The sequence below is a fragment of the Streptomyces sp. NPDC126503 genome (assembly GCF_040302405.1).
In the GTDB taxonomy this organism is placed as follows: Bacteria; Actinomycetota; Actinomycetes; order Streptomycetales; family Streptomycetaceae; genus Streptomyces; species Streptomyces gulbargensis.
Genome location: NZ_JBEORS010000022.1, coordinates 1 through 54,015, shown reverse-complemented (window position 1 = coordinate 54,015; position 54,015 = coordinate 1). Strand labels below are relative to the sequence as shown.

The 54,015-nt window shown below is 73.2% G+C and carries 56 protein-coding genes and 1 pseudogene (1 of these 57 only partly in view); 27 read left to right on the top strand and 30 right to left on the bottom strand.

All coding sequences use genetic code 11. The features are described from left to right. Window positions 1-1,748, bottom strand: the 5' portion of a protein-coding gene (locus ABTY40_RS24745) for a phosphoenolpyruvate carboxykinase (GTP) (RefSeq protein ID WP_352061533.1). It extends 76 nt beyond the left edge of the window; the window shows 1,748 of its 1,824 coding nt (coding positions 1-1,748); the start codon lies at window positions 1,746-1,748; its stop codon lies beyond the left edge, outside the window. Window positions 1,749-1,944: 196 nt separating this feature from the next. Here ABTY40_RS24745 and trhA point away from each other — a divergent pair, with 196 nt between their 5' ends. Beyond that, window positions 1,945-2,643 (top strand): PAQR family membrane homeostasis protein TrhA, encoded by a 699-nt coding sequence (trhA, locus tag ABTY40_RS24740; protein ID WP_352061532.1) that lies wholly within the window; start codon window positions 1,945-1,947, stop codon window positions 2,641-2,643. Window positions 2,644-2,661: 18 nt separating this feature from the next. After that, a complete protein-coding gene (locus ABTY40_RS24735) occupies window positions 2,662-3,276 on the top strand; it encodes a TetR/AcrR family transcriptional regulator (RefSeq protein ID WP_352061531.1) in 615 nt (204 codons plus the stop codon). Here the strand turns inward: ABTY40_RS24735 and ABTY40_RS24730 are convergent. The 3 genes from ABTY40_RS24730 to ABTY40_RS24720 are packed head-to-tail and all read right to left on the bottom strand — an operon-like array spanning window position 3,242 to window position 5,429. Next, window positions 3,242-4,264, bottom strand: coding sequence for a glycoside hydrolase family 26 protein (locus ABTY40_RS24730; protein WP_352061530.1), 1,023 nt, complete (start codon window positions 4,262-4,264; stop codon window positions 3,242-3,244). The two genes, ABTY40_RS24735 and ABTY40_RS24730, sit on opposite strands and share 35 nt — an antisense overlap. A 1-nt stretch (window position 4,265) precedes the next feature. Further along, window positions 4,266-4,910: a vitamin K epoxide reductase family protein gene (locus tag ABTY40_RS24725; protein ID WP_352061529.1), complete on the bottom strand. Its 645-nt coding sequence runs from the start codon at window positions 4,908-4,910 to the stop codon at window positions 4,266-4,268. Between the two features lie 15 nt (window positions 4,911-4,925). Continuing rightward, window positions 4,926-5,429, bottom strand: a complete 504-nt coding sequence (locus ABTY40_RS24720; protein ID WP_345285031.1) for a DUF5949 family protein — start codon at window positions 5,427-5,429, stop codon at window positions 4,926-4,928. Between the two features lie 174 nt (window positions 5,430-5,603). Here ABTY40_RS24720 and ABTY40_RS24715 point away from each other — a divergent pair, with 174 nt between their 5' ends. Both ABTY40_RS24715 and ABTY40_RS24710 read left to right on the top strand, forming a co-directional pair. Next, a complete protein-coding gene (locus tag ABTY40_RS24715) occupies window positions 5,604-6,008 on the top strand; it encodes a tyrosinase family oxidase copper chaperone (RefSeq protein WP_352061528.1) in 405 nt (134 codons plus the stop codon). After that, window positions 5,992-6,858, top strand: coding sequence for a tyrosinase family protein (locus tag ABTY40_RS24710; protein WP_352061527.1), 867 nt, complete (start codon window positions 5,992-5,994; stop codon window positions 6,856-6,858). Before ABTY40_RS24715 ends, ABTY40_RS24710 begins: the two co-directional genes overlap by 17 nt. 83 nt (window positions 6,859-6,941) lie before the next feature. On the opposite strand, the gene ABTY40_RS24705 is transcribed toward ABTY40_RS24710, so the two are convergent. From ABTY40_RS24705 to ABTY40_RS24680, 6 genes are all read right to left on the bottom strand, one after another. Then, a complete protein-coding gene (locus tag ABTY40_RS24705; RefSeq protein ID WP_345285036.1) occupies window positions 6,942-7,214 on the bottom strand; it encodes a chaplin in 273 nt (90 codons plus the stop codon). A gap of 298 nt (window positions 7,215-7,512) precedes the next feature. After that, window positions 7,513-8,013 carry a hypothetical protein gene (locus ABTY40_RS24700; RefSeq protein ID WP_352061526.1) on the bottom strand — a complete coding sequence of 167 codons (501 nt, stop codon included), beginning with the start codon at window positions 8,011-8,013 and terminating at the stop codon, window positions 7,513-7,515. Window positions 8,014-8,178: 165 nt separating this feature from the next. After that, window positions 8,179-9,069: a hypothetical protein gene (locus ABTY40_RS24695; RefSeq protein ID WP_352061525.1), complete on the bottom strand. Its 891-nt coding sequence runs from the start codon at window positions 9,067-9,069 to the stop codon at window positions 8,179-8,181. A gap of 345 nt (window positions 9,070-9,414) precedes the next feature. Then, a complete protein-coding gene (locus ABTY40_RS24690) occupies window positions 9,415-9,678 on the bottom strand; it encodes a hypothetical protein (RefSeq protein ID WP_345285042.1) in 264 nt (87 codons plus the stop codon). 249 nt (window positions 9,679-9,927) lie between these two features. After that, entirely contained in the window at window positions 9,928-10,503 is a 576-nt protein-coding gene (locus ABTY40_RS24685) for a hypothetical protein (protein ID WP_352061524.1), read from the bottom strand. A 254-nt stretch (window positions 10,504-10,757) separates the two neighbouring features. Further along, complete coding sequence (locus ABTY40_RS24680; RefSeq protein ID WP_352061523.1) at window positions 10,758-10,997, bottom strand: chaplin; 240 nt, start codon at window positions 10,995-10,997, stop codon at window positions 10,758-10,760. A 486-nt stretch (window positions 10,998-11,483) separates the two neighbouring features. Here ABTY40_RS24680 and ABTY40_RS24675 point away from each other — a divergent pair, with 486 nt between their 5' ends. The 8 genes from ABTY40_RS24675 (at window position 11,484) to ABTY40_RS24640 (ending at window position 21,223) form a co-directional block, all read left to right on the top strand. Continuing rightward, a complete protein-coding gene (locus ABTY40_RS24675; RefSeq protein WP_352061522.1) occupies window positions 11,484-12,617 on the top strand; it encodes a glycosyltransferase in 1,134 nt (377 codons plus the stop codon). After that, window positions 12,614-14,068, top strand: a complete 1,455-nt coding sequence (locus ABTY40_RS24670) for a sugar transferase (RefSeq protein ID WP_352061521.1) — start codon at window positions 12,614-12,616, stop codon at window positions 14,066-14,068. The genes ABTY40_RS24675 and ABTY40_RS24670 overlap by 4 nt, the downstream gene beginning before the upstream one ends. Window position 14,069: 1 nt before the next feature. Next, entirely contained in the window at window positions 14,070-15,416 is a 1,347-nt protein-coding gene (locus tag ABTY40_RS24665) for an O-antigen ligase family protein (protein WP_352061520.1), read from the top strand. Window positions 15,417-15,612: 196 nt separating this feature from the next. After that, window positions 15,613-17,541, top strand: coding sequence for a murein biosynthesis integral membrane protein MurJ (gene murJ, locus ABTY40_RS24660; protein ID WP_502990670.1), 1,929 nt, complete (start codon window positions 15,613-15,615; stop codon window positions 17,539-17,541). Then, window positions 17,438-18,241 (top strand): polysaccharide deacetylase family protein, encoded by an 804-nt coding sequence (locus ABTY40_RS24655; protein ID WP_352061518.1) that lies wholly within the window; start codon window positions 17,438-17,440, stop codon window positions 18,239-18,241. Before murJ ends, ABTY40_RS24655 begins: the two co-directional genes overlap by 104 nt. Next, entirely contained in the window at window positions 18,238-19,374 is a 1,137-nt protein-coding gene (locus ABTY40_RS24650) for a glycosyltransferase (RefSeq protein ID WP_352061517.1), read from the top strand. Before ABTY40_RS24655 ends, ABTY40_RS24650 begins: the two co-directional genes overlap by 4 nt. A 14-nt stretch (window positions 19,375-19,388) precedes the next feature. After that, the gene (locus ABTY40_RS24645; RefSeq protein WP_352061516.1) at window positions 19,389-20,075 is read left to right on the top strand and encodes a YveK family protein; all 687 of its coding nucleotides are present in this window, start codon (window positions 19,389-19,391) and stop codon (window positions 20,073-20,075) included. Further along, entirely contained in the window at window positions 20,072-21,223 is a 1,152-nt protein-coding gene (locus ABTY40_RS24640) for a GNAT family N-acetyltransferase (protein ID WP_352061515.1), read from the top strand. The genes ABTY40_RS24645 and ABTY40_RS24640 overlap by 4 nt, the downstream gene beginning before the upstream one ends. Before the next feature lie 39 nt (window positions 21,224-21,262). Here ABTY40_RS24640 and ABTY40_RS24635 read toward each other — a convergent pair whose 3' ends face one another. The 5 genes from ABTY40_RS24635 to mca all read right to left on the bottom strand — a co-directional run bounded on the left by ABTY40_RS24635 (window position 21,263) and on the right by mca (window position 27,298). Then, entirely contained in the window at window positions 21,263-22,642 is a 1,380-nt protein-coding gene (locus tag ABTY40_RS24635; protein ID WP_352061514.1) for a glycoside hydrolase family 26 protein, read from the bottom strand. Between the two features lie 656 nt (window positions 22,643-23,298). Further along, window positions 23,299-25,326: a thioredoxin domain-containing protein gene (locus tag ABTY40_RS24630; protein ID WP_352061513.1), complete on the bottom strand. Its 2,028-nt coding sequence runs from the start codon at window positions 25,324-25,326 to the stop codon at window positions 23,299-23,301. 129 nt (window positions 25,327-25,455) lie between these two features. Next, window positions 25,456-25,842, bottom strand: coding sequence for a rodlin (locus ABTY40_RS24625; RefSeq protein WP_345285068.1), 387 nt, complete (start codon window positions 25,840-25,842; stop codon window positions 25,456-25,458). 342 nt (window positions 25,843-26,184) lie between these two features. Continuing rightward, window positions 26,185-26,415: a hypothetical protein gene (locus tag ABTY40_RS24620; RefSeq protein WP_425578612.1), complete on the bottom strand. Its 231-nt coding sequence runs from the start codon at window positions 26,413-26,415 to the stop codon at window positions 26,185-26,187. Window position 26,416: 1 nt separating this feature from the next. Beyond that, complete coding sequence (gene mca / locus ABTY40_RS24615; RefSeq protein WP_345285072.1) at window positions 26,417-27,298, bottom strand: mycothiol conjugate amidase Mca; 882 nt, start codon at window positions 27,296-27,298, stop codon at window positions 26,417-26,419. Between the two features lie 97 nt (window positions 27,299-27,395). Here mca and ABTY40_RS24610 point away from each other — a divergent pair, with 97 nt between their 5' ends. After that, window positions 27,396-27,797 carry a DUF4307 domain-containing protein gene (locus ABTY40_RS24610; protein ID WP_352061512.1) on the top strand — a complete coding sequence of 134 codons (402 nt, stop codon included), beginning with the start codon at window positions 27,396-27,398 and terminating at the stop codon, window positions 27,795-27,797. 188 nt (window positions 27,798-27,985) lie between these two features. Then, window positions 27,986-28,483, top strand: coding sequence for a transcription elongation factor GreA (gene greA / locus ABTY40_RS24605; protein ID WP_345285076.1), 498 nt, complete (start codon window positions 27,986-27,988; stop codon window positions 28,481-28,483). A gap of 79 nt (window positions 28,484-28,562) precedes the next feature. Here greA and ABTY40_RS24600 read toward each other — a convergent pair whose 3' ends face one another. The 3 genes from ABTY40_RS24600 to ilvA form a co-directional block, all read right to left on the bottom strand. Then, on the bottom strand, window positions 28,563-29,426 hold the full coding sequence (locus tag ABTY40_RS24600) for an ABC transporter permease (RefSeq protein WP_502990666.1): 864 nt from the start codon (window positions 29,424-29,426) through the stop codon (window positions 28,563-28,565). Continuing rightward, window positions 29,423-30,451 (bottom strand): ATP-binding cassette domain-containing protein, encoded by a 1,029-nt coding sequence (locus tag ABTY40_RS24595; RefSeq protein WP_352061511.1) that lies wholly within the window; start codon window positions 30,449-30,451, stop codon window positions 29,423-29,425. Before ABTY40_RS24595 ends, ABTY40_RS24600 begins: the two co-directional genes overlap by 4 nt. A gap of 144 nt (window positions 30,452-30,595) precedes the next feature. Further along, window positions 30,596-31,825, bottom strand: coding sequence for a threonine ammonia-lyase (gene ilvA, locus ABTY40_RS24590; RefSeq protein ID WP_352061510.1), 1,230 nt, complete (start codon window positions 31,823-31,825; stop codon window positions 30,596-30,598). Window positions 31,826-31,985: 160 nt separating this feature from the next. Here ilvA and ABTY40_RS24585 point away from each other — a divergent pair, with 160 nt between their 5' ends. The 3 genes and pseudogenes from ABTY40_RS24585 (at window position 31,986) to ABTY40_RS24575 (ending at window position 33,541) form a co-directional block, all read left to right on the top strand. Continuing rightward, on the top strand, window positions 31,986-32,513 hold the full coding sequence (locus ABTY40_RS24585; RefSeq protein ID WP_352061509.1) for a MarR family winged helix-turn-helix transcriptional regulator: 528 nt from the start codon (window positions 31,986-31,988) through the stop codon (window positions 32,511-32,513). A gap of 32 nt (window positions 32,514-32,545) precedes the next feature. Further along, window positions 32,546-33,013: pseudogene (locus ABTY40_RS24580) on the top strand (sigma factor-like helix-turn-helix DNA-binding protein); the annotation flags it as partial. Between the two features lie 336 nt (window positions 33,014-33,349). Beyond that, window positions 33,350-33,541, top strand: a complete 192-nt coding sequence (locus tag ABTY40_RS24575) for a DUF1059 domain-containing protein (RefSeq protein ID WP_352061508.1) — start codon at window positions 33,350-33,352, stop codon at window positions 33,539-33,541. Window positions 33,542-33,604: 63 nt separating this feature from the next. Here ABTY40_RS24575 and ABTY40_RS24570 read toward each other — a convergent pair whose 3' ends face one another. Next, window positions 33,605-34,759, bottom strand: coding sequence for a cystathionine gamma-synthase (locus ABTY40_RS24570; protein WP_352061507.1), 1,155 nt, complete (start codon window positions 34,757-34,759; stop codon window positions 33,605-33,607). Window positions 34,760-34,830: 71 nt separating this feature from the next. On the opposite strand from ABTY40_RS24570, the gene ABTY40_RS24565 reads away from it, so the two are divergent. Both ABTY40_RS24565 and msrA read left to right on the top strand, forming a co-directional pair. Next, window positions 34,831-35,937, top strand: coding sequence for a hypothetical protein (locus ABTY40_RS24565; protein ID WP_352061506.1), 1,107 nt, complete (start codon window positions 34,831-34,833; stop codon window positions 35,935-35,937). Window positions 35,938-36,021: 84 nt separating this feature from the next. Then, the gene (gene msrA, locus ABTY40_RS24560; RefSeq protein ID WP_352061505.1) at window positions 36,022-36,684 is read left to right on the top strand and encodes a peptide-methionine (S)-S-oxide reductase MsrA; all 663 of its coding nucleotides are present in this window, start codon (window positions 36,022-36,024) and stop codon (window positions 36,682-36,684) included. Between the two features lie 7 nt (window positions 36,685-36,691). On the opposite strand, the gene ABTY40_RS24555 is transcribed toward msrA, so the two are convergent. Beyond that, a complete protein-coding gene (locus tag ABTY40_RS24555; RefSeq protein ID WP_352061504.1) occupies window positions 36,692-37,045 on the bottom strand; it encodes a DUF1330 domain-containing protein in 354 nt (117 codons plus the stop codon). 148 nt (window positions 37,046-37,193) lie between these two features. Next, complete coding sequence (locus tag ABTY40_RS24550; protein WP_352061503.1) at window positions 37,194-38,237, bottom strand: NAD(P)-dependent alcohol dehydrogenase; 1,044 nt, start codon at window positions 38,235-38,237, stop codon at window positions 37,194-37,196. Window positions 38,238-38,367: 130 nt separating this feature from the next. Here ABTY40_RS24550 and ABTY40_RS24545 point away from each other — a divergent pair, with 130 nt between their 5' ends. After that, on the top strand, window positions 38,368-39,237 hold the full coding sequence (locus ABTY40_RS24545; RefSeq protein ID WP_352061502.1) for a helix-turn-helix domain-containing protein: 870 nt from the start codon (window positions 38,368-38,370) through the stop codon (window positions 39,235-39,237). Window positions 39,238-39,312: 75 nt separating this feature from the next. On the opposite strand, the gene ABTY40_RS24540 is transcribed toward ABTY40_RS24545, so the two are convergent. Both ABTY40_RS24540 and ABTY40_RS24535 read right to left on the bottom strand, forming a co-directional pair. Beyond that, on the bottom strand, window positions 39,313-40,578 hold the full coding sequence (locus tag ABTY40_RS24540) for a L,D-transpeptidase (RefSeq protein WP_345285098.1): 1,266 nt from the start codon (window positions 40,576-40,578) through the stop codon (window positions 39,313-39,315). A 249-nt stretch (window positions 40,579-40,827) separates the two neighbouring features. Further along, the gene (locus ABTY40_RS24535; RefSeq protein WP_352061501.1) at window positions 40,828-41,166 is read right to left on the bottom strand and encodes a hypothetical protein; all 339 of its coding nucleotides are present in this window, start codon (window positions 41,164-41,166) and stop codon (window positions 40,828-40,830) included. A 108-nt stretch (window positions 41,167-41,274) separates the two neighbouring features. Here ABTY40_RS24535 and ABTY40_RS24530 point away from each other — a divergent pair, with 108 nt between their 5' ends. Further along, window positions 41,275-41,550, top strand: coding sequence for a hypothetical protein (locus ABTY40_RS24530; protein WP_352061500.1), 276 nt, complete (start codon window positions 41,275-41,277; stop codon window positions 41,548-41,550). A gap of 105 nt (window positions 41,551-41,655) precedes the next feature. Here ABTY40_RS24530 and hutH read toward each other — a convergent pair whose 3' ends face one another. The 5 genes from hutH to ABTY40_RS24505 form a co-directional block, all read right to left on the bottom strand. Beyond that, the gene (hutH, locus tag ABTY40_RS24525; RefSeq protein ID WP_352061572.1) at window positions 41,656-43,197 is read right to left on the bottom strand and encodes a histidine ammonia-lyase; all 1,542 of its coding nucleotides are present in this window, start codon (window positions 43,195-43,197) and stop codon (window positions 41,656-41,658) included. A 141-nt stretch (window positions 43,198-43,338) separates the two neighbouring features. Further along, window positions 43,339-44,487, bottom strand: a complete 1,149-nt coding sequence (locus tag ABTY40_RS24520) for a GGDEF domain-containing protein (RefSeq protein WP_352061499.1) — start codon at window positions 44,485-44,487, stop codon at window positions 43,339-43,341. Between the two features lie 169 nt (window positions 44,488-44,656). After that, the gene (locus tag ABTY40_RS24515; protein WP_352061498.1) at window positions 44,657-45,463 is read right to left on the bottom strand and encodes an enoyl-CoA hydratase/isomerase family protein; all 807 of its coding nucleotides are present in this window, start codon (window positions 45,461-45,463) and stop codon (window positions 44,657-44,659) included. Window positions 45,464-45,501: 38 nt separating this feature from the next. After that, on the bottom strand, window positions 45,502-46,650 hold the full coding sequence (locus tag ABTY40_RS24510; protein WP_345285107.1) for an adenylate/guanylate cyclase domain-containing protein: 1,149 nt from the start codon (window positions 46,648-46,650) through the stop codon (window positions 45,502-45,504). Between the two features lie 310 nt (window positions 46,651-46,960). Next, window positions 46,961-47,812, bottom strand: a complete 852-nt coding sequence (locus tag ABTY40_RS24505; protein WP_352061497.1) for a biotin--[acetyl-CoA-carboxylase] ligase — start codon at window positions 47,810-47,812, stop codon at window positions 46,961-46,963. A gap of 134 nt (window positions 47,813-47,946) precedes the next feature. Between ABTY40_RS24505 and ABTY40_RS24500 the strand changes: the two genes are divergently transcribed. Further along, window positions 47,947-49,548: an acyl-CoA carboxylase subunit beta gene (locus ABTY40_RS24500; protein ID WP_352061496.1), complete on the top strand. Its 1,602-nt coding sequence runs from the start codon at window positions 47,947-47,949 to the stop codon at window positions 49,546-49,548. A 19-nt stretch (window positions 49,549-49,567) separates the two neighbouring features. Next, window positions 49,568-49,777 carry an acyl-CoA carboxylase subunit epsilon gene (locus ABTY40_RS24495; RefSeq protein WP_345285112.1) on the top strand — a complete coding sequence of 70 codons (210 nt, stop codon included), beginning with the start codon at window positions 49,568-49,570 and terminating at the stop codon, window positions 49,775-49,777. Window positions 49,778-49,860: 83 nt separating this feature from the next. On the opposite strand, the gene ABTY40_RS24490 is transcribed toward ABTY40_RS24495, so the two are convergent. Beyond that, on the bottom strand, window positions 49,861-51,318 hold the full coding sequence (locus tag ABTY40_RS24490) for an MFS transporter (RefSeq protein ID WP_502990665.1): 1,458 nt from the start codon (window positions 51,316-51,318) through the stop codon (window positions 49,861-49,863). A 70-nt stretch (window positions 51,319-51,388) separates the two neighbouring features. Between ABTY40_RS24490 and ABTY40_RS24485 the strand changes: the two genes are divergently transcribed. The 3 genes from ABTY40_RS24485 to ABTY40_RS24475 all read left to right on the top strand — a co-directional run bounded on the left by ABTY40_RS24485 (window position 51,389) and on the right by ABTY40_RS24475 (window position 53,050). Then, entirely contained in the window at window positions 51,389-52,024 is a 636-nt protein-coding gene (locus ABTY40_RS24485) for a TetR/AcrR family transcriptional regulator (protein ID WP_352061495.1), read from the top strand. An 81-nt stretch (window positions 52,025-52,105) separates the two neighbouring features. After that, window positions 52,106-52,234, top strand: coding sequence for a morphogenic membrane protein MmpB (gene mmpB, locus ABTY40_RS24480; RefSeq protein ID WP_309051851.1), 129 nt, complete (start codon window positions 52,106-52,108; stop codon window positions 52,232-52,234). Between the two features lie 210 nt (window positions 52,235-52,444). Further along, on the top strand, window positions 52,445-53,050 hold the full coding sequence (locus ABTY40_RS24475) for a Maf family protein (RefSeq protein ID WP_352061494.1): 606 nt from the start codon (window positions 52,445-52,447) through the stop codon (window positions 53,048-53,050). Between the two features lie 3 nt (window positions 53,051-53,053). Here the strand turns inward: ABTY40_RS24475 and ABTY40_RS24470 are convergent, their stop codons facing one another. After that, window positions 53,054-53,548 (bottom strand): hypothetical protein, encoded by a 495-nt coding sequence (locus ABTY40_RS24470; RefSeq protein WP_502990664.1) that lies wholly within the window; start codon window positions 53,546-53,548, stop codon window positions 53,054-53,056. A gap of 374 nt (window positions 53,549-53,922) precedes the next feature. Between ABTY40_RS24470 and ABTY40_RS24465 the strand changes: the two genes are divergently transcribed. Then, the coding region (locus tag ABTY40_RS24465) for a biotin carboxylase N-terminal domain-containing protein (RefSeq protein WP_351219746.1) at window positions 53,923-54,015 on the top strand (93 nt) is incomplete at its 3' end.

The following is a 54,015-nucleotide window of genomic DNA, read 5'->3' as shown; positions in this document are numbered from 1 at the left end:
TGGTCGGGGACGAGGGCGGCCTCTTCGCGCCACACGTCACGGTCGACCGTGAGCAGGAACTCCAGGTCCTCGGCCGGGAGGTCCAGGCCGTCGGTGTCGAGGGAGTCGGCGGTCGGCAGGATGCCGATCGGGGTCTCGACGCCCTCCGCCTTGCCGTCGAGGCGCTCGACGATCCACTTCAGGACGCGGCTGTTCTCACCGAAGCCGGGCCAGACGAACTTGCCCGCGTCGTTCTTGCGGAACCAGTTCACGTAGTAGATCTTCGGCAGCTTCGACGCGTCCGCGGAGGCGCCGACCTTGACCCAGTGCGCCATGTAGTCGCCCATGTTGTAGCCGCAGAACGGCAGCATGGCGAAGGGGTCGCGGCGCAGCTCGCCGACCTTGCCCTCGGCGGCGGCGGTCTTCTCGGAGGCGACGTTCGCGCCGAGGAAGACGCCGTGGTTCCAGTCGAAGGACTCGGTCACCAGCGGTACGGCGGAGGCGCGGCGGCCACCGAAGAGGATCGCGGAGATCGGGACGCCCTTGGGGTCCTCCCACTCGGGGGCGATCGTCGGGCACTGGGCGGCCGGGACGGTGAAGCGGGCGTTGGGGTGGGCGGCCGGGGTGCCGGACTCCGGCGTCCAGTCGTTGCCCTTCCAGTCGGTGAGGTGGGCGGGCGGCTCCTCCGTCATGCCCTCCCACCACACGTCGCCGTCGTCGGTGAGCGCGACGTTGGTGAAGACGGAGTTGCCCCACAGGGTCTTCATGGCGTTGGCGTTGGTGTGCTCGCCGGTGCCGGGCGCGACGCCGAAGAAGCCGGCCTCGGGGTTGATCGCGTAGAGGCGGCCGTCCTCACCGAAGCGCATCCAGGCGATGTCGTCGCCGATGGTCTCGACCGTCCAGCCGGAGATCGTGGGCTCCAGCATGGCGAGGTTGGTCTTGCCGCAGGCGGACGGGAAGGCGGCGGCGACGTACTTCGACTCGCCCTGCGGCGGGGTCAGCTTCAGGATGAGCATGTGCTCGGCGAGCCAGCCCTCGTCGCGGGCCATGACGGACGCGATGCGCAGGGCGTAGCACTTCTTGCCGAGCAGGGCGTTGCCGCCGTAGCCGGAGCCGTACGACCAGATCTCGCGGGTCTCGGGGAAGTGCGAGATGTACTTGGTGGAGTTGCAGGGCCACGGCACGTCCTGCTGCCCCTCCGCCAGCGGGGCGCCGAGGGTGTGGACGGCCTTGACGAAGAAGCCGTCGGTGCCGAGCTCGTCGAGGACGGCCTGTCCCATGCGGGTCATGGTGCGCATGGAGACGGCGACGTAGGCGGAGTCGGTGATCTCGACGCCGATGGCGGAGAGCGGGGAGCCGACGGGGCCCATGCAGAACGGGACGACGTACATCGTCCGGCCCTTCATCGAGCCGCGGAAGATGCCCTTCTCGCCCGCGAAGATCTCCTTCATCTCCGCCGGGGCCTTCCAGTGGTTGGTCGGGCCCGCGTCCTCCTCCTTCTCGGAGCAGATGAAGGTCCGGTCCTCGACGCGCGCGACGTCGGTCGGGTCGGAGGCGGCGTAGTACGAGTTCGGGCGCTTGACCTCGTCGAGCTTCTTGAAGGTTCCCTTGGCGACGAGCTCCTCGCACAGGCGCTCGTACTCGGCCTCGGAACCGTCGCACCAGACGATGTTGTCGGGCTGGGTGATCTCGGCGATCTCGTTCACCCAGGAGACGAGCTCCTGGTGCTGGGTCGGAAGGGTCTGGGGAGCCGCGTTGTCGCGCGCCACGATTGCTCCTTGTAGAGGGGTTTTTGGGTGTGTGCCCCGTGGGGGCCGCGACCCGGATGCTTCGTAGCTGCTCATCCGGTGCCGACCGCACTCATTTGATCATCCGATGGAACCGCCCATATGTCCAGAGGGCCGCACACGTGAGCATCGCCACTCATATCCGGAACCTACGGGGCCGTAGATACGATGGGGTCCTATGACAGCTGCCACACCGGACGTGTCCTCCGCCGAGCCCGGTCCGATCGAACAAGCCCTGTCCCTCCCGCTGAAGCCGCGGCTCAGAGGCTGGCTGCACGCGGGCATGTTCCCCGCGGTGATCGTGGCGGGCGTCGTCCTCGTCGCCCTCGCCGGTTCCCCCCGCGCCCGGATCGCCTGCGGGATCTACGTGCTCACCGCGTGCCTCCTCTTCGGCATCAGCGCCCTCTATCACCGGGGCGACTGGGGTCCGCGCGGCGAGGCCGTCCTGCGGCGCCTCGACCACGCCAACATCTTCCTGATCATCGCGGGCACCTACACCCCGCTCACCCTGTTGCTCCTGCCCGACTCCACGGCGAAACCGCTCATGTGGGCGGTCTGGGCGGCCGCGGCCGCCGGCATCGCCTTCCGCGTCTTCTGGGTCGGCGCCCCGCGCTGGCTCTACACCCCCTGCTACATCGCGATGGGCTGGGCCGCCGTCTTCTACCTCCCCGACTTCCTGCGGACGGGCGGCATCGCCGTCCTCGTCCTCGTGGTGATCGGCGGCCTGCTCTACAGCGCGGGCGGTGTCGTGTATGGCATCAAGCGTCCCAACCCCTCCCCGCGCTGGTTCGGCTTCCACGAGGTCTTCCACGCCCTCACCCTGGCCGCCTTCATCGCCCACTACGTCGGCATCTCGCTCGTCGCCTACCAGGCCTGAGCTGCGACCATGAGGCCCATGGCGGCCGAAGAGACCCCTCCTGCCCCGCTGCGGGAGCGCAAGAAGCAGAAGACCCGTGCGGCGATCCGGGAGGCCGCCCGCCGACTCGTCGCCGAGCGCGGCTGGGAGGCGGCCACCCTCGACCGGATCGCCGCCGGCGCCGAGGTCTCCCCCTCCACCGTCCTGCGCTACTTCCCCGTCCGCGAGGACATCCTCCTCACCGACGAGAACGACGAGCTCCTCGAAGCCCGGCTGCGGGCCCGCCCGGCCGGCGAGGACCCCCTCGAATCCCTCCGCGCGGTCGTCCTCGACGCGATCCGCACCGCGCTCGACACCGAGCCGGACGAAGTGCGGCTGCGCGCCCGGCTCATGGCGGAGATCCCCGCCGTCCGCGCCCGGCTCACCGAGACCACCGCCATGACCGGGCGCCGGCTCGCCCGCGCCCTCGCCGACCGCACCGGCCGCGCCGCCGACGACCTGGAGGTGCGGGTCTTCACGGCGGCCGTCCTCGGCGCGCTCCGCGAGACCACGCTCTACTGGGCCGAACACGGCCTCGGCGACGACCTCGTGGACCTCCTCGACCGCGCCCTCGACACCCTCAGGACCGGCCCGGCGCTCCCAGCGCGCCCCTGAGGACCCGCGCCGACTCGGGGTTGTCCGCGCACCCCCACACCCCGTGCGGGCAGTAGTCCGTCACCGTCTGGTAGACCGGCCGGTGCGCCGCGAACCAGTCGAGCATCCCCCGGACGTACGCCGGGTTGTCGCCGTTCCGGAACAGCCCCCACTCCGGGTACGAGACGGGCTTGCCGCGCTCCGCCGCGAACCGCACGTGGTGCGCGAGCCCGTACTCCTCGGTCACCTGCTCCTCGAAGGAGACCCCGGCCGGCTGGTCGTAGGCGTCCATCCCGATGATGTCCACCACGTCGTCACCCGGATAGCACTCCGGCCACGGCACCGCGTCCCGCCCCCGGCTCGGGGTGAAGTCGAACCGGAACCGCTGCCCGGCCACGCCCCGCAGCTCCGCCACGACCCGCCGCCAGTACGTCTTCCAGGCCACCGGGTCCGGCCCGCAGCGGTGGCTGTACGTCGTGCCGTTCATCTCCCAGCCCAGGACCAGGATCGCGTCGGCGAGCCCGTGCGCGACGAGCCGCTCCCCCAGCGTCCGGAAGTGCCCGTCGAAGTCCCCGGCCGCGCCGCGCCGCAGCTGCGCCCGCACCTCCGCGTCCGGCAGCCCCTCCTCGTTCCGCTCCAGGAGCGGCACGTTGAGGACGAACAGCCGCCCCGGCCGCTCCGCCTTCCAGCGCGCCCACGGACCGAACAGGGCCGGGTGTCCCTCGATGTTGGACCAGCGGTCGCCCGGCAGATAGGTGTGCCCGACGCTCAGCGGGGTGCCGCCGAGCCAGGCCTGCACCCCCGCCATGCGCCGTACCCCGGCCTCGTCGGAACCGGTGAAGAAGCCCGAGGGGACCCGGGCCACCGGCGGCCGCTCCGCCTCCGGCACGGGGCGCGCGGCGGTGTGCCGGTCACCGGGCGCGAGCCGGTCGTACGGCAGCAGGAACACCAGAACGGCCGCGAGCAGCACGGTGAGTGCGGCCCGCGGCCGGGTGGGGAGGCGTCTCACGTCAGCTCGTCCAGAAGTCCCACCACCGGGTCAGGATCAGCATCCCGATGATCCCGAGGTGCAGGACGGGCGGGGCGAAGGCGAAGTCGCCGAAGAAGGCACGCACGGCGGCGGGGGCGGGCAGCACCCCGGTCCGTACGTTGTGCGCGGTGACGTACCAGAACATGAGGACGGTGGCCGTCCAGGCCAGGCAGCACCACAGGCACAGCGCGTGGATCTCGTACAGCGACTGGTGCATGAGCCAGGTGCAGAAGCCGACGCCGAACAGCATCCCGGCGTTCAGTCCAAGCCAGAACCAGCCCCGGTAACGCGCCCCTGCGAGGAGGCCGGCCCCGACGGCGACGACGGCCGCGTACGTGACGAGGCCGAGCATCGGGTTCGGGAAGCCGAAGACCGACGCCTGCGCGCTCTTCATGATGTTTCCGCAGGACACCACCGGGTTGAGGCTGCATCCCGGCTGGAAGCCGGGGTCCTCCAGGAGCTTGAACTTGTCGAGCGTGATGACCCATGCGGCGAGCACCCCGGCCGCGCCGGTGACCATCAGCGTCCAGGCCAGGGCCCGGCCCGCCCCGGCCGGTCCCGGCCTCTCCCCGTCCCGCGCGAGCCGCCGCTGCCCCGGTACGCCCCGGACGTCCACCGTCGCCATGTCGCCGCCGCCCGCTCAGCCCTGCAGGCGCCGGACCGGCAGCACGGCGTGGCCCCCGACCGCCAGGGCGTCCTCGCCGGCGAAGTAGGAGCGCAGCTGCTCCTCCGAGATCGGCTCGCCGGGCGCGGCCTCGGGCCAGGGGCGGACGGAGCAGATCAGGTAGACGTGTCCGAGCTTCTCGGCCGCCGCCTCCCACTCCTCCGACACCGAGCACTGCACCTTGATGTACGGCAGGGTGAGGACCGCCTGCCGGGCCTCGAGGAGGAGGTGGGCGTCGACGCCGGAGTCCTGGGAGGCGTCGACGACCGGCCCGCCGACGGGCAGGCCCATGCCCTCCACGGCGGCCCGCAGCGCCTCCACGCAGGCCTCGGGGCCGTCGAGGCCGTTGCCGAGCGAATACACCATCACGTACGGGGCGGCCGGCTTCTCCTCGGTGGGGCCGGTGACCCAGAAAACGGTGGAGAGGATGCCCAGCGGGGAGACGCTGCGCGCCTCGGAAACGGCGGGGGAAGAAGTCATGGGTCCGGATGCTAGTGCTCCGGGGCCTCTCTTCCCGCGCCCCATTCACCCGATCGGCCGACATTCACCCGGTGGGAATTTCTCCCACAACGAATCGGGGTTTTCCTCGTTATTCCCTCAGGGCATTTCCCTCCGCCGGTGGCGGGGGCCTGACGGACCACCAGGAGATCACTCATGACCTTCCCGCGCCGCCTCGCACTCCGGTCCCTCCTCACCCTGACCGCCGCCGCCTTCACCGGTGGCGCGCTCGCCCGCATCGCCGTCGCGCCCCGGGGCGGGGCGGCGGGCGCCGGCGAGCCGTCCGGCCGGACGTTCGACGAGATGTACCGGGGCCGCCGCATCCAGGGGCGCCCGGCGCCCGCCGGCGGGACCGAGGTCCTGGTCGACGGCCGGCCGCTGCACGTGATGCGCTGCGCGGACGGCGGTTTCCTGACCCCCATCGATCACTACCAGACCTATCCGACGCCGCTGGCGGCCACGCGCGCGGCCGTGGACGAGCTGGGGTCCGCGCCGCTGTCCCGCTTCGCCGCCGCCCATGGCGTCCACCCGGGAGGGAGTCCCCGTGGCGTACACGCGTAAGAACCAGCGTGATCTGACCGGCGCGGAGCGGAAGAAGTTCGTCGCCGCCGTCCTGGAGCTCAAGCGGACGGGGGTGTACGACCGGTTCGTCCGCACCCACATCGAGCACTACACGGCCGACGGGGAGGGCAAGCTGCGGGTCGCCCACATGGCGCCGAGCTTCCTGCCCTGGCACCGCAAGTTCCTGCTGGAGTTCGAGCGCGAGCTGCGCCGGGTCGACCCCACGGTGAGCGTGCCCTACTGGGACTGGACGCGGGACAACTCGCCGGCCTCGCCGCTCTGGTCGGACGACTTCATGGGCGGCAACGGCCGCCGCTCCGACCTGCAGGTGATGACGGGCCCGTTCGCCCACGCGGGCGGGCGCTGGACGATCAACCACGCCATGACCGAGGGCCGTTTCCTGACCCGGGACCTCGGCCGGCCCCGGGACCCGATCACGCTGCCCACCCCGGCCCAGCTGGAGGAGGTCATGCGGGAGCGGACGTACGACGTGGCGCCCTGGAACTCGACCAGCGCCTCCGGCTTCCGCAACCGGCTGGAGGGCTGGGCGGCCGGCCAGGGCAACGAACGCTTCCGGATCCACAACCGGGTGCACCGCTGGGTCGGCGGCCTGATGCTCGGCGGCGCCTCGGTCAACGATCCGGTGTTCTGGCTCCACCACTCGTTCGTGGACCTGGTCTGGTCGCGGTGGCAGCAGCGGAACCCGGGGGCCGCCTATCTTCCGGCGGAACCGCCGCCGCTCGGCGACGCTCAGTACCGCAAGGTGGTGGCACGGCACCAGCCGATGACGCCCTGGGGCGTCACCCCGGCGCAGATGCTCGACCACAGCGCGATCTACCGGTACGCCTGACGAGGGGTGGACGGGCGCGCTGTTCACGCGGAAGCGGCCCCCCGGCGGATGCGCGGGGGGCCGCTCCGTGCGGACCGGTGAGATCAGCCGCCGTAGCCGCCGTCGTGGTGGTGACCGTCGATGTTGGCGCAGACGTTGCCGAACGCCGGGTTCAGCAGGCCGATGATGTCGACGGTGTTGCCGCACAGGTTGATCGGCACGTGGACCGGGACCTGGACGACGTTGCCCGAGATGATACCGGGGGAGGCGGCGGCGACGGCCTCGGCGCCCGAGTCGGCGACGGCCATGCCGGCTCCGCTGAGGGCAACGGCACCCGTGCCGGCGAGGACAGCGGCAGCCTTCGCGATGCGAGACATCAGGAACTCCTTGAGCGTGGAAAGTCGACCGCGAGAATCACGGCCACACAGTCCCCTTCAACGCCGTAAAGCCACAGGGGTAACGGCTTTTAGGCCGGATGGGACGGAATGAAAAGATGAAGGCCCGCGGGCCGGTGGTCCGTCCGTCGCCGGATGCGACGGCCGTACCTCCGGGCCCGCGGGCCGCGGCCATGCGACAAGCCTTCCGGTGCAACGAGCAACGACCCTTGGGGTAGCGGGGAAGAATCGTGTCTTCACCCGTCGGGCCGCCGATCGCGCACAGGACCGCTCGTGAGCCCTACGGCTGGGCCAGACCGAGCTGCGGCTGCAGCGCCCCCTTCGCGGCGGCGGTACGGACACCGGCGTCCGGCAGCCTGAGCTCCGGGAGCCCGTACCTGTCGCCGTCCGGCAGGCCCACCGGGCTGCCGACCTCGGCGGCGGGGGTGATCGCGGCGAGGGGCGAGTCGGGGCTGGTGAGCTGGGCCGTGCCGGGCCGGCTGCCGTCGATGAGCTCCGGGAGCGGGGCGGCGAGGTCGGTCTCCGGCAGCGTGCTGGTGAACGGCACCTCCGGCAGACCGATGTCCGGCAGGGTCTGCCCCTCGTGGAAGACGGTGGGGGCGCCCGGCATGAGCAGCGGGACACCGGTGTCCACGGTCGGCGCGTCCATCGGGATCACCGGCTCCAGGCCGTGGAGCGGTACGACCACCGGGGCCTCGGCCGCGGAGGCGGGGGCGGCCATGGCCGCGGAGGCGAGAGCGGTCATCAGAAGGCCCAGACCGGCTTGTGAGCGCAGGTTCATGACGTGCGGGTGCCCTTCGGAGGGTGGCGAACGGTAGCGGTGGAACTGTGTTCTTGAACGAGCCCTCCGGGGGAAACGTCGCGAGAATTCGCCCGTGTGCAGCAACGTGAAGGGTCCTCACCGGTGACGGTGAGGACCCTTGTTGACAGGCGGTCGGCCCGTGCGTCAGTGCAGGCGGTCGGTGCGCCCGGCGCGGATCGCGCGTCCGGCACGGACGCGGATGAGCGCTCCGCCGACGAGCAGGGCGGCGCCGGTGGCCGCGGCGCCCGCCAGGACGGCGGTGTCGCTTCCGGTGTCGGGGAGTTGCGGCTTGCCCGGCCCGGTCGGCCCCGGGTGGGTCGGGGTGGCGGGGGGCGTGGTCGGCTCACCGGGGTGGGTGGGCGGAGTGGTCGGGGGCTCGGTCGGCTCGCCCGGGTGGTGGGGCGGCGTGGTGGGCGGCTTCGTCGGCTCACCGGGGTGCGTCGGGTGCCCCGGCTTCGTCGGCTCGCCCGGGTGGGTGGGCGGCTTTGTCGGCGGCTTGGTCGGCTCGCCCGGCTCGCCGGTCTGCTCCGGGGGTGTCGTCGGCGGCTTGGTCGGCGGCTTCGTCGGCTCGCCGGGGTGGGTGGGGTGGGTGGGCGGCTTGGTCGGCGGCTTCGTCGGCTCGCCCGGGTGGGTGTGCGTGGGGTGCCCCGGCTTCGTCGGCTCGCCCGGGTGCGTGGGGTGCGGGCCCGGGGAGGTCGGGTGGGGGCCGGGGGTCGTCGGGTGCCCCGGCGACGTGGGCTGCGGGCCGGGGTGGTCGGGGGTCTCCTCGTCCGGACCGTCCCCGTAACCGTCGGGGTCCTCGGTGGCCCGGGCGCAGAGGTCCCGGAGCGCCTGCCGCGCCTGGCCGGCGAGCTCGCCGGGGTTCACCGAGACCCCGCACAGGTCCACCGCGGGAGGAGCCTGTCGGTGGTGGCCCGCTCCGGGGACCGGTGTGTCGCCCGTGGAGTTCGCCGCCACGGCGAGACCTCCGGTCAGCGACAGGATGCCCGTCGCGGCTGCGGCGGTGAGCAGCTTCCTGGTGTCGATGGATCGCATACCGCTCTTCCTCTGGAGAACGCGGGACTCGGGGACTCCGGACGGACGCGCCGCGGTGACTGCGGCGTGTGATCGAGCACGGCCGTCCTCGGTCTCTCCACGAGCCAACCTGCCGTGGATGTTGGGCGAGAGCGTATGGAGCGGTGCACGACGAAGACCCGGCCCCACACGGCGGCGAATCAGAAAATCATTCGATCAGCCGATCTCCCTGGGCAGTGGTGTCGCGAGCCGGGGAGCGTCCGTCGGGGCCGGGTTGGAGCGGGGGTCCTTTCCGGAGGATGCGGGACCGCGCGACGTGGCCGGCCGCGCGGGAAGGGGCGCGGCGCCCCCGCCGCCGGGGAGGTGTCAGCCTCCCAGCGGGAGGCCGCCGAGCAGCGGCGCCTTCTTGCCGGCCCCCTTGAGCTTCCCGGCGGCGTCGCCCACGGCCTTGACCGCGGGGGCCTCCGTGGTGCTGCCCAGCGCGTCCGTCTCCAGGCCCTCGCTGGAGATCGCGTCGAGCCCCCCGTCCAGGCTGGTCGGAAGCTGCGGGCCCGCGGCCATGGCGGGCGCGGCGGCACCCAGGGCCATGACGGAACCGGCGATGATCGCGGCGACCTTGGTGGGCTTCATGGAGAAAGTCCTTCCTCTGAGCGTCCATACGTTTTTTCGGCGGACAAGTCACTGATCACGCGGGGAAGTTGACCTGACCCCGCGCGTCGTTCTGCTTCTGTAACGAGACGCGCGCTCCCCGGAAACTCCGGAAGGAAGGATTTCTCGGCACCGCACCCGAATGAAGGGGCCGGCCCGCCGTGCCGGACAAGGGAAATCCGTACCGGCCCGGGAAAACCGGGCCGGTACGGCGTGATCGGTGCGCCGCCGTCAGCGGACGGGCGCCACCGGTGCGGCCGAGGACGCCGGCGCGGCCGGCGACACGGGTCCGAGAAGGGCGCCGAGCAGGGCGGGGAGGTCGAGGAGACCGGCGGCGTCCGGCGCGGGAGCGGCGGGACGGGCGGGCGCGGCGGGCGCGGCCGGAGCGGCCGGAGCGGCGGGCGTGGCCGGAGCGGCGGGCGTGGCCGGAGCGGCGGGGGTGGCGGGCGCCGGGGCCTGCGGCAGGGAAGCCGGGGCCTCGGGGCGGGCCGCCGCGGCGGTGTCCTTCGCGGCGGCGACCGCCTTCGCGATCTTGGCGTCGAACGCCTCGGTGGCCGCGGCGGAGAGCCGGCCTTCGGCCTTGATCGTCGCGAGGAGTTCGTCCACCGCGTCGTTCACCGCCTCCGTGAGGGAGTCGGCGCTCTCCGCCGCGGCGGAGGTGTCGCCGACGGGCGCCGGGGCGGCGGCGGTGGTGGTGGGCACGGGGGGCGGCTGGTGGGTGTCGGCGGCGGCGGTTCCCGCCGCACCGAGGGCGAGGGCGGCGGAGGCGGCCAGGACGGTGAGGCGGAGGGGCGCCTGGGGACGCATAGGTGTTCCCTTTCGGTACGCGTCGGACAACTTCCTCCTCACCGTGCCTGCGGGTATACCTCTCCGCAACGGGCAGACTACACAGCGCCATGCCCCCGTTCGGGTGAATCCACCCTCCTGACCTGCCACTCCCAGGGGCGTACGCCGTTGCACCGGGCGGCGCACGAGGGTGCGTCCGAACGGGCCGAGGCCGGCACGCACGCCCCGGAGGGGGTGGCGCACCGGCCTCGGAAGGACCGTGATCCGCTGCGGGATCAGGCGTTGACGCAGACGTTGCCGAAGGCGGGGTTGAGCAGCGCGATGATGTTGATGGTGTTGCCGCAGACGTTGATCGGCACGTGGATCGGCACCTGCACGACGTTGCCGGACACGATGCCCGGGGACGCCGCGGCCACGCCCGCGGCCCCGGCGTCGGCCGTGGCCACACCGGCGGTACCCGCCACGGACGCGGCGATGACGGCGGACACGACTGCAGCCTTTGCGATACGGAACATGGGGAAGCGCTCCTCGATCGATTGCGAACCACTGGAACCGGAAGGTCAGCGGTGTGACCGGATCTGCCCGGCTCCTTCAACAACGCGGTTCTCTTTATTCGGTTGCTCTCCCGAATGGGTGACTCCCCGGTCTCCTTTGGGCCATCAGAGGGGTATTCGAGCGGGTGAGCCGGGGAATGGCACAACACGCCCAACGAGGAACCGGGCGCGCGGATACGGAAGTTACTCTTGATGAGTATCTCCTGCTTACCAACGCCCGGAATCATCGTTATAACGTTCATCTACGTCGCTCACGGTCCCGTCGGGCGGACACCCATTTCGCACGCTCGACAGCTTCCTCTTCCCCTGCCCTCACGGGCGTTTCCTTGTTTCTCTCATCGAAGGGGAGAACCTGTATGCGGAATTCAGCGGTTCTCGCTGTGCGCCGCGGCGTGCCACACACCTGGCGGGCGGCGCTTTCCCCACGGGCGGACACCGGACGCTGACATGCTGCCTCCACGAGCACCGAACTCACCCCTCTCCGTCCTGCACGCGGTCCAGCCCGGGGACGGGGGCGTCGCCCGTGTCGTCGTGGATCTGGTCCGCGACCAGATCCGTGCAGGGACCCGGGTCACCGTCGCCTGTCCGCCCGGCACGCCGCTCGCCGCCGCCGTCCGCGCCGAGGGCGCCGGCGTGTACGCGTGGCGGGCGGGGCGCGACCCCGGCCCCGGCCTGGTCCGCGAGACGCTCGGCCTCGCCCGGCTGATCCGTACCGCGCGCCCGGACCTGGTCCACGCCCACAGCGCCAAGGCGGGGCTGTGCGCCCGGCTGGCCGTCCGGGGGCGGATCCCGACCCTGTACCAGCCGCACGCCTGGTCCTTCGAGGCGGTCGACGGGACGACCGCCGCGCTGGCGCGCGCCTGGGAGCGCTTCGGGGCCCGCTGGGCGGACCGGATCCTCTGCGTGAGCGAGGCCGAGCGCCGTACGGGCGAGGCGGCCGGGGTCACCGCGGCCTGGTCGGTGGTCCACAACGGGGTGGACGTGGCCCGCTTCGCGAGCGACGGCCCGCCCCGCAACCCGGCGCCGACCGTCGTCTGCGTGGGCCGGCTCTGCCGGCAGAAGGGGCAGGACGTGCTCCTCGCCGCCTGGCCCGCCGTCCTCGCCGACGTGCCCACGGCCCGGCTGGTGCTGGTGGGCGACGGCCCGGACGGGGACCGGCTGCGGGCGTCGGCCGGCCCGTCGGTGCGGTTCACCGGCGCCGTCGACGACACCGCCCCCTGGTACCGGGCCGCGGACGTGGTCGTCCTGCCGTCCCGTTGGGAGGGCATGGCGCTCGCGCCCCTGGAGGCGATGGCGAGCGGTCGTCCGGTGGTGGTCGGCGACGTGGACGGCGCGCGGGAGAGCCTTCCGCCGGCCCACGCGCCCCTGTGCCTGGTCCCGCCCGAGGACCCGGCCGCGCTCGCCGCCGCGCTCGGCCGCCTCCTCGGCCGGCCGGAGCTGCGGGAGCGCCTGGGCCGCGAGGCCCGTGAACACGTACTCAGCAGTTTCGATGTGCGGCGCACCGGCGCGGCCGTCGCGGAGCTCTACCGCGAGCTGGCCGGAGTGCGGGGCACCGAGCACAGAGAGCCGATTGCGCAGTGACCACGGAAAGCACCAGCGTTCCTCCCTCCCCCGGTTCGTGGCCCGCCGCGGGCCCGGTCTTCGGCGTCGCCTCGCTGGCCCCCCGGCACGGCGCGCCGCGCCGGCTCCCGCCCGCCCGGCACCGCAGGTCTCGGGCCCGTTCCGGCCGGCTGCCGCTGGTGGTGGCCGACTGCCTGGCCGTCCTCGCGGCAGCCGTGCCGCTCGGCGCCGCGCACCGGGACCCGCGACTGCTCCTGCCGATCGCCGCGCTCGTCCTGCTCCTCGGCCGGCGCGGCGGGCTCCACCGTCCGGCGGCGCACGTGCGGATGCTCGACGAGCTGCCCGCGCTGGCCTCCCGCGCCGGGGTCGCCTGGTGTGTCGCGGCGGCGGCGGTCGCCGCGTACTCCCCGGCCCTCGCCTTCGGGCCGCTGCGCCTCGCGGCGGCGTACGGCACGCATGTGGCGGTGGTGTCGGTGCTGCGGGGGCTGGTGCTCGCCCACCGGCGGCGGGTGGCGCGGGCGCACCCCCGGTCGGCGCTCGTCGTCGGCGCGCCGGGCGCGGCGCGCCGGTTCGCGGCGGCGGCCCTGCAGCATCCCGAGTACGGGGTGCGGCCGGTCGGGATCGTCGGCGTCAGGGAGGACGGTGGCGCGGCGGCGCCGACGCACGGGGAGCCGGGGCTCCCGGTGCTCACGACGACCGAGGCGATCCACCGGGCCGTCATCCAGAACACCGTGCGGGACGCCGTGTTCCTGCTGGACGACCCCGGGCTGGTGACGCTGTTCCAGCAGTACGGCTGCACGACCTGGCGGGTCGGCGGGGAACGGCAGGACGGGCCCATGGGCGAGCACCTGTGGGGGTACGCCTGGCGCCGTCTCGTACCGCCGGAGGAGCGGCCCGGCCTCACCGCCAAGCGCCTCCTCGACATCGCGTTCGCCGTTCCCGCGCTGGCGCTGGCCCTGCCGGTGCTGCTGCTGTGCGCGCTCGCGGTGCGGCTCGCCGACGGACCGGGGGTCCTCTTCCGGCAGGAGCGGGTGGGCCGGCACGGCCGCCACTTCACCCTCCTGAAGTTCCGTACGCTGCGCCCCTCCGACGAGACGGAGTCGGCGACCCGCTGGAACGTGGCGGGCGACCGGCGGATGAGCGCGGTCGGGAGCTTCCTGCGGAAGTCCTCGCTCGACGAACTGCCGCAGCTGTGGAACATCCTCAGGGGCGACATGAGCCTCGTCGGGCCGCGCCCCGAACGCCCCTACTTCGTGGCCCAGTTCAGCAAGGTGCACGCCGGGTACGCCGACCGGCACCGGATGCCGGTCGGGCTGACCGGGCTCGCGCAGGTGCACGGGCTGCGCGGTGACACCTCGATCGAGGACCGCTGCCGCTTCGACAACCACTACATCGACCACTGGTCGCTCTGGCAGGACGTCTGCATCCTGATCCGCACGGCTGCCGGGCTGCTGCGGCCCACGGGGAGCTGAGATGGCCACGGCCGTGACGGCCGAAGCCCCGCCGTCCGCCGCCGCGGTGCCGGCGGAGGGGTGGAGGACGGAGGCGGTTCGGGACACGGCCCGGCGGGCCGCGTACCTGTCGCCCGTCCTCGCCGTGATCGCGCTCCTGCTCGCCCCGGGCGGCGGCGGGGCCGAGGACGGCACCGGCGGGACGGGCTCGCTCGCGGACGCGGCCTCCGGACTGCTCGTCCTGGTCTGTCTCGTCCGGGTGCTGCGCGAGCGGGCCCGGCCGCTGACCCGGACGGCGGCCGTCGTCCTCGGGCTGCCGGTCCTCGGGATCTGTCTCGCGGCGATCACCTCCCACGACCCCGGGGCGAGCCTGCCGGGCGTCGCCCGGTACGCGCAGGTCTTCGTCCTCGTCCCGGCGGCCGTGTTCCTGACGGTCCGGGACCGGCGGGACGCCACCGTCGTCGCCTGGGCGCTGGTCGTCCTCGCGCTGCTCCAGGGCGCGGTGGGCGTCGCGCAGTACCTGACGGGGACGGGCGCCTCGTACCGGGGCGAGGACGTCCGGGCCGTCGGCACCTTCGGGCCCTCGGACGTGATGGGCATGGCGACGGTCGTCTCGTACGGGCTCGTGGTCGCCGTCGGGCTCGCGCTCGGCGGGCGGCCCGGCCGCGCGCGGACGGCGGCGCTGGTCTGCGCGGGCCTGCTGTTCCTGCCGCTGGTGGTCTCCTTCAGCCGGGGCGCGTGGATCGCGACCGTCCTCGCCTGCGCGCTCCAGCTGGTCCTCGCCGGGGTACGGCGGGCGGCCCGGGCCGCCCTGACGGCGGGGGCGCTCGCGGTCGTCCTCGTCGGCGGTCTGGGCATCGGTTCGGAGCTGGTCGAGGAGCGGGCCGCCAGCATCACGCGGGTCACGGCCGCACCCGACCGGTCCGTGACGGACCGGTACACGATGTGGGCGGCGGCGGCGGAGATGTGGCGCGCGGAGCCGTTCACGGGCGTGGGCCTGAAGGGGTTCCCCGCCCACCGCGACGCGCACGCCTCGCTCGCGCTCTCCTCCGGCAGCGACACGGCCGGCGCGGGCGCGGAGTTCCGGCGCCAGCCGCTGCTCTCGCCGCACAACATGTACCTGCTCGTCCTCAGTGAGCAGGGCCTCTTCGGCCTGCTCGCCCTCACCGGCAGCTGGTTGGCGCTCCTCACCGGCGCCCTGCTCCGCCACCGGGCGGGCGCGGCGGGCGCGCTCGTCGCGACGGGGCTGCTGTCCTGGCAGCTCATCGACTTCTTCTACGCGGACATCGGCGGCCCGTCGACGGTGCTGATGTCCGTGGTGTTCGGCCTGGCCGCCCGGTGGTCCCTGCCCGGGGTGCGGCGTGCGTGACCTCCGGCCGGACGACGCCCCGGACCCCGCGGACCCGGACCCGGCGGGCCCGTCCGGCCTCCGACACGTGACGCCCGGGGCCGACGGCCTGCCGTACGACGGTGCGAGGGCCGGGTACGCGGTGCGGCCGGGCCTGCCGGCCGGCGACGCGCCGGTCCCGGGCCACCGGGTCGGGCCGCCGGCGGCCCCCGCCGACATGGCGGCGGGCGTGACCGCCCTGACGGGCGCGCGCCGGACGCGTCTTTCGCGCCCCGAGGACGCGGCACCGGCCCCGGAGGCGGCGGCACGGCCGGACGGGAGGCCGGGACCGGCCCCGGACGTGGACACGGACCCCGGCGCCACGACGGCACCGGAGACGGCGGTCCCCGGCGGGAGACGTGACGGCGCCACACCGGGCGAGGGCCCGGCACCGGAGACGGCGGACCCGGACCCCGGCGATCCCGTACCGGGCGGGCATCCGCACCCCGGGCGGGGGTTCCTCGCGAAGGCCGCGGCGGTGACGGCGGTGCTCACCGCCCTCGGGGCGCTGCTGGGGCTGGTGCGGGACCAGATTCTGGCGGGGTACTTCGGGGCGGGGGCCGAGACCGACGCGTTCCTGGTGGCGTGGACCGTGCCGGAGTTCGCGTCGACGCTCCTCATCGAGGACGCCATGGCACTGATCCTGGTGCCGGCGTTCTCCCGGGCCCTGGCGCACCGCGCGGCGGACCTGGCCGGGGACGACCCGGTGCGCGCCCTGGTGCGCGGCACGCTGCCCCGGCTCACGCTCACCGTCGCGGTCGTCGCCACCGCCCTCGTCCTCGCCGCCCCGCTGCTCGTACGGGTACTGGCGCCGGGGCTGCCCGATCCGCAGCTCGCCGTCGACTGCACCCAGCTCACCGCGACCTGCGCGCTCTCCTTCGCACTGGTCGGCTACTGCTCGGCCGCGCTGCGCGCGCACGGCCGGTTCGTGCCGCCCGCCGCGATCTACGTGGCGTACAACGTCGGCATCATCGGCACGATCGTGGTCCTTCGCGAACCCCTGGGGGTGCGCTCGGCGGCGGCCGGGGTCGCGGTCGGCGGGGTGCTGATGGTGCTCGTCCAGGCGCCGTCCCTGCTGCGCGTCCTGCGGTCGGGCCCCGGGCCGCTTCCGCCGCGGGAGCCGGAGGCCGCGGGCCCGGCGGGCGACGGGCATCTGCTCGTGCTCGGCCTGATCGCGCCGGTGGTCGTCTTCTCGCTGGCCCGCCAGTCGCAGACGCTGATCGAACGGTTCCTCGCCTCGCCGCTCCCGGCCGGCGCCATCTCGCATCTGAACTACGCGCAGAAGGTCGCGCAGATGCCGATGATCCTCTCCCTCATGCTGTGCACGGTCAGCTTCCCGGTGGTCGCCCGCGCCCTCGCGGCCGGTGACGGGGAGGCGGCCCGCCGCCGGGTCGAGCGGGACCTGCTGCTCGCCGCCGTCGTCGTCCTCGTCGGCGCGTCGACGGTCATCGCCGCCGCGCCGCCGATCGTCGAACTCCTCTTCCAGCGCGGCGAGTTCGACCGGGGCGACACCGTGGCCACGGCCGCCGTCATGCGCGTGTACGCGCTCGGGCTGCTCGGCCAGACGATGGTGGGCGCCCTGGTCCGCTGCTACTTCTCCGCCGCGCGCCCGCTCTGGTACCCGGCCGCCGCCATGGGCGCCGGGCTCGCCGTGACCGTCGCCGCCGGGGTTCCCGCCGCCCACCTCTGGGGGGCCGTCGGCATCGCCGGCGCCAACGCGCTGGGCATCACCGTGACCGCCGTGCTGCTGCTGCGCGGCGCGCACCGCCAGGCCGTCCCGGTCCGCGCGGGCCTGCTCGGCGAGGGGCTCCTGCGGCTGGCGACGGCGGGCGCGTGGGCCACCGCCGCCGGCTGGCTCAGCTCGATGGCGGTCCGGCCGGCGGCCCTGTCGGTCGCGGTCGCGAGCCTCGTCGTGGCCGGTGTCTTCCTGCTGTTCCTCCTCTGCGCCCCGAGGGCGCCCGAGATTCCGCCCCTGACCCGCTCCGCCGTCCGGAGGATCGCCCATGCCCGCCGCCACCGCGCTGCGCCGCCTGCTGCCGAAGCCGCCCCTGTGGATGAAACCGCCCCTGTGGGTCGCGATGTACCACTCCGTCGGCGACCCCGCTGACGACCCGTACCAGGTGACCGTCTCCCCCGTCCGCTTCGCCCGGCAGCTGCACTGGCTCGCCGACCGGGGTCTGCGCGGGGTGTCGGTGCGGGAACTCCTCGAGGCGACCGCCCGCGGCCGCGCCCGCGGGCTCGTCGGGCTGACCTTCGACGACGGGTACGCCGACTTCGTGGACTCGGCGCTGCCCCTGCTGCGCCGGCACGGTTTCACGGCGACGGTGTTCGTGCTGCCGGGCCGGATGGGCGGGGAGAACGCCTGGGACACCGACGGCCCGCGCAAGCCGCTCCTCGACGAGGACGGCATCCGGCGGATCGCACGGGCCGGGATGGAGATCGGCTCGCACGGCCTGACGCATCTCGCGCTGACCGAGACCGACGACGCCACGCTCGCCGCCGAGACCCGGCGCAGCCGCGCGCTCCTGGAGGAGATCACCGGCGGCCCGGTGGACGGCTTCTGCTACCCGTACGGGAGGACCGACCCGCGGGTGATGCACTCCGTGCGGAAGGCCGGTTACCGCTACGCCTGCGCGATCGACCCGGGGCCGCTGACCGGCGCGTACGCCCTGCCCCGCGTCCACATCGGCGAGGCGGACACCGCGCTGCGGCTGGCGGCGAAGCGGACCCTGCACCCGCTGCGCCGCCGCCACCCGGCGGACCTGCTCCCGGCCCCCTCCCTCCCGGCGGCGGTGGGCGCGCGATGAAGGTGCTGCACGTGATCACCGGGCTCGGCATCGGCGGGGCGGAGCAGCAGCTGCGGCTGCTGCTGCGCCACCTGCCGGTGGAGAGCCGGGTCGTGACCCTGACCAACCCGGGCCCGGTGGCCGCCGGCATCGAGGCGGACGGAACGCCCGTCACCCATCTCGGCATGACGGGCAACCGGGACGTCGGGGCGCTCCCCCGGCTCGCCCGGGTCGTCCGCCAGGGCGGCTACGACCTGGTGCACACCCATCTGTACCGGGCGTGCGTGTACGGCAGGCCGGCGGCCCGCCTCGCCGGGGTGCGGCGGATCATCGCCACCGAGCACTCGCTCGGCGAGGCGCAGATCGAGGGCCGGCCGCTGTCGGCCGGCACCCGCGCCCTCTACCTGGCGTCGGAGCGGCTCGGCACCTCCACGGTCGCCGTGTCGTCGAGCGTGGCGCGCCGGCTCGCGGACTGGGGGGTCCCCCCGGCCCGTATCCGGGTCGTCCCCAACGGGATCGAGACCGCCCGCTTCGCGTTCGACGCCCGGGCCCGCCGGCTGGTCCGGGGGGTGCTGGGGGTGCCGAGGGACGCGTACGTCGTCGGCGGGGTGGGCCGGCTCGTACCGGGGAAGCGGTTCGACCGGCTGGTCCGGGCGGTGGCGGCGGTCCCGGAGGCGTGGCTGCTCCTCGTCGGCGAGGGCGACCGGCGAGAGGAGCTGCTGCGGGTGGCCCGGGAGTGCGGCGCGGCGGGCCGGGTGCTGCTCACCGGGGCCTGCGAGGACCCGCCGACCGTCACCTCGCTCGGCCCCTCCCTGCCGGAGCTGCTCTCGGCGATGGACGTCTTCGTCTCCACCTCACCCGACGAGACGTTCGGTCTCGCGGTCGTGGAGGCGCTGGCGGCGGGCCTGCCCGCGCTGTACGTGGCGTGCCCGGCGGTCGACGACCTGCCGCCGGAGGCCGCGCCGGGCGCGCGGCGGATCGGCGGGTCCGTGCCCGAGCTGATCTCCGCGCTGCGCGGCGTCCGGGACGCCCGGCTCGCCCGGCTGCCGGTGCCCCGGGCGGCGCTCCGGTACGACATCGCCCGCAGCGCCGGGCAGTTGATGTCCCTCTACGACCAGGCCGTCCACGGCGGCACCCCCTCCCCCGTGAAGTGAGAGAACCCCGCACCATGAACACTTCTGCGACCCCCGACCGTCGCCGTCCGTCCCTGCCCGCCCGGTGGCGCGGGCCCGGCCGCCGGGCGGTGCTGCCCGCCGCCGTGCTGGCCGGGGCCGCCCTCGGCGGCGGGTACGGCGCGCTCACGACCCCGGAGTACGCGGCGACGAGTTACGTGATCGTCGTCCCCGGCGAGAAGTCCGACCCGGCGGGCGCCCTCGGCTTCGCCCAGGCGTACGGGCGGGTGGCCACGGACATCGCGGTCACCGGCGACGCCCAGGTGTGGGCCGGGGTCACGGCCGACAAGCTGCGGCGGAGCGTGCAGGCGTCGACGTCGCCGGACGCCCCGATGATCTCCCTGACGGCGCGGTCGGAGCGGCCGGCCGAGGCGGTGGCGATGGCGGACGGGGTGGCCCGCGCGCTGGTCGTCAACAGCGGGCACGTGGCGGGCAGCACGGGCGTCAAGGTCGTGCAGTTCTCGCGCGCCACGAAACCGGTCGACCCGGTCTCGCCGTCGGCGCCGCTGTCGGCGCTGGTCGGCGGCTGCGCGGGCGGGCTCCTCGGCGGGCTGGCGCTGATGGTGGCGCCGCGGCGGGCCGGGGCCCGGAGCGAGGGCCGCCATTCGCGGCCCGCCGCCCCGGGGACGGCGGCGGTGCCCGCTCCGGCCGCGTCCCACCAGCCGGAACCGGAGGCGGTGTGAGCACGGGAACGCCGCGGACCGAGGTCTGCCGTGACGAGGAGGGGTTCGGGCGGCTGGCGGCCGAGTGGACGGCGCTGTACGGGCGCTGCTCCACCGCCACCCCCTTCCAGTCCCATTCCTGGCTGCACTCCTGGTGGCTCTCCTACGGCCGCCCCGGTGCGCTGCGGGTGGTGCTCGTACGGGACAGGGACGGCGAACTGGTGGCCGCCGCGCCCCTGATGCGCGCGCCGGGACCGCTGCCCGTGCTCACCCAGCTCGGGGGCGCGATCACCGACTTCACCGACGTGCTCCTGGACGACGGCCGCCCGGAGGCCCTGCCGGCCCTGACCGAGGCCCTGGAGCGGGTGGCCCGGGGGGCGCTGATCGATCTGCGGGAGGTGCGGCCGGGGGCCGCCGCGGAGCGCGTGTTCGCCCGGTGGCGGGGGCCGCGCAGGCGGCTGCCGGACTCCTTGTGCCTGGAGCTGCCCGCCGTACCGATGGAGGGCCTGCTCGAACGGATCCCGTCGAACAGGGCCCAGCGGGTCCGTGCCAAGCTGCGCAAGCTGGACGCCCTCGGCATCGACGCGCACATCGTGTCCGGGCCGGAGGTGCCGGCGGCGCTGGAGCGGCTGCTGTCCCTGCACCGGCGGCAGTGGGAGGGCCGGGGGGTGACGGCCGAGCACACCAGCGAGCGGTTCGCCCAGCACCTGACGCGGGCCGTGCGGCCGATGGTGGAGCGCGGGGACGCGATGGTGACGGAGTTCCGGCTGGCGGGTGACGTGGTGGCCGCCGATCTGACGCTGATGTCCCCGCGCCTGGCCGGCGGCTATCTGTACGGCGCCGACCCGTCCCTGCGGGACCGCAAGGTGGACGTGGCGGCGATGCTGCTGCGCCACGGGGCCCGGGAGACCAGCGCGCGGGGGCGGGCCACCCTGAGCATGCTGCGCGGCGCCGAGCCGTACAAGCGGCACTGGCGTCCGGAGCCGGTCCGCAACGGGCGGCTCCTCCTCGGCGGGCGCGGTACGGCTCCGCTGCTCCGGCTGCGCGCCGGCGCGGCGGACGTACGGCGCTGGGCGGCGCGGCAGGCGCGGGAGCGGGCCTGGGCGGGGCGGGCGGTGGCGCGGCTGCGGGGGCTGCGGCGTCCGGGTCCGGCGCGCGGCGGCGGATGAGTTCCGCCGCCGCCGTGGCCGCCGGTGCCGCCGGTCGGGTCAGAAGGGCCAGGCGCCCTTCAGGGAGATCTTCCAGTTGATGTCGACCTCGTTCTTCCAGGCCTCGGCCGGGACACAGAGCGGGCCGCCGAACCAGCTCTCCACCCAGGGCCCGAGGTCCATCACCCAGCAGGTGGGCGTCGGCAGGGGCATGGGCGTGTCCTCCGGCTTCGGCTCGGGCTTCGGCTCCGGCTTGGGCTCGGGCTTCGGCTCCGGCTTGGGCTCGGGCTTCGGTTCCGGCTTCGGCTCGGGCTTGGGTTCCGGCTTCGGTTCCGGTTTCGGCTCCGGCTTCGGCTTCGGCGGGATCTCCGGCTTCGGGGGAATCTCCGGCTTCGGCGGGACCTCGGGCTTCGGAGGAACTTCCGGCACCTCGGGTTCGGCGCCGTACAGCATCTCCCGGAACACCTGCGACGACTTCGGATTCTCGTCGCACTGCCACACGCCGTGCGGGCAGTAGTCCGTGATCGTGTGGTACAGCGGCTTGTGCTGCCCGATCCATTCGATCATGCGCCGCATGTACTCGGCGTTGTCCCCGTTCCGGAACAGGCCCCATTCCGGGTACGAGATCTGCTTTCCGTGCTCGGCCGCGAATTCCACCTGCGCGCGCAGCCCGTACGGCTCATTGACGTGGTCGTCGAAACGGGCCCCCGCCGGCTGGTCGTACGAGTCCATGCCGATGATGTCGACCACGCCGTCACCCGGATAGCACTCCGTCCACGGAATGGCGTCCCTGCCGCGGCTGGGGTTGAAGTCGAAGCGGAACTGCTGACCGGGAACGGAACGCATCGCGGTGACGATCCGGTTCCAGTACTGCTTCCACGCCTCGGGGTCCGGCGCGCAGCGGTGGGTGTACGTGGTGCCGTTCATCTCCCAGCCGAGGACGATGACGGTGTCCGTCGCCTCCAGGGCGACCAGGCGTTCGGCGAGTGTCCTGAAGTGGTGGTCGTAGTGCCCCGAGGCGCCGAGTCGGAGCTGTCGGCGGACCTCGTGGTCGGAGACCCGGGCCTCGTTGCGCTCCAGCATCGGCACGTTCAGAACGAACAGGCGGTCCTCCCGCTCGTTGCGCCAGTCCGCCCAGGCGTCCAGGAATCCCGGGGGGCCCTCGATGTTCGACCAGAGGTCGCCGGGGAGGTAGGTGTGGCCGACCCGCAGCTCCCTGCCGCCGAGCCACCGCTCCAGCTGACCGATGCGGCGCACCCCGACGGGGCCCGATTCCAGGAACGCCCCCATCGCGCTGGAGGCCGTCGGTTCGGCGGCCCCGGGCGGCGGGGGTTCGAGGGCGTGCGCCGGAGTGGACAGCACGACCGAACCCGAGGCGAGGAGCCCCGCGGTGAACACCCCCCACCACGTTCTCGACACTTTCCGTCTTCCGTTGGCCATGACCACTCCTTCTCGTCCCGCGCCACTTGATGAGCCGTCAATCCGATGTTCTGAAAGTATTCCTAATAAGCCGACCGTGAACGCGCGACGATCTGATCTGCAGTCCATTGGTCTAATGCAGCGCCCACTTGGGGCACCCGGACCCCGGGTATGCCGTGCGGGGCTCCGACCCGTGAAAAGGGCATGCCGAAGGGCCGGACCCGGCAGGCGCGATGCGCGCCTTTTCGGATCCGGCCCTCGGGTCATTCCCCGGCGACGGGGACCGCGGATGTCGCCGCGTGACGGCTCAACGCGGCCAGATGGGCGTCCTGATCAGCCGTTCCCATTCATGATCAGGGACTCCCGGCACCGTGCGGCCCGCCAGGGACCAGCGCTGTGCCAGCGAGGAGTAGAGGGGATACGGTCCCCGGTCGGCCGGTGGCGGGTCCACCACGTGACGGCTCTTCGGAATGAAGGCCAGCCGCTCCCATTTTCCGGGTTCGGGCGCCATCTTCCCCTCCCATCCGGTGTGGTTCCCGCATCATTCCACAGCCCCCGCAGGAGAGTGATTCGATCGACCGGTGTCGCGTGGCGAACCTGTGTACGACGGGAATTGCTCTACTGTGCGGGTCCGCGTTTCCGATCCCTCTCCATCCCCCTTTCCCGCAAACCTCCTGTCAGCGGCCGAGCTGGTGCGCCAGCTCGTCCGGGTCCGTCGTCGGCGCGTCACAGGTGAAGTGCCGGCAGACGTAGGCCGCCGCTCCACCGTTCACCAGCGGACGGTCCTTGAGCAGCGGGAACTCCTCGCCGTCGGGGGTGCCGAAGGCGACGACCGCGCCGGGCGCGGGTGCCAGCAGGGCGGTGCGGTGCAGGGCGCGGGCCAGGCCGTCCCCGGCGGGGCCGACGACCGCGATCTCACGCGGCCCGTCGAGCAGGGCCTCCGCCGTGGCCAGACCCCAGCCGATGAACCGGGGAGCGCGCGGCCCCAGGGCCCTGACCACGCCGAGGGCGCCCTCGGCGGCCGCGCGGTGGGCCTCCGAACCGGTGTGGGCGGCGTACGAGAGCAGCGCGCCGGCCGCCGCCGTCCAGCCGGAGGGGGTCGCGTTGTCGGTGGGGTCCTGCGGTCGGCGGATCAGGGGCTCCGCGTCGTGGGCCGTGTCGTACAGCGCCCCGCCCTCGGCGAGGAACTGGTCGAGCACGATGTCCAGGAGGAAGCCGGCGAACTCCAGCCACACGCCCTCGCCGGTGACCCCGGCGAGCGTGAGGAAGCCCTCGGCGACGTCCGCGTAGTCCTCGAGCACCCCGGCGTTGGCGCCGGTCCGGCCGTCCTTGGAGGTCCGGGAGAGCCGTGCGCCCTCTCCCATGTGGACGCGGACGAGCAGGTCGGCGGCCTCGGTGGCGCGCTCGATCAGGTCGGGGCGGTCGAAGAGGGCACCGGTCTCGGCGAGGGCGGCGATGGCGAGGCCGTTCCAGGCGGCGACCACCTTGTCGTCCCGGCCGGGACGGGGCCGCCGCGCGCGGGCGGCGAGGAGCCGCTCCCGCACCGAGGCGAGCCGGTCGGCGTCGACCGGTCCGGCGTCCTGCGGGAGCCGGAGGACGGAGGCGCCCTCCTCGAAGGTCCCCTCCTCGGTCACCCCGAAGTACCGGGCGGCGAAGCGGGCGTCCTCCTCTCCCAGCGCCTCCGCCAGCTGCGCCGGGGTCCAGACGTAGTAGGCGCCCTCGACGTGCCGCCCGGTGCCGTCGTCCGAGTCGGCGTCGAGCGCCGAGGCGAACCCGCCCTCGGCGGTGCGCAGTTCACGGACCATGAAGTCGGCGGTCTCCAGCGCCACCCGCCGGGCCAGGTCGTCACCGGTGGCCCGCCACAGGTGCGCGTACACCCGGCAGAGCAGGGCGTTGTCGTACAGCATCTTCTCGAAGTGGGGCACGACCCAGTCGCGGTCCACGGAGTAGCGGGCGAAACCGCCGCCGAGCTGGTCGTAGATGCCGCCGCGGGCCATCGCCGCGCAGGTGTCGGCGGCCATCTGCAGGGCGCCCTCGGCGCCCGTGCGGGCGTGGTGGCGCAGCAGGAACTCCAGCACCATCGACGGCGGGAACTTGGGCGCGCCGCCGAAGCCGGCGCTGCGGGCGTCGTAGTCGCGGGTCAGGCCGAGCAGGGCCTGGGCCAGCTCCGACTCGCCGGGGACGCCGTCGCCGCCGTAGGCGAGGGAGCGGGACGAGAGGTCCTTGACGATCGTGCCGGCGACCTCGCCGACCTCGTCGCGGCGCTCGGTCCAGGCATGGGAGACGCCGTCGAGGACGTCACCGAAGGAGGGCATGCCGTGCCGGGGCTCGGGCGGGAAGTACGTACCGAAGTAGAAGGGCTCGGCGTCCGGGGTGAGGAAGACGGTCATGGGCCAGCCGCCGTGTCCGGTCGCCGCCTGCACGGCCTCCATGTAGACGGCGTCGACGTCGGGCCGCTCCTCACGGTCGACCTTGACGGCGACGAAGCGCTCGTTGATCCGCACGGCGGTGGCGTCGTCCTCGAAGGACTCGTGCGCCATCACATGGCACCAGTGGCAGCTGCTGTAGCCGACGCTGAGCAGTACGGGAACATCGCGGCGGCGTGCCTCCTCGAAGGCCTCGGCCGACCAGGGCCACCAGTCGACCGGGTTGTCGGCGTGCTGGAGGAGGTACGGGGACGTCTCATGGGCCAGTCTGTTCGGCATGCTCCCATCCTCGCGCACCCGGCTGGGCGTCGCCCGTGCGCCACGGCCCCGGCCGCCGGTACGACGGAGCGGCCCCGCCCTTCGCAGTGGTGCTGCGAGGGGTGGGGCCGCTCAGCGATGAGGCTGACGTCAGCTGACGTCGGTGTTGCCGTTGTCGGCCAGGAGGTCGACCAGGTCCGACAGCGGGTTGTTCTGCTGCTGCTCGACCGAGTTCTGGACGCAGGTCATGTTCTGCTTCGGGCTCAGAACGTCGTCCACGTTGACGGCAACGATGTTGATGATCGGAACCTGCGCCGTGATGTCCTGGACATCGAAGCAGTGCAGGACGCCACCGTTGATGAGGCCGAAGTTCGGGCTCATGTAGCCACCGGTGGAGGTGCTGCCGATGGCCTGCTTCGACGTGTTGCCGATGACGTTGGTGTTGTTGCCGTCATCGGCCGCCGCAGACGCCGTGGCGGCCGACATGCCGACGACGGAGGCCGCAACTGCCGCGGTGGCGAGAACCTTCTTGATCACGAGATTTCCTTCTTGAGCTGGAGGGCCCTGGATTGCTCCGTTACCGAAGCGCCCTGATCAACTGCCGGGGAGTGGATTGGTTCCGGCTGATCACCCTGATGCGCTATTCGGCAGATGAACGCCATCGGACGTGATCTCGAAGGGCATGCGTTCGGTTCGGCCCGGACCCTTGCGGGGCCGGGCGCGGCACCGGTCGGCCGCTCCCGCTCCCCCGTGCCGGAGCGCCTCGCGCGGCACGTCTGTTCGCCGCGCCGGGCGGGGGGAGGCGTACCTGCGCGGGTACACGGAAACGCCCTCCGCCCCCCGCACGCGTCGTGCGCGGGGGACGGAGGGCGGCGGCCGCTACTTTCCGGGGGCTCCGGCGGAGGCCGGGGCGTCCGGGGTGTCGGCGGGGGCGGACTCCTCGAAGGAGACCTTGCCCATGTGGCGGTTCATCGACTTCATCAGCATCCAGACCGCGAGGGCCATCACGGCGAAGACGACGAACCCCAGGACCCCGGGGGTCACCTTGTTCTTGTCCAGCTCCTCGGCGGCGAAGGGGACAAGCTGGGTCAGTGCGAGGTGTGCGCTCATGTCAGGCATTGTCCCGGATGCCTGCGAAGAGATCTTCCTCGGGGAGGGAGGTCGGCACCAGCGACTTGCTGAGCTCGTACTCCTCCGTCGGCCAGACCTCCTTCTGGATCTCCATCGGGACCCGGAACCAGCCGCCGTCCGGGTCGATCTGGGTGGCGTGGGCGATCAGGGCCTTGTCGCGGGTCTCGAAGAAGTCGGCGCAGGGGACGAAGGTGGTGAGCGTCCGCTCCTTGCGCTCGAACTCCTTCCAGCGCTCCAGCCACTCCCCGTAGGGGGACTCCAGGCCCCGGTCGAGGAGCGCCTGGTGCAGGGCCTCGGTGCGGGGGCGGTTGAAGCCCTGGTTGTAGTAGAGCTTCAGCGGCTGCCAGACCGGGCCGAACTCGGCCTCCGGGTACTTCTCGGCGTCGGCCGCGCCGTCGAAGGCCACCATCGTGATCTTGTGGGTCATGATGTGGTCGGGGTGCGGGTAGCCGCCGTTCTCGTCGTAGGTCGTGACGACCTGCGGACGGAAGGAGCGGATCTTGCGGACGAGCTCACCGGCCGCGGTGTCCACGTCCTCCAGGGCGAAGCAGCCCTCGGGGAGCGGGGGCAGCGGGTCGCCCTCGGGGAGGCCGGAGTCGACGAAGCCGAGCCACTCCTGCTTCACGCCCAGGATCTCGCGGGCCTCGTCCATCTCCTTGCGGCGCACCTCGTGGATGTTCGCCTCGATGTAGGGGTCACCCTGAAGGCGGGGGTTGAGGACCGAGCCGCGCTCGCCGCCCGTGCACGTCACGACCAGGACGTCCACCCCCTCGGACACGTACTTGGCCATCGTCGCCGCGCCCTTGCTCGACTCGTCGTCGGGGTGCGCGTGAACGGCCATCAGTCGCAGCTGCTCAGTCAAGACTCGATCCTCAGTGATTCGACAAGAAGGCAGGTCTCTATAGTGACGGAATCGGGGGGCCGAAAATTCCGGGACCCCGGCATCGAGAGGACCAGGCATGAGCGCGGCGCGGGAGCAGCTGCCCGAGGGACGCTACGGGCGCTCCGCGGACGAGCGGGCCGATCGCCGGCTCAAGGCCGTCGGAGCCGTGCTCGGCGTCCTCTTCCTCGCCCTGATGGGCTGGTTCGGCTGGCATTACGTGGTCGACAGCAGGATCAGCGCCGAGATGATCAAGTTCGACGTGGTGAGCGACACCGAGGTGCGGGTGCACCTGGAGATCCGCAAGGACGAGGGTGTCACCGGCGTCTGCACGCTCCGCTCGCGCAGTGAGGACGGGGCCGAGGTGGCCCGGAAGGACGTCCGGATCGACGATCCCGCCGCCCGTGTGGACGACCTGTTCTCGCTGCGTACGACGGCCCGCGCGACGAGCGCGGAGCTGGTGGGGTGTACGGCCCGGTAGCGGTGGGTAGGGAGCGGAGGACGAGCCCCGGCGGGTCACGGGTGTGACCTGGGCGGACGCCACCCCGTGGTTTATGTCCTCCCGCTTTTCGCCACTCATTGTTAGGCTCGTGGTTTCGCCCGCCCGGGAAGCGCATGCTGTCCGTGTAGGGCGATGCTTTGTATTCCCAGTACCTACGAGGAGCACCTGTGACCCAGACCAGCGACAACGTCACCTGGCTCACCCAGGAGGCGTACAACAAGCTCAAGGACGAGCTTGAGTACCTGTCTGGTCCCGCGCGTACCGAGATCGCCGCCAAGATCGCCGCTGCGCGCGAGGAGGGCGACCTGCGCGAGAACGGCGGGTACCACGCGGCCAAGGAGGAGCAGGGCAAGCAGGAGCTCCGCGTCCGCCAGCTCACCCAGCTGCTCCAGCACGCCAAGGTCGGCGAGGCCCCGGCGGACGACGGTGTCGTCGAGCCCGGCATGGTCGTGACGATCGCCTTCGACGGCGACGAGGACGACACGATGACCTTCCTGCTCGCCTCGCGCGAGTACGCGAGCGGTGACATCGAGACGTACTCGCCGCAGTCGCCGCTGGGCGTCGGCGTCAACGGCAAGAAGGCCGGTGAGGACGCCGAGTACGAGCTGCCGAACGGCAAGAAGGCCACGGTCAGGATCCTGAGCGCGAAGCCGTACACCGGCTGACGCGCGCCGCTCGTCCGCGAGAGGGCCGGACCCCGTGGGGGTCCGGCCCTTCGTCGTGCGTGCCGTGCGGCGACGGGGGTCAGGCGGCGGCGGAGCGGTACTTCCGTACGGAGAGGGTGCGGAAGACCACGATGATCAGCAGCGACCAGAGGACGGAGGCCCAGACCGGGTGCTGCATGGGCCAGGCGTCGGACCGGACGACGCCCGGGTTCCCGAAGAGTTCGCGGGCGGCCTGGACGGTGGCGCTGAAGGGGTTCCATTCGGCGATGGGGCGGATCCAGGAGGCCATCATGCCGGGGTCGACGAAGGCGTTGGACACGAAGGTGACCGGGAAGAGCCAGATCAGGCCGCCGGAGGTCGCCGCCTCGGGGGTGCGGACCGTGAGGCCGATGAGGGCGCCGATCCAGGAGAAGGCGTAGCCGAGGAGGAGCAGCAGGGCGAAGGCGCCGAGGGCCTTGAGGAAGCCGTTGTGGATGCGCCAGCCGACGAGGACGCCGACGATCGCGAGGACGACGACGGTCAGCGCGGTCTGGACGAGGTCGGCGAGGGTGCGGCCGGTGAGGACGGCGCCGCGGGCCATGGGCAGCGAGCGGAAGCGGTCGACGAGCCCCTTGTGCATGTCGTCGGCGATGCCGGCGCCCGCGCCTGCGGTGGCGAAGGTGACGGTCTGGGCGAAGATGCCGGCCATCAGGAAGTTGCGGTAGACGTCCGGGTCGGTGTTGCCGCCGACGCTCATGGAGCCGCCGAAGACGTAACTGAAGAGGACCACGAACATCACGGGCTGGACGAGCCCGAAGATGACCATCTCGGGGATGCGGGTCATCCGGATGAGATTGCGGCGGGTGACGACGAGGGAGTCGGCGACCGAGCGGGCGATGCCGCCGCGGGGTTTCGCGGCCGTGGGGCCGCCGGTGTCCGCTCCGGTGCCGGTGAGGGTGCTCACGAGGCGGTCTCCTTCCGGTGCTTCCCGCGGTCCTCGGGGGTGCGGGCCCCTTCCTCGTCCTCGGCCCGCGCGGCGGCGTGCCCGGTGAGGGAGATGAAGACGTCGTCGAGGGTGGGGCGGCGCAGGCCGATGTCGTCGATCCCGACGCCCACGGCGTCCAGGTCGCGGATCACCTCGGCGAGCAGCTTGGCGCCGCCGGTGACGGGGACGGTGAGCTTGCGGGTGTGCTCCTCGACGGAGACCTCGCCGGGGGCGCCGGTGCCGGTGGTGCCGTAGCGGGCGAGGACCTCGCGGGCGGTGCCGGTCGTCTCCGGCCGCTGCACGACGACCTCGACGCGCTCGCCGCCGGTGCGGGCCTTGAGCTGGTCGGAGGTGCCGCGGGCGATGACCTTGCCCTGGTCGACGACGCAGATGTCGTGGGCGAGGTGGTCGGCCTCCTCCAGGTACTGGGTGGTGAGGAGGAGGGTGGTGCCGCCGGCGACGAGTTCCTTGATGACCTCCCAGAGCGCCTGCCGGTTGCGCGGGTCGAGGCCGGTGGTGGGCTCGTCCATGAACATGACGGGCGGGGAGACGACGAGGGCGGCGGCGAGGTCGAGGCGGCGGCGCATGCCGCCGGAGTAGGTCTTGGCCGGCCGGTCGGCGGCGTCGGCGAGGCCGAAGCGGTGGAGGAGTTCCTCCGCCCGGTCCTTCGCCGCCCTCGCCTTGAGCTGGTACAGCCGGCCGACCATCTGGAGGTTCTCCCGGCCGGTGAGGTATTCGTCGACGGCGGCGAACTGGCCCGAGAGGCCGATGGAGCGGCGGACCTGGTCAGGGTGTTTCAGGACGTCGATCCCGGCGACGGCGGCCCGGCCGCTGTCGGGCCTGAGGAGGGTGGTGAGGACCCGTACGGTGGTCGTCTTTCCCGCGCCGTTGGGGCCCAGCAGACCCAGGACCGTGCCCTCGGGCACGTCGAGGTCCACGCCGTCCAGTGCTCGTACGTCGCCGAAGGTCTTCACCAGACCCTCGGCGTGGATCGCGCCTGGCATGTGAGTTCTCCCGGGGAGATTTCGGGCGTTTCCGTCCGATCGTAGGGTCGCCGGGCCTGCTCCGCCCGGCGGTGCCGTGACCGCCCTCACATGGTGACGCGATACATCGCGACAGGCAAGCGGTTCGCGCGACGACGCGCCGGATCAGACCAGGACCGTGTAGCCCGCGTCACGCAGGGCGTCCTCGACCTCGCGGCAGTGCTCCGGACCCTTGGTCTCCAGGTGCAGCTCCACCTCCGCCTCCGTGAGGCCGAGGCGCGGATCGGTCCGTACGTGGCTCACGTCGAGCACGTTCGCGTCGACCACCGTCAGGACGGCGAGCAGCGTCGCGAGGGCCCCCGGCCGGTCGGTGACCCGCAGCCGCAGGCTGAGGTAGCGGCCCCCGGCGGCCATGCCGTGCCGCAGGATCCGCTGGAGCAGCAGCGGGTCGACGTTGCCGCCGGAGAGGACCGCCACCACCGGCCCCCGGAAGTCCTCCGGCGCGGACAGCAGGGCCGCCACCGGGCTCGCGCCGGCCGGTTCGACCACCAGCTTCGCCCGTTCCAGACAGAGCAGCAGCGCCGAGGAGAGCGCGTCCTCGGAGACCGTGCGGACCTCGTCCACGTACTCCCTGACCAGGTCGAACGGCACGTCTCCGGGGCGACCCACCTTGATGCCGTCGGCCATCGTGACGGGCGACTCGACCACCACCGGATGGCCGGCCGCGAGCGACGGCGGGTAGGCGGCCGCGCCCTCCGCCTGCACCCCGACGATCCGCACGTCCGGGCGGAGCGACTTCACCGCGAGCCCGATGCCGGCCGCCAGGCCGCCGCCGCCGACGCCCACCAGGATGGTCCGCACCTCCGGGCACTGTTCGAGGATCTCCAGGCCGACCGTGCCCTGCCCGGCGATGACGTCCCGGTGGTCGAAGGGGTGGATGAAGACCGCGCCGGTCTCCCGCGCGTACTCCTCCGCCGCCGCCAGCGTCTCGTCCACGACGTGGCCGTGCAGCCGCACCTCGGCGCCGTACTCGCGCGTCGCCGCGACCTTCGGCAGCGGGGCCCCCACCGGCATGAAGACCGTCGCGTGCACCCCGAGCAGCTTGGAGGCCAGGGCGACGCCCTGCGCGTGATTGCCCGCCGAGGCGGCGACGACCCCGGCGGCCCGCTCCTCGGGCCGCAGACCGGCGATCCGTACGTACGCCCCGCGCAGCTTGAAGGAGCCGGTCCGCTGCAGGTTCTCGCACTTGAGCTGGACGGGCGCGCCCACCAGCGACGACAGGTGACGGCTGCCCTCCATGGCGGTCACCCGGGCCACCCCCGACAGCATCTTCTGCGCCCCGCGCACGTCGTCGAGCATCAGGTGGTGCAAGGGGTACGGCGTACGGAAGGTCATGACAGCAAGTCTCGCAGCTCACCGCCCTCCCGGCCGCCCGGCGGAAGGCCGGGAGGGCGGGCCCGTACCGGGTTTGCGCACGGCCGGTACGGACCCCCGTTCGGCCGCGTACTCTGTCCCCCACCAGCCGACCGCCCCACGCACGAGAGAGTCCCCGGCCATGCCCACATCTCAGGACATGACGACTGAGCTCGACCCCGGTCTCCTCGATGCCCTCCAGCACCAGGTGGCCGTCTTCGCCCGCCGGGCCGAGCAGACCCGGCTCGGCGGCACGGGCCAGCTCCGCAACTCCATGGACCGCGCCGCCTACCTCCTCCTCAACCGGCTCGACCAGGAAGGTCCCATGGGCGTCAAGGCGCTCGCGGCGGGGATGGGCATCGACTCCTCCACCGTGACCCGCCAGGTCGCGCCCCTGGTCGACACCGGGCTGGTCAAGCGGACCTCGCACCCGGAGGACGGGCGGGCGGTCGTCCTCCAGCTCTCCCCGCGCGGCCTTGCCCGCCTGGAGGAGGTCCGGTCCTCCCGCCGGCAGCTGATGGCCGAGGTCACCGAAGGCTGGACGGAGGCCGAGCGCGCGTCCTTCTGCACGCTCCTCACCCGCTTCAACACCGCGCTCTCCGCCCGCCAGTCGGGGCACGGCGGGCCGGCCGCCGGCCCCGCGGGAAACGAGTCGCTGCCGGCCTCTTGACCTCCGCCGCCGGGTGACCGCTCCATGAGGGCATGGCGGAGCGGCGGAACCCGTGGAGCGGTCGACGGACCGGGCACGCCCCGGGCTTCGAGGCGTTCGTGGCCGGGGCGGCCGGCCGGCTGCTGCACACGGCGACCCTCCTGACCGCCGAGCCCCCGGACCACAACCCGCGCGCCCGGGCCCTCCTCACCGCCGCCCTCGCACATACGTACGCGGTGGGGGACCGGCTGCGCGACGAGGATCCGTACGAGCGCGCCCGCCGCGACCTCGCCGCCCGCTTCGCCCGGGGCGTCCCGCGCCACCGTGCCGGCCGGGGCGGGGTGCTCGCCCGGCTCACGCGCCAGGAGCGGCTCGTCGTCGTCCTGCGGCTGTACGAGGGGGTCGCGGAGGAGCAGGCGGCGGCCCTGCTGGGTCTCTCCGAGGCCCGTGTCCGGGCGGTGTGCGCCCGCTCGGTGGCGGTCCTGCGGGAGGCCGCCGGCCCCGCGCCCGCTCCGGAAGGCCGCCGCGCGAGCCGCCGCGAGGACCGGGAGGCGGCGGTCCGGCGGCTCCTCGAGACCCCGCACCCGCCCCTTCCCGCCGGGCTCGCCGCCCGCGCCGCCGAGCGCGGCGCCCGCCTGGCCCGCCGGCGGCGGACCGCCCGGTGCCTGCTGGGGACCCTCGGCGCGCTCGCGGCCGTCGCCTTCCTCGTGTGGGCCTCGACGGCCCGCCCGTGGGAGGTGCCCCCGGCGGAGACGACGCCGGTCTTCGAGGAGTGGTGAGACCATCCCTCCCCCCGGGGAAGCGGGCGGCCTAGCCTGGAAGGGAACGGCATGCGCACCCGTGCCGAGGAGGCTGTCATGACCAGGAAAGTCGCCGACTGCCGCAGGACGCCGAGCGTCATGAACTGCACCCTCACCATCAGCGGTGAGGAGGAGGAAGTCGTCCGGGCCGCCGCCGAGCACGCGGTCTCCGTCCACGGTCATCCCGATTCGCTGGAGCTGCGCGCGGAGATCCGGGCGGGCCTGGAGGACGAGAAGACACCCGTGTGAGGAGGACCCGGGCCCCGTCGCCGCCGGGCGCCCCTTGCCGGGGGCGCCCGGTGGCCGGGGAACCTAGCCGAGCGCCTCGCGCAGGTCCGCGAGCAGGTCGTCGGCGTTCTCGATGCCGACCGAGAGGCGGACCAGGTCGCCGGGGACCTCGAGGGCCGAGCCCGCGACGCTGGCGTGCGTCATCCGGCCGGGGTGCTCGATCAGCGACTCGACGCCGCCGAGGGACTCGCCGAGGGTGAACAGCTTGGCGCGGTTGCAGACCTCGACCGCCGCCTCCTCACCGCCCCGCACCCGGAACGACACCATGCCGCCGAAGGACCGCATCTGCTTCGCGGCGACCTCGTGGCCGGGGTGGTCCGGAAGGCCCGGGTAGAGGACCTGGGTGACCTGGGGGTGGCGGGTGAGCATGTCCGCGACCTTGGTGGCGTTCTCGCCGTGCCGGTCCATGCGCACCGCGAGGGTCTTGATGCCGCGCAGCACGATCCACGAGTCGAACGGACCGGCGACCGCGCCCATCGCGTTCTGGTGGTAGGCGAGCTCCTCGCCGAGCGCCTCGTCGGCCGTGACCAGGGCGCCGCCGACCACGTCGGAGTGGCCGCCCATGTACTTGGTCAGCGAGTGCACGACCACGTCGGCGCCGAGCGCCAGCGGCTGCTGGAGGTACGGCGAGGCGAAGGTGTTGTCGACGACCAGCTTCACCCCGGCGTGCCGGGCCACGCCCGCGACGGCCTCGATGTCGGTGATGCCGAGCAGCGGGTTCGAGGGGGTCTCGACCCAGATGAGCTTCGTCCGCTCGTTGACGGCCTCGCGCACCGAGGCGATGTCGGAGGTGTTCGCCACCGAGAAGTCCACGCCCCAGCGCTCCACCACCTTCGCGAAGAGACGGAAGGTGCCGCCGTAGGCGTCGTTCGGGATGACGACGTGGTCGCCCGGCGCGAGCAGCGCGCGCAGCAGGCAGTCCTCGGCGGCCAGGCCCGAGGCGAAGGCGAGACCGCGCCGGCCGCCCTCCAGGGCCGCCAGGTTCTCCTCCAGGGCGGTACGGGTGGGATTGGCGCTGCGGCTGTACTCGTAACCGCCGCGCAGACCGCCCACACCGTCCTGCTTGTAGGTGGAGACCTGGTAGATGGGCGGGACGACCGCGCCGGTCAGCGGGTCGGCGGTGTTGCCCGCGTGGATCGCGCGGGTCTCGAAGCTCTGGTGGCTGTGCTGGTGGCTCATGGTCAGGAGCGTAGTGCCGCGCGCAGCCCGCCGCCTCGTTCGTCTCAGCGGGTGTCCTGGACAATGGACACATGGAGATTCTCTGGTTCCTGATCGCGCTCGGGCTGCTGTTCGGCGTCCTCGGTCCCTACGTGCTCCGCCGGCGCGGGGGCGGGATCCGGCTGGCCGCACCCGGCTCCCCCGACGCGGCGGATCCGGAGGCGTACGGCTTCGTACGGCAGGAGGAGCAGGACGTGCGGCTGCCGGGGCCGGACGCCGACCTCCTCGACGTGCTCGACGTCGTGCGGGCCACCCAGGACTGGCGGGCCGCCTCCCAGCTCCTCGCCGGTACGCCGAAGGAGGGCGAGGTGCGCTGGCAGCGCGTCCAGGCCTTCGCGGGCGCGGCGTGTCTGGAGCTGCAGGAGCGGCCGGGCGCGGGCGGGGCGTGGCTGCGGGCGTGGCGGGCGGAGGCCCCGAAGGACGCGGGCGGCGCGGCGGTGCACGCGGAGTTCCTGGTGCAGCAGGCGTGGCGTTCGTCGGCGGTCGGCGGTGAGGAGTTCCGGATCATCCTGGAGGAGGCGCGGAAGGTCACCGAGGAGGCGGCGCTGCTGGCCCCGGGGGACCCCGTCCCGTACATCACGCAGCTGGCCGTGGCGCGCGGTCTCGGCTACAGCCACGAGCAGTTCGACCAGGTGTGGGCGCAGGTCATCGACCGGGCGCCGCACCACATGGGGGCGCATCTGGCGGCGCTGCACTACTGGTGCGAGAAGTGGCACGGTTCGCGCGAGGAGGCGGACCACTTCGCGACGACGGCCGCGGCGCGGGCGCCGCGCGGCTCGCTGCTCGCCGCGCTGCCGCTGTTCGCGGTCTTCGAGCACGTCCCGGACGTGGTGCTGGTGCGGGACTTCTTCCGTACGGCGGTGGTGTCGAAGGCGCTCGACGGCGCGCTGTACGCGGTGCACTCGGCCCGTCCCGACGACCCGATGCTGGCGCACGTGCGGCACCTGCTGGTGTGGTTCCTGGTGCGGGGCGAGCGGTGGGCCGAGGCGATGCACCAGCTGGTGCGGGTGGACGGTCACGTGGGCGCGGTGCCGTGGACGCTGAGCGCGGACCCGGCGGCGGAGTACACGGTGCACCGGAACATGGCGGTGGCGGGGTACGAGGCGAACGGCGGCAGCCCGATGACGCTGCGGCACTAGGTCGTGTCCGCGACGTCGCGCCCGGGGAATCCGGCCGGTGTCCCGGACGTTGTGAGGAGGCCGACCGTCGAGGAGAGATGCAGCATGTTCCTGTCCCGCACCCCCGTCCTCCCCACCCCCGAGCAGGCGCTGCGCGGCCGCCCGGAGCCCGAGTTCTCCGTCCCCGAGCGCCACACCGTCCTCGGCACGCCGCTGCTCGGCCCGTACCCGGAGGGCCTGGAGGTCGCCGACTTCGGCCTGGGCTGCTTCTGGGGCGCCGAGCGGAAGTTCTGGCAGACCGAGGGCGTCTGGACGACGGTCGTCGGCTACCAGGGCGGCTACACGCCGAACCCGGTGTACGAGGAGGTCTGCTCGGGCCTCACCGGGCACACCGAGGTCGTCCGCGTGGTCTTCGACCCGTCCAAGGTGTCGTACGCGGACCTCCTGAAGGTCTTCTGGGAGTCCCACGACCCGACGCAGGGCTTCCGCCAGGGCAACGACGTGGGCACGCAGTACCGCTCGGCCGTCTACACCCACTCCCCCGCCCAGGCGGAGACCGCCGAGGCCTCCCGCGCCGCCTACCAGAAGGTCCTGACGGCCGCGGGCTACCCGGAGATCACCACCCAGGTCCTGCCGGCCGCCGAACGGCCGTTCTACCCGGCGGAGGCGTACCACCAGCAGTACCTGGACAAGAATCCGGGCGGCTACTGCGGCATCGGCGGCACGGGCGTCTCCTGCCCCGTCGGCGTCGCGCGGGCGGAGAGCTGACCCGCGTTCAGTCCCGGGCCGCCGCCGCGCGCATGAGGGCCGCGGTGGCGGCCGGGTCGTAGTCCTCGGCGACGCCGTCGATGAGCAGGATGTCCCCGGGGATGTGGCGGGTGCGCAGCGGGACGAGGGCCTGGTAGTCCTCGGAGTCGTACCAGGCGCGGGCGTCCTCGTAGGTGGGGAAGCCGATGATCACCAGGGCGCCGGGCCACTCGCCCTCGCGGACCTCGCGGCGGGGGGCGCCGTGGACGAGGAAGCGGCCGCCGAACGGGTCCAGGGTGGCCTGGATGCGCTCGATGTAGGTGAGGACCTCCTCGTGGGGCTCGGCGGACGGCTGCAGGTTCGCTATCGCGTATGCGGTCATGGCACGAGCATGCCCGGGTGGGCCCCCGGGGTCGATGACCCCGGAGGTCATGCCCCGGCGGCGGTCGTCCAGCGGACTTCGCCCCCCGGCCGTCGTCCCCCGGCCCTCCTGCCGGGCGGGCGGGACCCGCGCGCCCGGCAGGAGCGGCTCAGATGGTCGACGCGTCGATGACGAAGCGGTAGCGCACGTCGCTCGCGAGGACCCGCTCGTAGGCCTCGTTGATCCGGTCGGCGGGGATCACCTCGATCTCGGCGCCCAGGCCGTGCGCGGCGCAGAAGTCGAGCATCTCCTGGGTCTCGGCGATGGAGCCGATCATCGATCCGGCCAGGGTGCGGCGGCCGTTGATGAGGGAGAAGAGGTTCAGCGAGACGGGCTCCTCGGGGGCGCCGACGTTCACCAGGGCACCGTCGGTCTTCACCAGGCTCAGGTACGCGCTCAGGTCGAGCGGGGCGGAGACGGTGGAGACGACGAGGTCGAAGGTGCCGGCGAGCGTCTCGAAGGTGGCCGGGTCGGCGGTGGCGTGGTAGTGGTCGGCGCCGAGCCGGAGGCCGTCCTCCCGCTTCTTCAGCGACTGGCTGAGGACGGTCACCTCGGCACCGAGCGCGTGGGCGATCTTGACGCCCATGTGGCCGAGGCCGCCGAGGCCGACGATCGCGACCTTCTTGCCGGGGCCCGCCTTCCAGTGCACGAGCGGCGAGTAGAGGGTGATGCCCGCGCAGAGCAGCGGGGCGGCCTCGTCCAGGGCGATGCCCTCGGGGATGCGCAGGGTGTAGTTCTCGTCCACCACGACGTGGGTGGAGTAGCCGCCGTAGGTGGGCTCGCCGTCCTTGCCGTGATCGTTGTACGTGCCGGTGACGCCGCGCTCGCAGTACTGCTCCAGGCCCCGCAGGCAGTGGTCGCAGGTGCGGCAGGAGTCGACGAAGCAGCCGACGCCGACGCGGTCGCCGACCCGGAACTTCGTCACGCCTGACCCGGTCTCGGCGACGACGCCGGCGATCTCGTGGCCGGGAACCATCGGGAAGATGCCCTCGCCCCAGCCGTCGCGGGCCTGGTGGATGTCGGAGTGGCAGATGCCGGCGTACTTGATCTCGATGAGGACGTCGTGCTCGCCGACGGCCCGGCGCGGCACGGTCGTGCGCTCCAGGGGGGCGTGGGCGGCGGGGGCGGCGTAAGCGGGAACGTGCGTGGTCATGGGGACGAGCCTGCCGGGGTCGTACGCCGTCACCCAGCCCCCTGTTCTGCCTACGACCGGCGTGCCTACCACTGGCAGGGTCAGGATCGTACGTCCGGCGGCGGGCGTGGGGCGGCGATACTTGGGACGCATGGACCTCAGTGCCGAACTCAGTGAATTCCTCCGGTCCCGGCGGGCCCGGCTGAAGCCGCAGGACGTGGGGCTGCCCGAGTTCGGGCGGCACCGGCGGGTGCCGGGGCTGCGCCGGGAGGAGCTGGCACAGCTGGCCGGGGTGTCGGTGGCGTACTACACGCGCCTGGAACAGGGCAACGGCCGCAACGTGTCCATGGAGGTCCTGGACTCGATCGCGCGGGCGCTGCGGCTGAGCGACACCGAGCGAGCCCATCTGACGCACCTGGCGAAGCCCACGGTGAAGAAGCGGCAGCGGGCGGCGATCGCCCGGCCGCAGCGGGTGCGGCCGGGGGTGGCGCATCTGCTGGACGCGATGACGGAGGTGCCGGCGCTGCTGCTGGGGCGGCGCCTGGACATCCTGGCGTGGAACCGGATGGCGCGGGCGGTCTTCGGCGACCTGGAGACCTGGGAGCCGCGCGACCGGAACATGGCCCGGATGGTGTTCCTGGACCCGAACGCCCGGGACCTGTACGTGGAGTGGGAGTGCAAGGCCGTCGAGGTGGTGAGCGCGCTGCGGCTGTACGCGGGCTGCTACCCGGACGACCCGGAGCTGCTGGCCCTCGTCGGCGAACTGTCGGTGCGCAGTGAGGAGTTCCGCTCGTTGTGGGCGGCGCACACGGTGACCGACAAGGGGCACGGGACGAAGGTGCTGCGGCATCCGCTGGTGGGCGGGATGACGCTGTCGTACGAGTCGCTGAAGGTGGCGGGGGACGATCCGGACCTGATGCTCGTGACGTACCAGGCGGAGCCCGGTTCGGCGTCGGCGGACGCGCTGCGGCTGCTCGCGCAGTGGGGCGCGGAGGAGCCGGCGGGGGCCGTGCGGGAGTGAGGCGCGCGGGCGCGGGAACGGTGAAGGCCCCCTCCGGTGCGGAGGGGGCCTTCACCGTGGTGCGCGTGCGACGGGTCAGACGGCCGAGCCGGCCTTCCAGTCGGCCCAGCTCATGTTCCAGCCGTTGAGGCCGTTGTCGGGGGCGATCGTCTTGTCCTTGGAGTTCTTGACGATCACGACGTCACCGACGATGGAGCGGTCGTAGAACCAGGCGGCCATCTGGTTGGGGTCGCCGGCGCCCTTGACGTCGTTGAGGCCCACGCAGCCGTGGCTGGTGTTGGAGGAGCCGAAGATCGAGTCCGGGCCCCAGTAGTTGCCGTGGATGAAGGTGCCGGAGGTGGACAGCCGCATGGCGTGCGGCACGTCCTTGATGTCGTACTCGCCCTTGCCGTCGGAGTCGGTGAAGCCGACGGTGGCGCCGTTCATCCGGGTCTCCTTGAACTTCTCGGAGATCACCATCTGACCGTTGTAGGTCGGGTTCTCCGGGGAGCCGGCGGAGATCGGGATCGTCTTGACCGTCTTGCCGTCCTGGGTGACCGTCATCGTCTTGGTGGCGACGTCGACGGTGGAGACCTGGTTGCGGCCGATCTTGAAGGTGACCGTCTTCTGCTGGACGCCGTACACGCCCTCCGCGCCCTCGACGCCGTCGAGGTTCAGCTTGAGGGTCACGGTCGAACCCTCGGCCCAGTACTTCTCGGGCCGGAAGTCGAGCCGCTGGGAGTTGAACCAGTGGCCGACGACCTCCTGACCGGAGCTGGAGGAGACCGAGATGCCGCTCTGGACGGCCTTCTTGTCGCTGATCTCCTTGTTGAAGGTGATCGAGACCGGCATGCCGACACCGACGGTCGAGCCGGCCTCGGGGGTGAAGTTGCCGATGAAGCTGTTGGCCTTGGACACCGTGGTGAAGGAGGAGTTCTCGTGCGCCTCCAGGCCCTCCGCGTCCACGGCCGTCGCCGCGATCTTGTAGACCGTCGCGCGCTCCAGCTGCTCCGTGGGCTTCCAGCTCAGTCCGTCGGCCGCTATCTCGCCCTTGACCGCCTTGCCGTCCCCCGAGGTCATGGTGACCTCGGTGAGCTTGCCCTCGGCGACGGTGACCTTGGCGTCCTTGTTGATCGACGCGTTCTGGGCACCGCTCTCCGGGGAGATGGTGATCTGTGCCTTGGAGGTCTTCTGGGCAGCCGCCTCGTCGACCTGGGCCTGAGACTGTGGGGTCGTGGGAGCGGAGGCGCCGTCCTTGTCGCCGTCGTTGCACGCCGAGAGCACCAACACGCCGCTGAGCACCGCGGCCGCGGCCGCCAGGCTCCTGCGCCGCTTGCCGTCCGTCATCACACGCTTCTCCATCGTCGCCGATTCCCTGTCAACTCTGTAAAACCCGCCTCACACGCCGTCCGGTTCCCAAACCGGACGGGGTGTGGGGAACGCCACTGCTCCCCGCGGAACACCACGGAACACCACTGACCGACACGCGTCCGCGCGGCCCGCGGTTCCCCGCGCGGGCCGGGCGGCGGCGCCGGGGCACGGGAAGGCCCCGGGACGCCGTCCCGGGGCCTCTCGGTCGGTGCCCTCGCCCGCCTGGGCGGGCGCGGTCCCTCAGGGCCGGTCGTCGTCCTCATCGTCCCCATCTTCCCCGCCGAGGTCCCACTCCACGGCATCGGGGTCGTAGTCGATCTCCTCGCTGCTCCACGAGGCCTGGACCATCTCGATGCCGGGGACGTCGCGGATCAGGTCGAAGGGCTCGACCAGGTACGCGAGGGCCTCGGCGCTGTCCTCCCGCACCGCGGCCCGGGCGTGGACGCGCTCCTCCTCGGGCATGAACTCGTCGGCGTCGATCCGGCCCTCGGCGGCCTCGGTCAGCTCGGCGGGACCGTCGATCTCCAGGACGACGTCGACGCGAAGACGTACATAGCGTGCTGTCTCGGAAGTACTCATGGACCGGAGCGTAGGTCCGGGGGGCCTCGGCTTTCCCGCGACCCGCTGTGTTCACTAGCATCGGCGCACCGCCTCTTCCTCGGTTTCCGCAAGGGGGATCGACACTCCGTGTCCACCGCTCGACGCCCACTGCTGACCGCCACCGCCGCGGGGACGCTGCTCTGCGCCCTGTGGTTCGTGCCGTCCGCGAACGCCACCGACGACCGCGGCGGGAACGGGGTGCGGGTCGGCACCCACCACGAGAGTTCCGGGGCGGAGGGCGCGCGCCTGGCGGAGACCGGGGGGCTCGACACCGTGCCGTACGTCCTGGGCGGAACCGGGTTCCTGGGAGTGGGCGCCGGCTTCGTGGCACTGGCGATGCACCGGCGCGGCCGGGCGTCCTGAGCGGCGCCGCCGAGGCCGTCACCGTACGCCGAAGGGCCGCCCCCGGGGTCGGGGGCGGCCCTTCGTGTACGCGGGCGGCACGAGGCCCGGCCGGCCCGTAGGGGGTCAGGCCAGGGGGCCGGTCACGGCCTCGACGGCGGCGACGAGACGGCCCTCGCGGACGAAGGCGTCGGCGGCGGCCAGGTCGGGGGCCAGGAAGCGGTCCGGGCCGGGGCCCTGGACGCCGGCGGCGCGCAGGGCGTCGATGGCGGCACGCGAGGCGGGCGCCGGGGTGAGGCCCTCGCGGAGCTCGATGCCGCGGGTGGCGGCGTACAGCTCGACGGCGATGATCCGGTTGAGGTTGCCGATCGCGGTGCGCAGCTTGCGGGCGGCGGACCAGCCCATGGAGACGTGGTCCTCCTGCATGGCGGAGGACGGGATGGAGTCGGCGGAGGCCGGGACGGCGAGCCGCTTCATCTCGCTGACCAGGGCGGCCTGCGTGTACTGGGCGATCATCAGGCCCGAGTCGACACCGGCGTCCTCCGCGAGGAAGGGCGGCAGGCCGTGCGAGCGGTTCTTGTCGAGGAGCCGGTCGGTACGGCGCTCCGCGATGGAGCCGAGGTCGGCGGCGGCGATGGCGAGGAAGTCCAGGACGTACGCGACGGGGGCACCGTGGAAGTTGCCGTTGGAGCGGACCTGGCCGTCCTCCAGGACGACGGGGTTGTCGACGGCGGCGGCCAGCTCGCGCTCGGCGACGAGCCGGGCGTGGGCGAGGGTGTCGCGGCCCGCGCCGGCGACCTGCGGGGCGCAGCGGACCGAGTACGCGTCCTGGACGCGGGGCGCCTCGCCGGCCTGGAAGTGGCCGGTGAGACCGGAGCCCTTGAGGACGGCCAGCATGTTGGCGGCGGAGGCGGCCTGGCCGGGGTGGGGGCGGATGGAGTGCAGCTCGGGTTCGAGGACCTTCTCGGTGCCGAGGAGGGCTTCGAGGGAGAGGGCGGCGGTGACGTCGGCCGACTTGTAGAGGGTGTCGAGGTCGGCGAGGGCCATGATCAGCATGCCCAGCATGCCGTCGGTGCCGTTGAGGAGGGCGAGGCCCTCCTTCTCCTTGAGCTCCACGGGCGTGATGCCGTGCTCGGCGAGCAGCTCGCCCGCGGGGCGGACGGTGCCGTCGGGGCCCTCGGCGTCACCTTCGCCCATGAGGGCGAGGGCGCAGTGGGAGAGCGGCGCGAGGTCGCCGGAGCAGCCGAGGGAACCGTACTCGTGCACGACCGGGGTGATGCCCGCGTTGAGCACGTCGGCCATGGTCCGCGCGACCTCGGGGCGGACGCCGGTGCGGCCGGAGGCGACGGTCTTCAGCCGCAGGAACATCAGGGCGCGTACGACCTCGCGCTCCACGCGCGGGCCCATGCCGGCGGCGTGCGAGCGGACGATGTTGCGCTGGAGCTGGGCGCGGAGCTCCTGGCTGATGTGGCGGGTGGCGAGCGCGCCGAATCCGGTGGAGACCCCGTAGACGGGCTCGGGCTTGGCGGCGAGCGCGTCCACGACGGCGCGGGAGGCGGCGAGCGCCTGCACGGCCTCGGGCGACAGCTCGACGCGGGCGCCGTGACGGGCGACGTCGATGACGTCCTGCGGGGTCGTGCCGGACGTGCCGAGGACGACTGTCTGCATATCCATATTCAGCACCCTACGGATTGAAGACCGACATGTCACTAGGCGATGTGTCACGACCCGGCAGCGGCCGGGGTCCTTACCGGCGGGCCGTGAGCGGGGCGGCCCGCCGGGCCGCGCGACACCCCACCGCGGGCACCCTCACGCCTGCTCGGGCGGCCCTTCGGGCGGCAGGTCGAGCGTCGGGGCGTCGCGGAAGCGGCGGCGGTCGCGGGAGGGCGACGGGGTGTCCGCGAGGCGGATGACCGTGCCGTCGCGGCCCGCCACGACCGGCTTGGCGGAGCGGGCCGCCTTGGCCCGGTACTGGGCCGCGTCCGCGAGGCGGAAGAGGCGGCGGGCGGACTTGAGCGGGCCGATGGGGTCCCCGGTGGACGCCACCCCGCAGGCCACTCCCTCGCCCAGCTCCAGCTCCGCCGCCCGCACGCACAGCTCCTCGGCGACCGCGACCACCTCGTCCGCCGTCGGGCCGACCGTCAGCAGGCAGAACTCGTCGCCGCCGAGCCGGGCCGCCAGCGCGCCCGGGAGCCGGGCGCCGCAGCGGGAGAGGACGGAACCGAAGCGTTCGAGGAGCCGGTCGCCGACCGCGTGGCCGTGGGTGTCGTTGACCCGCTTGAGGCCGTTGAGGTCGCAGACCATCAGGCTGACGACGGAACCGTCCGCCCGGTAGCGCTCGATGGCCTCGTCCAGACGGGTGTCGACGGCGCGCCGGTTGGCGAGGCCGGTGAGCGGGTCGGTGAAGGCGAGTTTCCGCACCTCCTCCAGCCGCTCCGCCTGGGCGACCCCGGCCGCGACGACCGCCGCGAGGACGGTCGCGAAGTCCGCGTCCGCCCGGACGAAAGGTTTCGCCCCGGCGGGCCGGGCGACGTACAGCTCCCCCCACGCCCGCCCGTGCAGCACGATCGGCGCGACGACGCAGCTGCCCCGGCCGCGCCGGCGCAGGCCGAGGACCCGGCTGGTCGGGAGGGGGTCGTCGGCGGTCTCCACCCAGGAGTCCGGCTCGCCCCCGCCCGCCCAGCGCGCGTGCAGGAACTCGGTGATCTCCGGGAACTGATGGACGGGATACGTCTCCGAGTCCGGGAACTCCTCCTCGCCCTCGGCCCGCTCCCCCGCGTTCACCAGGACCTTCAGCCGGCCGTGGTCCCGTTCCCAGACCGACAGCGCGGCGAAGGTCCCGTCGAGCCCGTCGCCGGCGCCGAGCGCCGCCGCCCTCCAGAACTCCCGTGGAGTGTGCGCCGCGGCCATGCCCTGCGCCAGCGCCACCACGGCCCGCAGCCGCACGTCCTCACCCATTCCTCCAGCTTAGGGAGGTTTGACCCGATTTCCCCTTCGAGGCGTCACGGAAAGTGACCTTTCCCGGTCACCGGGAGGCCGGGAGGGGGGCGGAGATCAGCGGATCATCGGACCGGCGGGCGTGGCGCGACCGGATGCCCGCCGGGAACGGTCCGCGGGGCGGACGCCGTCACTCCCCGGGCCACTGCGGCTTCCGCTTCTCGTTGAACGCCGCCACACCCTCCGCCCGGTCGCCCGAGAAGGCGACCGAACGCCAGGCCGCGTCCTCGACCTCCAGGCCGGCCCGCAGGTCGAGACCGTGACCGAGCCGCATCGCCTTCTTCGCGGCCCGCAGGCCGACCGGCGAGTTCGCCGCCATCCGGCCCGCCAGTTCGAGCGCGGCCGTCCGCGCGTCCTCCGCCAGCACGTCGACCAGGCCCAGCTCGCGCGCCTCGGCCGCCTCCACCCGGCGGGCGGTGAAGACCAGTTCGGCGGCGCGCGCCGCGCCCACCCGGCGGGGCAGCAGCTGCGTACCGCCGCCGCCGGGGATGACGCCCACGGAGACCTCGGGCAGGCCGACGACGGCGGTGGCGTCGGCCACGATCACGTCGCAGGCGAGGGCGAGCTCGTAGCCGCCGCCCAGGGCGAAGCCGTGCACGGCGGCGACGGTCGGCATCGGCAGGTCGAGCACGCCCGTGTACGCGGCGCGGGCCGTCGGGCGCTGGCGGACGAGTTCGGCGTCGGTGAAGGAGTTCCGCTCCTTCAGGTCGGCGCCGACGCAGAAGGCCCGGTCGTGGGAGGAGGTCAGGACGGTGACCCGCGCGGAGGCGTCGGCGGCGAGCGCCTCGCAGGCGGCGGCGAGGGAGCGGGCCATCTCGGAGGAGACCGCGTTCATCGCCTTGGGCCGGTCGAGGACGAGCTCCGCCACGTGCCCGTCCCGCCGGACCACCACGAACTCACCAAAACGCTGCTCGGACTGCTCGGACTGAGCGGACATGCTGAGGCCCTCCCGGTTAACGACGGTTCACCGGGATCCTAGGTCGGACGGCGGCTCAGGAGCCAGGGTTCGATCATGCCGAGGCCGCGCACCGGGCGCTGCCACATCGGCTGGAGGGCGAACCGGTACGCGGCGGCCTTGCGGCCCTCCTTCTCGGCGCGGGCGGCCTCCTCCGCCGCCTCCGCCTCGGAGACGGGCGCCTCGCCGGTCCTGGTCAGTTCCTCGGCGAGGGCGCTGTCGACCAGGACGGCGTCCTTCGGCGCTATCGAGGTGAGGCGGCTGGCCAGGTTCACGGTGGTGCCGAAGACGTCGCCCATGCGGGTCGTCACGGTGCCGAAGGCGATGCCGACGCGCAGGGCCGGCATGGTCTCGTCGTGGCTGAGGGTCTCGATGAGCCGCAGGGCGATCTCGGCGGCGATGCCGGCGTCGTCCGCCGCGTACAGCACCTCGTCGCCGAGGGTCTTGATGAGCCGGCCGCCGTGCGCGGCGACGAGGTCGGCGCAGGTGGTCTCGAAGGCCTCGACCAGTTCGCCGAGCTCGGCCTCCTCCAGACGCCGGGTGAGGCGGGTGAAGCCGACCAGGTCCGCGAAGCCGACGGCGAGCCGGCGGTCGACCATCTCCTCGTCGTCCTGCGCCTGCACGACCCGTCCCGTGGCGGCGGCGAGCTGGCGCCGCCAGACGTAGATGAGGAACTCCTCCAGCTCGGGCAGGAGCAGCTCCACCAGGGGGTACGTGACCTCGGTGCGGGTCATGCCGGGCTCGGGCGGCTCGGTGAGGTCCTCCAGGAAGGAGTCGATCTGCCACTCCGCGAGCCGGGCGGTGGTCTGTCCGGTGGAGCGGGCCACCTGGACGGCCATCGGCTCGCTCAGCAGCCCGGCCTCGACCAGACCCGCCAGGCGGCGCAGGGCGAGCACGTCGGCCTCGGTGAGCGCCTTGGCCTGGCCGATGTCCGCGAAGCCCATCGCGCGCCAGAAGCGGGAGGCCAGCTCCATGGAGACGCCGGCCGTGCGGGCGGCCTGGAAGGGGGTGTAGCGGCGGTCGGCGCCGAGGATGAGCTGTTCGAGGCGGATGGCGAGGGGGTCGTCGGACGGCTCTGCCGTGTGGTCGACGGCATGGTGGGGGGTGGGGTAGGTGGGCTGCTCGGGCGGCTCGGCCCCGCCGTCCGAGTTCTCGTCGTCGACGGTCACCGGCCGCCTCCTGCCCGTTCCCTGCCCACTTGCCCTGCCGATCTGTCGCCTGGATCGCGCTCCACGATACGACAGGTGTGGGCTGGCTCACGCCCGAACCGCCCCCGGCCCCCCGACCGGGCCCTTCCGGAGGAGTGCCCGCCGCCGCCCAGGTCAGGCGGCGGAACGCGTACGGAACCCGGCGCGGGACGGCGGCCCGGGGCCCCGTACGCGCGCGCGTGCGTCGGGCCCGGGCCCCGTACGGCCCCGGGCGGCCGTGACCGGGCGCCCCTACCGCGCCCCCGGCCCGCGCACCGATCCGGCGAGCGCGTCAGGCCGTCGCGCGGACGTGGACGATGTCGCCCGCGCCGACCGCCTCGGTGCCGCCGCCCTCCGTCGCCACGACGAGGCGGCCGTCGTCGTCGAGGGCGATGGCCTCGCCCTCCAGCACCCGTTCGCCGGGGAGGTCGGCGCGGACGCGGCGGCCGAGGGTGGCGCAGCCGGCCGTGTAGGCCGCCTGGAGGCCGGAGGCCTCGGGGTCGCCGCCTGCCTGGACCCAGTCGCCGTACCACTGGGCGAGGGAGCGCAGGACGGCCCGCAGGAGGGTGTCGCGGTCGGTGGAGATCGCGTCGGCGAGGAGGAGGGACCCGGCGGTGGGGACGGGCAGTTCCTGCTCACGGAGGGTGACGTTGATGCCCAGTCCGATGACGACGCCGTCGGCGCCCGCCCGCTCGGCGAGGATGCCACCGGTCTTGCGCTCCTCCCCTCCGACGGAAACCAGCAGGTCGTTGGGCCATTTGAGGGACAGGTCGACGCCGGCCGCCCGGCCGAGACCGGAGGCGGCGGCCACGCCGGTGAGGAGCGGGAGCCAGCCCCACCGCTCGGCGGGCACGCCGGGCTTGAGGAGGACCGAGAGGAACAGCCCGGAGCGGGCGGGCGCCGACCAGGTGCGGTCGAGACGGCCGCGGCCGTGGGTCTGCTCCTCGGCGACGAGCACCGCGCCCTCGGGCAGTTCGCCGGCGCGGGCGGCGAGGTCGCTGTTGGTCGAGCCGGTGGTGGCGACCACGTCGAGCGAGGTCCAGAGCCCGCCGGGGAGCACGAGCGCGCGGCGCAGGGAGGTGGCGTTCAGGGGCGGCCTGTCGAGGTCGGACCAGGGTCCGCCGGAGCCTTGGGAGGACGTCATGCAAGCCAGACTAGGTGTGGCAAAGACCGCACTGCGCGGCCGTATCGGCGCCGATACGCTACGGGTCAGTAGGCCAGCAGTAGCCCATTCGTAGTCAACGAACCCCCCGTGACCAGGCAGGGAGCCGCATCCCGATGTCCGAGCCGGCAGAGCAGTACGAGATCGACATTCACACGACCGCGGGCAAGATCGCGGACCTCAAGCGCCGTATCGACGAGGCCACCCACGCCGGCTCGGAGCGCGCGGTGGAGAAGCAGCACGCGAAGGGGAAGCTGACCGCGCGGGAGCGCATCGCGCTGCTCCTGGACGAGGGCTCCTTCGTCGAGCTGGACGAGCTGGCCCGTCACCGGTCCACCAACTTCGGCCTGGAGAAGAACCGTCCGTACGGTGACGGCGTCGTCACCGGCTACGGCACGGTCGACGGCCGTCCGGTCGCCGTGTTCTCGCAGGACTTCACGGTCTTCGGCGGCGCGCTCGGCGAGACGTACGGCCAGAAGATCATCAAGGTCATGGACTTCGCCCTGAAGACGGGCTGCCCGGTCATCGGCATCAACGACTCCGGTGGCGCGCGCATCCAGGAGGGCGTGAGCGCGCTCGGCATGTACGGCGAGATCTTCCGCCGCAACACGCACGCCTCGGGCGTCATCCCGCAGATCTCGCTGATCGTCGGCCCCTGCGCGGGCGGCGCGGTGTACTCCCCCGCGATCACCGACTTCACGGTGATGGTCGACCGGACGTCGCACATGTTCATCACCGGGCCGGACGTCATCAAGACGGTCACGGGTGAGGACGTCGGCTTCGAGGAGCTGGGCGGCGCCCGCACCCACAACACCACCTCGGGCGTGGCGCACCACCTGTCGGGTGACGAGAAGGACGCGGTCGAGTACGTCAAGCAGCTGCTGTCGTACCTGCCGTCGAACAACCTGTCGGAGCCGCCCGCCTTCCCGGAGACGGCCGACACCGAGGTGAGCGACGAGGACCGCGAGCTGGACACGCTCATCCCGGACTCGGCGAACCAGCCGTACGACATGCACACGGTCATCGAGCACGTCGTGGACGACGGCGAGTTCCTGGAGACGCAGGCGCTGTTCGCGCCGAACATCCTCACCGGCTTCGGCCGGGTCGAGGGCTTCCCGGTCGGTGTCGTCGCCAACCAGCCGATGCAGTTCGCCGGCTGTCTGGACATCAACGCCTCGGAGAAGGCGGCCCGCTTCGTCCGCACCTGCGACGCCTTCAACATCCCGGTCCTGACCTTCGTGGACGTCCCGGGCTTCCTGCCGGGCGTGGACCAGGAGTACGGCGGCATCATCCGGCGCGGTGCGAAGCTCATCTACGCGTACGCCGAGGCGACCGTGCCGCTGATCACGGTCATCACGCGGAAGGCCTTCGGCGGCGCCTACGACGTCATGGGCTCCAAGCACCTCGGCGCGGACCTCAACCTGGCGTGGCCGACGGCGCAGATCGCCGTCATGGGCGCGCAGGGCGCGGTGAACATCCTGCACCGGCGGACGATCGAGGCCGCCAAGGACGAGGACGAGGCGGCGGAGGTGCGCGCCCGGCTCATCCAGGAGTACGAGGACACGCTGCTCAACCCGTACACGGCGGCCGAGCGCGGGTACATCGACGGGGTGATCCTGCCGTCGGACACGCGGTCGCAGATCGTGAAGGGGCTGCGTCAGCTGCGCACCAAGCGGGAATCCCTGCCTCCGAAGAAGCACGGCAACATCCCGCTCTAGGCTCCGGGAGGACCCACAGATGATCAAGGTCGTACGAGGAAATCCCACGCCGGAGGAGCTGGCCGCCGCCCTGGCGGTGGTCCAGGCGCGGGCCGCCGCCGTCGCGGCGGCCGCCGAGGGCACCGACCCGGCCGTGCCGGAGGGCTGGTCGGACCCGTCCCGCATCGCGCGTTCGGTACGGCACCGGCCCGGGCCGCGCGCCTGGGCGCGGTCCTACTGGCCCGTCTGAACCCCGTCCCGCCCCGGCGGTGAGCGACGAGAAGGCCGGACTCCCCCCGGGGGGGTCCGGCCTTCTCCGTGCCCGCGGCGGGTTCACGTACGGCGGAGGAAGAGGCCCGCGAGCACGGCTCCGACGGCGACGATCGCGGCGTTGACGAGGACCGCGAGGCCGATGCCGTCGAGGAGGACGGGGGCGGTGACGACGACCGCGCTCATGATCGGCGTGCCCATGGTGATGCCGATCTGCTGGGTCATGGTGGCGAGGCCGGTCGCCATGCCCTGCTCCTCGTCGGGGAGGCCGGAGGTGGCGGTGACCATGAACCCGACGATGGCGAGCATGTTGCCGACGCCGCCCGCGAAGGTCGCGGCGAGGAGCAGCCACAGTCCGTCGCGGCCCTCGCCGAGGCCGAAGAGGGCGAGGGTCGCGGCGGCCTGGAGGAGTCCGCCGGTGACGAGGGCGGAGCGGGCCCCGAAGCGGCCGATGAAGCGGGAGGCGAGGACTCCGCCGAGGATCGTGCCGGCGCCGAGGACGCCGAAGGAGAGGCCGGCGGCGAGCGGGGAGAAGCCCAGGACGTCCTGGAGGTAGAGGGTCATCAGGAAGACCAGGGAGGTCTCGGTGACGAAGGCGATCAGCCCGGCGAGGTTGCCCCAGACGACGGTCCGGCGGCGCAGCACGCGCAGGGGGACGAGGGGGGCGGCGGCCCGCCGCTCGACCAGTCCGAAGAGGGCGAGGAGTACGGCTCCGGCGGCGAGGGCGGCCAGCGCGGTGGGGTCGGTCCAGCCGTGTTCGCCGGCGACCGTCAGGCCGTAGACGAGGGCGAGGAGGCCGCCGGTGACGGTGACGGCGCCGGGGAGGTCGAGGCGGGGCCGGCCGGCCGGGCGGCTCTCGCGCAGGACGGCGGGGGCGACAAGGACGACGGCGAGGGCGACGGGCACGTTGATGAAGAACGCCCAGCGCCAGGAGAGCAGGTCGGTGAGGACGCCACCGAGAATCGCGCCGGTCGTGAAGCCCGCCGACATCAGGGCTCCGTTGAGGCCGAGGGCGCGGGCGCGCAGCGGCCCCTCGGGGAAGGAGGCCGTGAGCAGGGAGAGCCCGGCGGGGGTGACGGCGGCGGTGGCGAGGCCCTGGGCGACGCGGGCGGCCATCAGCATCTCGGGGCCGGTGGCGAGGCCGCCGACGAGCGAGGAGACGCCGAGCAGGGCCATGCCGCCGAGGAAGACGCGACGGCGGCCGACGAGATCGGCGATGCGCCCGAAGAGGAGCGTGAAGCCGGCGGCGGCGAGCGCGAAGGCGGTGGCGATCCACTGGAGGCCGCCGAGGCTGAAGCCGAGGCCCTGGCCGATCACGGGGAGGGCCACGTTCAGGATCGAGAAGTCGACGGCCAGCATGAACTGGGCGAGGAGGAGGACGACCAGGACGAGCCGCATGCGGCCGGTCATGCGGGTGGGGGCGGGTTCCGCCGGGCCGGTGCGGGTGGAGGCGGGGCCCGCGGGAACGGGACCGGTGGAGGTGGGTCCGGTGGACGACGTGGGGAGATCCAGGGCAGCCATGCGTACGACCCCTTAATGGGAAGCGAGTTCCGTTAAGATGTCCCGTACCGTAGCAGAGCCGAAGGCCTTAATGGAACAGGAGACCCGTTTGACTGAGACCCGGCCGGCCTCGCCCGGCACTCAGCGCCCCGGCGGCCGTACCGCCAAGGTCCGCAGGGCCGTCCTCGACGCCACCCGCGACGCGCTCGCCGAGACCGGCTTCCACACCCTCCAGATGGACCGCGTCGCCGCCGACGCGGGCGTCGGCAAGACGACCGTCTACCGGCGCTGGGGCTCTCCCGCGGGTCTGGTCACCGACCTCCTCCACGACATGGCCGAGCAGTCCCTGCCCGCCTCCGACACCGGCAGCCTGGCGGGCGACCTGCGCGCCAACGCCGCCCTCGTACGCGAGACCCTCACGGACCCGCGCATGGGCGCCGTCTTCCGCGCGGTCATCGCCGCCGCCTCCTGCGACGAGGAGTGCGCCCGCGCGCTGGCGGGCTTCTACCGGACCCGGCTCGCCGAATGGGCCCCGGTCGTCGTCCGGGGCGTCGAGCGCGGCGAGGCCCCGGCCGGAACCGACCCCACGGAGCTGCTGCGGGCGGTCTCGGCCCCGCTCTACTACCGCTTCGCGGTCACCGGGGAGGAGGTCACACCCGCCGTGGCCGAACGGGCGGTGGCGGCGGCCCTCGCGGCGGCGCGGGCGGGGGTGTTCGTCCACGTGTAGTCCCCGGTAGTCACCCGGGACCGGGACGGCTGAGTATCCGTACTCAGGCGTTCCGGCCCTCCCCGGCCGGAGGATCGGACCATGCTGTGGTCCGACCCCAAGAACCAGCCGCCGAAGTTCATGCGCGAGATGCAGGCCATGCTCCGCCGGGCGGGCGTGCTGCTCGCCCTGGCGATGGTCGTGGCCATGTTCGCGGTGAGCGCCCGGTGACGACGGGGGCGGGGGCGGGGCGCGAATGACGGCGGGGCGCGAGTGGCGCACCGGTCGGCGCCGGGGGCGTACGCGGGGGTACACGGGCGCGCGCACGCCTGCCGGCCGCACCACGCGTCCCGCCGGCCGGCTGAACGGCCACAGGAGCGCGTCGGCCCCCGTGAGCGCACGTCAGGCGCCCGGGCTTCCCGGCCGATTAGGCTGGGGACCATGACTGCTGAGCTTCGCCGTGTCGTCCTCGCCTCCGCCTCCCCCGCCCGGCTCGGGCTGCTCCGACAGGCCGGGCTCGCCCCCGAGGTCATCGTGAGCGGGGTCGACGAGGACAAGGTCCGGGCCCCCACCCCGGCCGAGCTCGCGCTCACGCTCGCGGAGGCGAAGGCCGCCCATGTGGCCGCCCGGCCCGAGGTGTTCGGCGCGCTCGTCATCGGCTGCGACTCGGTCCTGGAGCTGGACGGGCAGGCCCTCGGCAAGCCGGCCGACGCCGAGGAGGCCACCGCGCGCTGGAAGGCGATGCGCGGCCGGGTGGGCGTCCTCCAGACGGGTCACTGCGTGTACGACACGGCCGCCAAGCGCTTCGAGTCGGCGACGGCCTCCACCGTGGTCCGGTTCGGCGAACCGACGGACGAGGAGATCGCGGCGTACGTGGCGAGCGGCGAACCGCTGCACGTGGCAGGCGCGTTCACCCTGGACGGGCGCTCGGCGCCGTTCATCGAGGGCGTCGACGGGGACCCCGGCAACGTGATCGGCCTGTCGCTGCCGCTGCTCCGCCGGCTCCTCGCGAAGCTGGACGTGCGGATCACCGACCTCTGGGCCTGACGCTCAGGCCCCTGCCGGAGCCGCCGGTTCCGGCCCCGGCTCCGGCGCGGGGCGGCCCGCCGGCACGGCCGCCCCGCCCGGTGCCTGTGGCGTCCCGGGGGCGTCGGCCTCCTTCCCGTACGCCACCAGGGTGAGGACGATCAGCCCGACCACCAGCATCAGGAGGGCGAAGGCGCCCCAGCCGATCAGGCCGACGGCGACCGCGCCGAGGAGGGCGTGCACGATCGCGCAGCCGATGAGCAGGCCCCGGCCGAAGCGGCCGGGACGGCGGTCACGAACGCCCGCGAGCAGGGCGACAAGGGCGCAGGCGGCGAGCGCGACGCCGGAGCCGATCCCGAGGGCCCAGGTGCCGGTGACCATGGCGTCCGGGTCGAGTCCGTCGAGGGACATCGACTGGGCCTCGACGAAACGGGCCATGACGGCGTTCAGGAGGACGATGCCGGGCGCTTCGGCGAGCAGCACCGCCGCCGTCACGAGAGCTATCGGTCTGCGGGCCACCTCGGCCACCCCCTGGATTCGCCTGTTACCGGCAGTACGAACGACGACGCGAAGGCTACTGGCCGGTAAAACGCTGGACAAGGGTTCGTACGTCAACGCCCGGGGGCGGACGGCCCGGCAAAGAATCCCGCGGGCGTTCGTAGAGACCCCACAAAGAAACCCGAATGGCCACTGGTCGGGGGAACAGAGACCTGCGCCACACCTCGGAGCTACTGTCTCGTAAAGGAACCCTGCGTACCGTGGTGCGACAAGGGATTTCACGACCCCAGCACGCCTCGAATCACGCTCCGTGTGGGCAAGCTCACCACTGGGGACGGGTCGAAAGGCCGTGTCGGCAGTCCCTAAACTCAGCTTGTTTCAAGGAGGGAGCCATCGTGCGCAAGGTGCTCATCGCCAACCGTGGCGAAATCGCTGTCCGTGTCGCCCGGGCGTGCCGGGATGCCGGTATCGGCAGCGTGGCCGTGTAT

Bases quoted from the DNA above. Each gene is read 5' to 3' on its own strand.
- trhA (WP_352061532.1), top strand. From the start codon at position 1,945: ATGACAGCTGCCACACCGGACGTGTCCTCCGCCGAGCCCGGTCCGATC.
- ABTY40_RS24735 (WP_352061531.1), top strand. From the start codon at position 2,662: ATGGCGGCCGAAGAGACCCCTCCTGCCCCGCTGCGGGAGCGCAAGAAG.
- ABTY40_RS24725 (WP_352061529.1), bottom strand. From the start codon at position 4,910: ATGGCGACGGTGGACGTCCGGGGCGTACCGGGGCAGCGGCGGCTCGCG.
- ABTY40_RS24720 (WP_345285031.1), bottom strand. From the start codon at position 5,429: ATGACTTCTTCCCCCGCCGTTTCCGAGGCGCGCAGCGTCTCCCCGCTG.
- ABTY40_RS24715 (WP_352061528.1), top strand. From the start codon at position 5,604: ATGACCTTCCCGCGCCGCCTCGCACTCCGGTCCCTCCTCACCCTGACC.
- ABTY40_RS24705 (WP_345285036.1), bottom strand. From the start codon at position 7,214: ATGTCTCGCATCGCGAAGGCTGCCGCTGTCCTCGCCGGCACGGGTGCC.
- ABTY40_RS24700 (WP_352061526.1), bottom strand. From the start codon at position 8,013: ATGAACCTGCGCTCACAAGCCGGTCTGGGCCTTCTGATGACCGCTCTC.
- ABTY40_RS24695 (WP_352061525.1), bottom strand. From the start codon at position 9,069: ATGCGATCCATCGACACCAGGAAGCTGCTCACCGCCGCAGCCGCGACG.
- ABTY40_RS24690 (WP_345285042.1), bottom strand. From the start codon at position 9,678: ATGAAGCCCACCAAGGTCGCCGCGATCATCGCCGGTTCCGTCATGGCC.
- ABTY40_RS24685 (WP_352061524.1), bottom strand. From the start codon at position 10,503: ATGCGTCCCCAGGCGCCCCTCCGCCTCACCGTCCTGGCCGCCTCCGCC.
- ABTY40_RS24680 (WP_352061523.1), bottom strand. From the start codon at position 10,997: ATGTTCCGTATCGCAAAGGCTGCAGTCGTGTCCGCCGTCATCGCCGCG.
- ABTY40_RS24675 (WP_352061522.1), top strand. From the start codon at position 11,484: ATGCTGCCTCCACGAGCACCGAACTCACCCCTCTCCGTCCTGCACGCG.
- ABTY40_RS24665 (WP_352061520.1), top strand. From the start codon at position 14,070: ATGGCCACGGCCGTGACGGCCGAAGCCCCGCCGTCCGCCGCCGCGGTG.
- murJ (WP_502990670.1), top strand. From the start codon at position 15,613: ATGGCGGCGGGCGTGACCGCCCTGACGGGCGCGCGCCGGACGCGTCTT.
- ABTY40_RS24655 (WP_352061518.1), top strand. From the start codon at position 17,438: ATGCCCGCCGCCACCGCGCTGCGCCGCCTGCTGCCGAAGCCGCCCCTG.
- ABTY40_RS24650 (WP_352061517.1), top strand. From the start codon at position 18,238: ATGAAGGTGCTGCACGTGATCACCGGGCTCGGCATCGGCGGGGCGGAG.
- ABTY40_RS24645 (WP_352061516.1), top strand. From the start codon at position 19,389: ATGAACACTTCTGCGACCCCCGACCGTCGCCGTCCGTCCCTGCCCGCC.
- ABTY40_RS24635 (WP_352061514.1), bottom strand. From the start codon at position 22,642: ATGGCCAACGGAAGACGGAAAGTGTCGAGAACGTGGTGGGGGGTGTTC.
- ABTY40_RS24630 (WP_352061513.1), bottom strand. From the start codon at position 25,326: ATGCCGAACAGACTGGCCCATGAGACGTCCCCGTACCTCCTCCAGCAC.
- ABTY40_RS24620 (WP_425578612.1), bottom strand. From the start codon at position 26,415: ATGAGCGCACACCTCGCACTGACCCAGCTTGTCCCCTTCGCCGCCGAG.
- ABTY40_RS24610 (WP_352061512.1), top strand. From the start codon at position 27,396: ATGAGCGCGGCGCGGGAGCAGCTGCCCGAGGGACGCTACGGGCGCTCC.
- ABTY40_RS24595 (WP_352061511.1), bottom strand. From the start codon at position 30,451: ATGCCAGGCGCGATCCACGCCGAGGGTCTGGTGAAGACCTTCGGCGAC.
- ilvA (WP_352061510.1), bottom strand. From the start codon at position 31,825: ATGACCTTCCGTACGCCGTACCCCTTGCACCACCTGATGCTCGACGAC.
- ABTY40_RS24585 (WP_352061509.1), top strand. From the start codon at position 31,986: ATGCCCACATCTCAGGACATGACGACTGAGCTCGACCCCGGTCTCCTC.
- ABTY40_RS24575 (WP_352061508.1), top strand. From the start codon at position 33,350: ATGACCAGGAAAGTCGCCGACTGCCGCAGGACGCCGAGCGTCATGAAC.
- ABTY40_RS24570 (WP_352061507.1), bottom strand. From the start codon at position 34,759: ATGAGCCACCAGCACAGCCACCAGAGCTTCGAGACCCGCGCGATCCAC.
- ABTY40_RS24565 (WP_352061506.1), top strand. From the start codon at position 34,831: ATGGAGATTCTCTGGTTCCTGATCGCGCTCGGGCTGCTGTTCGGCGTC.
- msrA (WP_352061505.1), top strand. From the start codon at position 36,022: ATGTTCCTGTCCCGCACCCCCGTCCTCCCCACCCCCGAGCAGGCGCTG.
- ABTY40_RS24555 (WP_352061504.1), bottom strand. From the start codon at position 37,045: ATGACCGCATACGCGATAGCGAACCTGCAGCCGTCCGCCGAGCCCCAC.
- ABTY40_RS24550 (WP_352061503.1), bottom strand. From the start codon at position 38,237: ATGACCACGCACGTTCCCGCTTACGCCGCCCCCGCCGCCCACGCCCCC.
- ABTY40_RS24545 (WP_352061502.1), top strand. From the start codon at position 38,368: ATGGACCTCAGTGCCGAACTCAGTGAATTCCTCCGGTCCCGGCGGGCC.
- ABTY40_RS24540 (WP_345285098.1), bottom strand. From the start codon at position 40,578: ATGGAGAAGCGTGTGATGACGGACGGCAAGCGGCGCAGGAGCCTGGCG.
- ABTY40_RS24535 (WP_352061501.1), bottom strand. From the start codon at position 41,166: ATGAGTACTTCCGAGACAGCACGCTATGTACGTCTTCGCGTCGACGTC.
- hutH (WP_352061572.1), bottom strand. From the start codon at position 43,197: ATGCAGACAGTCGTCCTCGGCACGTCCGGCACGACCCCGCAGGACGTC.
- ABTY40_RS24520 (WP_352061499.1), bottom strand. From the start codon at position 44,487: ATGGGTGAGGACGTGCGGCTGCGGGCCGTGGTGGCGCTGGCGCAGGGC.
- ABTY40_RS24515 (WP_352061498.1), bottom strand. From the start codon at position 45,463: ATGTCCGCTCAGTCCGAGCAGTCCGAGCAGCGTTTTGGTGAGTTCGTG.
- ABTY40_RS24505 (WP_352061497.1), bottom strand. From the start codon at position 47,812: ATGACGTCCTCCCAAGGCTCCGGCGGACCCTGGTCCGACCTCGACAGG.
- ABTY40_RS24500 (WP_352061496.1), top strand. From the start codon at position 47,947: ATGTCCGAGCCGGCAGAGCAGTACGAGATCGACATTCACACGACCGCG.
- ABTY40_RS24495 (WP_345285112.1), top strand. From the start codon at position 49,568: ATGATCAAGGTCGTACGAGGAAATCCCACGCCGGAGGAGCTGGCCGCC.
- ABTY40_RS24490 (WP_502990665.1), bottom strand. From the start codon at position 51,318: ATGGCTGCCCTGGATCTCCCCACGTCGTCCACCGGACCCACCTCCACC.
- ABTY40_RS24485 (WP_352061495.1), top strand. From the start codon at position 51,389: ATGGAACAGGAGACCCGTTTGACTGAGACCCGGCCGGCCTCGCCCGGC.
- mmpB (WP_309051851.1), top strand. From the start codon at position 52,106: ATGCTGTGGTCCGACCCCAAGAACCAGCCGCCGAAGTTCATGCGCGAG.
- ABTY40_RS24475 (WP_352061494.1), top strand. From the start codon at position 52,445: ATGACTGCTGAGCTTCGCCGTGTCGTCCTCGCCTCCGCCTCCCCCGCC.